General features: G+C 58.5%; 46 protein-coding genes (1 of these 46 only partly in view). 27 read left to right on the top strand and 19 right to left on the bottom strand.

The features are described from left to right. Together UNPA324_RS09225 and UNPA324_RS35935 are read left to right on the top strand one after the other, a co-directional pair. Positions 1-1,379: the final stretch of a trifunctional serine/threonine-protein kinase/ATP-binding protein/sensor histidine kinase gene (locus tag UNPA324_RS09225; RefSeq protein ID WP_246667153.1), read on the top strand. Its footprint begins 4,033 nt before the window's first position; only the last 1,379 of its 5,412 coding nucleotides appear in the window; its start codon lies beyond the left edge, outside the window; the stop codon is at positions 1,377-1,379. A gap of 133 nt (positions 1,380-1,512) precedes the next feature. Next, positions 1,513-1,638: a hypothetical protein gene (locus UNPA324_RS35935; protein ID WP_283810317.1), complete on the top strand. Its 126-nt coding sequence runs from the start codon at positions 1,513-1,515 to the stop codon at positions 1,636-1,638. Between the two features lie 172 nt (positions 1,639-1,810). Here UNPA324_RS35935 and UNPA324_RS09220 read toward each other — a convergent pair whose 3' ends face one another. The 4 genes from UNPA324_RS09220 to UNPA324_RS35655 form a co-directional block, all read right to left on the bottom strand. Further along, a complete protein-coding gene (locus tag UNPA324_RS09220; protein ID WP_141934496.1) occupies positions 1,811-2,128 on the bottom strand; it encodes a hypothetical protein in 318 nt (105 codons plus the stop codon). A 54-nt stretch (positions 2,129-2,182) separates the two neighbouring features. After that, positions 2,183-2,800 (bottom strand): LabA-like NYN domain-containing protein, encoded by a 618-nt coding sequence (locus UNPA324_RS09215; RefSeq protein ID WP_141934495.1) that lies wholly within the window; start codon positions 2,798-2,800, stop codon positions 2,183-2,185. Between the two features lie 313 nt (positions 2,801-3,113). Further along, a complete protein-coding gene (locus UNPA324_RS09210; protein ID WP_141934494.1) occupies positions 3,114-4,001 on the bottom strand; it encodes a LysR family transcriptional regulator in 888 nt (295 codons plus the stop codon). A gap of 272 nt (positions 4,002-4,273) precedes the next feature. Continuing rightward, on the bottom strand, positions 4,274-4,552 hold the full coding sequence (locus tag UNPA324_RS35655) for a hypothetical protein (protein WP_246667152.1): 279 nt from the start codon (positions 4,550-4,552) through the stop codon (positions 4,274-4,276). Between UNPA324_RS35655 and UNPA324_RS36155 the strand changes: the two genes are divergently transcribed. Continuing rightward, the gene (locus UNPA324_RS36155) at positions 4,475-4,660 is read left to right on the top strand and encodes a transposase (protein ID WP_502705450.1); all 186 of its coding nucleotides are present in this window, start codon (positions 4,475-4,477) and stop codon (positions 4,658-4,660) included. The genes UNPA324_RS35655 and UNPA324_RS36155 overlap by 78 nt on opposite strands. A 658-nt stretch (positions 4,661-5,318) precedes the next feature. Here UNPA324_RS36155 and UNPA324_RS09200 read toward each other — a convergent pair. After that, positions 5,319-6,137: a YiiX/YebB-like N1pC/P60 family cysteine hydrolase gene (locus UNPA324_RS09200; protein ID WP_141934493.1), complete on the bottom strand. Its 819-nt coding sequence runs from the start codon at positions 6,135-6,137 to the stop codon at positions 5,319-5,321. Between the two features lie 1,395 nt (positions 6,138-7,532). Here UNPA324_RS09200 and UNPA324_RS09195 point away from each other — a divergent pair. Beyond that, complete coding sequence (locus UNPA324_RS09195) at positions 7,533-8,273, top strand: Crp/Fnr family transcriptional regulator (protein ID WP_141934492.1); 741 nt, start codon at positions 7,533-7,535, stop codon at positions 8,271-8,273. 1,501 nt (positions 8,274-9,774) lie between these two features. Next, positions 9,775-10,566, top strand: coding sequence for a COG3904 family protein (locus tag UNPA324_RS09190; RefSeq protein WP_502705463.1), 792 nt, complete (start codon positions 9,775-9,777; stop codon positions 10,564-10,566). A gap of 381 nt (positions 10,567-10,947) precedes the next feature. On the opposite strand, the gene UNPA324_RS09185 is transcribed toward UNPA324_RS09190, so the two are convergent. Then, positions 10,948-11,169 carry a hypothetical protein gene (locus tag UNPA324_RS09185; RefSeq protein ID WP_141934491.1) on the bottom strand — a complete coding sequence of 74 codons (222 nt, stop codon included), beginning with the start codon at positions 11,167-11,169 and terminating at the stop codon, positions 10,948-10,950. Positions 11,170-11,531: 362 nt separating this feature from the next. Here UNPA324_RS09185 and UNPA324_RS36150 point away from each other — a divergent pair, with 362 nt between their 5' ends. From UNPA324_RS36150 to UNPA324_RS09160, 5 genes are all read left to right on the top strand, one after another. Next, positions 11,532-11,804 (top strand): PilZ domain-containing protein, encoded by a 273-nt coding sequence (locus UNPA324_RS36150; RefSeq protein WP_141934490.1) that lies wholly within the window; start codon positions 11,532-11,534, stop codon positions 11,802-11,804. 797 nt (positions 11,805-12,601) lie between these two features. Continuing rightward, positions 12,602-14,227: a GMC family oxidoreductase gene (locus UNPA324_RS09175; RefSeq protein WP_141934489.1), complete on the top strand. Its 1,626-nt coding sequence runs from the start codon at positions 12,602-12,604 to the stop codon at positions 14,225-14,227. A 143-nt stretch (positions 14,228-14,370) separates the two neighbouring features. After that, positions 14,371-14,886, top strand: coding sequence for a Dps family protein (locus UNPA324_RS09170; RefSeq protein ID WP_141934488.1), 516 nt, complete (start codon positions 14,371-14,373; stop codon positions 14,884-14,886). Between the two features lie 404 nt (positions 14,887-15,290). Further along, positions 15,291-16,706 (top strand): glutathione-disulfide reductase, encoded by a 1,416-nt coding sequence (gene gorA / locus UNPA324_RS09165; RefSeq protein WP_246667293.1) that lies wholly within the window; start codon positions 15,291-15,293, stop codon positions 16,704-16,706. A 550-nt stretch (positions 16,707-17,256) separates the two neighbouring features. Then, entirely contained in the window at positions 17,257-17,658 is a 402-nt protein-coding gene (locus UNPA324_RS09160) for an SPW repeat domain-containing protein (protein ID WP_141934486.1), read from the top strand. A 536-nt stretch (positions 17,659-18,194) separates the two neighbouring features. On the opposite strand, the gene UNPA324_RS09155 is transcribed toward UNPA324_RS09160, so the two are convergent. Beyond that, a complete protein-coding gene (locus UNPA324_RS09155) occupies positions 18,195-18,650 on the bottom strand; it encodes a hypothetical protein (RefSeq protein WP_141934485.1) in 456 nt (151 codons plus the stop codon). A 446-nt stretch (positions 18,651-19,096) separates the two neighbouring features. Further along, positions 19,097-20,020 (bottom strand): LysR family transcriptional regulator, encoded by a 924-nt coding sequence (locus UNPA324_RS09150; RefSeq protein ID WP_141934484.1) that lies wholly within the window; start codon positions 20,018-20,020, stop codon positions 19,097-19,099. A 293-nt stretch (positions 20,021-20,313) separates the two neighbouring features. On the opposite strand from UNPA324_RS09150, the gene UNPA324_RS09145 reads away from it, so the two are divergent. Then, on the top strand, positions 20,314-26,622 hold the full coding sequence (locus tag UNPA324_RS09145; RefSeq protein WP_141934483.1) for an AAA family ATPase: 6,309 nt from the start codon (positions 20,314-20,316) through the stop codon (positions 26,620-26,622). Here UNPA324_RS09145 and UNPA324_RS09140 read toward each other — a convergent pair. Then, positions 26,588-26,977 (bottom strand): response regulator transcription factor, encoded by a 390-nt coding sequence (locus UNPA324_RS09140; RefSeq protein WP_283810229.1) that lies wholly within the window; start codon positions 26,975-26,977, stop codon positions 26,588-26,590. The two genes, UNPA324_RS09145 and UNPA324_RS09140, sit on opposite strands and share 35 nt — an antisense overlap. 592 nt (positions 26,978-27,569) lie before the next feature. On the opposite strand from UNPA324_RS09140, the gene UNPA324_RS09130 reads away from it, so the two are divergent. The 6 genes from UNPA324_RS09130 (at position 27,570) to UNPA324_RS09105 (ending at position 31,796) form a co-directional block, all read left to right on the top strand. After that, the gene (locus UNPA324_RS09130) at positions 27,570-27,776 is read left to right on the top strand and encodes a hypothetical protein (protein ID WP_141934480.1); all 207 of its coding nucleotides are present in this window, start codon (positions 27,570-27,572) and stop codon (positions 27,774-27,776) included. 221 nt (positions 27,777-27,997) lie between these two features. Next, on the top strand, positions 27,998-28,633 hold the full coding sequence (locus UNPA324_RS09125) for a response regulator transcription factor (protein WP_141938780.1): 636 nt from the start codon (positions 27,998-28,000) through the stop codon (positions 28,631-28,633). A gap of 644 nt (positions 28,634-29,277) precedes the next feature. Then, complete coding sequence (locus UNPA324_RS09120) at positions 29,278-29,727, top strand: winged helix-turn-helix domain-containing protein (RefSeq protein WP_141934479.1); 450 nt, start codon at positions 29,278-29,280, stop codon at positions 29,725-29,727. A gap of 121 nt (positions 29,728-29,848) precedes the next feature. Continuing rightward, a complete protein-coding gene (locus tag UNPA324_RS36145) occupies positions 29,849-30,190 on the top strand; it encodes a redoxin domain-containing protein (RefSeq protein ID WP_141938778.1) in 342 nt (113 codons plus the stop codon). A gap of 390 nt (positions 30,191-30,580) precedes the next feature. Then, on the top strand, positions 30,581-31,231 hold the full coding sequence (locus UNPA324_RS09110; protein WP_246667150.1) for a nitroreductase family protein: 651 nt from the start codon (positions 30,581-30,583) through the stop codon (positions 31,229-31,231). Positions 31,232-31,250: 19 nt separating this feature from the next. After that, entirely contained in the window at positions 31,251-31,796 is a 546-nt protein-coding gene (locus UNPA324_RS09105; RefSeq protein WP_141934478.1) for a carboxymuconolactone decarboxylase family protein, read from the top strand. Positions 31,797-32,315: 519 nt separating this feature from the next. Here the strand turns inward: UNPA324_RS09105 and UNPA324_RS09100 are convergent. Further along, the gene (locus UNPA324_RS09100) at positions 32,316-32,999 is read right to left on the bottom strand and encodes an antibiotic biosynthesis monooxygenase family protein (protein ID WP_141934477.1); all 684 of its coding nucleotides are present in this window, start codon (positions 32,997-32,999) and stop codon (positions 32,316-32,318) included. Positions 33,000-33,577: 578 nt separating this feature from the next. Between UNPA324_RS09100 and UNPA324_RS09095 the strand changes: the two genes are divergently transcribed. Then, positions 33,578-34,495 carry an NADP-dependent oxidoreductase gene (locus tag UNPA324_RS09095; protein WP_141934476.1) on the top strand — a complete coding sequence of 306 codons (918 nt, stop codon included), beginning with the start codon at positions 33,578-33,580 and terminating at the stop codon, positions 34,493-34,495. A 177-nt stretch (positions 34,496-34,672) separates the two neighbouring features. Here UNPA324_RS09095 and UNPA324_RS09090 read toward each other — a convergent pair whose 3' ends face one another. The 5 genes from UNPA324_RS09090 to UNPA324_RS09070 form a co-directional block, all read right to left on the bottom strand. Continuing rightward, complete coding sequence (locus UNPA324_RS09090) at positions 34,673-35,053, bottom strand: hypothetical protein (protein ID WP_141934475.1); 381 nt, start codon at positions 35,051-35,053, stop codon at positions 34,673-34,675. 693 nt (positions 35,054-35,746) lie between these two features. Next, positions 35,747-36,847, bottom strand: coding sequence for a LysR family transcriptional regulator (locus tag UNPA324_RS09085; RefSeq protein WP_246667149.1), 1,101 nt, complete (start codon positions 36,845-36,847; stop codon positions 35,747-35,749). Between the two features lie 822 nt (positions 36,848-37,669). After that, positions 37,670-42,358, bottom strand: a complete 4,689-nt coding sequence (locus UNPA324_RS09080; protein WP_210246758.1) for a trifunctional serine/threonine-protein kinase/ATP-binding protein/sensor histidine kinase — start codon at positions 42,356-42,358, stop codon at positions 37,670-37,672. A gap of 529 nt (positions 42,359-42,887) precedes the next feature. Continuing rightward, entirely contained in the window at positions 42,888-43,295 is a 408-nt protein-coding gene (locus UNPA324_RS09075) for a globin domain-containing protein (protein ID WP_246667148.1), read from the bottom strand. A 222-nt stretch (positions 43,296-43,517) separates the two neighbouring features. After that, complete coding sequence (locus UNPA324_RS09070; protein ID WP_210246757.1) at positions 43,518-44,522, bottom strand: helix-turn-helix domain-containing protein; 1,005 nt, start codon at positions 44,520-44,522, stop codon at positions 43,518-43,520. Positions 44,523-44,852: 330 nt separating this feature from the next. Between UNPA324_RS09070 and UNPA324_RS09065 the strand changes: the two genes are divergently transcribed. Together UNPA324_RS09065 and UNPA324_RS09060 are read left to right on the top strand one after the other, a co-directional pair. Further along, the gene (locus UNPA324_RS09065) at positions 44,853-45,389 is read left to right on the top strand and encodes a PAS domain-containing protein (RefSeq protein WP_141934472.1); all 537 of its coding nucleotides are present in this window, start codon (positions 44,853-44,855) and stop codon (positions 45,387-45,389) included. A gap of 248 nt (positions 45,390-45,637) precedes the next feature. Further along, the gene (locus UNPA324_RS09060; RefSeq protein WP_246667147.1) at positions 45,638-46,150 is read left to right on the top strand and encodes a molybdopterin-dependent oxidoreductase; all 513 of its coding nucleotides are present in this window, start codon (positions 45,638-45,640) and stop codon (positions 46,148-46,150) included. 43 nt (positions 46,151-46,193) lie between these two features. On the opposite strand, the gene UNPA324_RS09055 is transcribed toward UNPA324_RS09060, so the two are convergent. From UNPA324_RS09055 to UNPA324_RS09045, 3 genes are all read right to left on the bottom strand, one after another. Further along, positions 46,194-46,586, bottom strand: a complete 393-nt coding sequence (locus tag UNPA324_RS09055) for a response regulator transcription factor (RefSeq protein ID WP_141934470.1) — start codon at positions 46,584-46,586, stop codon at positions 46,194-46,196. 347 nt (positions 46,587-46,933) lie between these two features. Then, entirely contained in the window at positions 46,934-47,590 is a 657-nt protein-coding gene (locus UNPA324_RS09050; RefSeq protein ID WP_141934469.1) for a response regulator transcription factor, read from the bottom strand. Between the two features lie 613 nt (positions 47,591-48,203). Continuing rightward, complete coding sequence (locus UNPA324_RS09045) at positions 48,204-49,331, bottom strand: helix-turn-helix domain-containing protein (protein ID WP_181769340.1); 1,128 nt, start codon at positions 49,329-49,331, stop codon at positions 48,204-48,206. 2,045 nt (positions 49,332-51,376) lie between these two features. On the opposite strand from UNPA324_RS09045, the gene UNPA324_RS09040 reads away from it, so the two are divergent. The 7 genes from UNPA324_RS09040 (at position 51,377) to UNPA324_RS09010 (ending at position 56,795) form a co-directional block, all read left to right on the top strand. Then, positions 51,377-52,150, top strand: coding sequence for a heme ABC transporter permease (locus UNPA324_RS09040; RefSeq protein ID WP_141934467.1), 774 nt, complete (start codon positions 51,377-51,379; stop codon positions 52,148-52,150). Positions 52,151-52,157: 7 nt separating this feature from the next. Continuing rightward, positions 52,158-52,310 (top strand): heme exporter protein CcmD, encoded by a 153-nt coding sequence (ccmD, locus tag UNPA324_RS09035; RefSeq protein WP_141934466.1) that lies wholly within the window; start codon positions 52,158-52,160, stop codon positions 52,308-52,310. Continuing rightward, on the top strand, positions 52,307-52,930 hold the full coding sequence (locus UNPA324_RS09030) for a DsbE family thiol:disulfide interchange protein (RefSeq protein WP_141934465.1): 624 nt from the start codon (positions 52,307-52,309) through the stop codon (positions 52,928-52,930). The genes ccmD and UNPA324_RS09030 overlap by 4 nt, the downstream gene beginning before the upstream one ends. Before the next feature lie 199 nt (positions 52,931-53,129). Beyond that, on the top strand, positions 53,130-53,828 hold the full coding sequence (gene ccmI, locus UNPA324_RS09025) for a c-type cytochrome biogenesis protein CcmI (RefSeq protein ID WP_141934464.1): 699 nt from the start codon (positions 53,130-53,132) through the stop codon (positions 53,826-53,828). 3 nt (positions 53,829-53,831) lie between these two features. Beyond that, positions 53,832-54,284 carry a cytochrome c maturation protein CcmE gene (gene ccmE, locus UNPA324_RS09020; protein ID WP_141934463.1) on the top strand — a complete coding sequence of 151 codons (453 nt, stop codon included), beginning with the start codon at positions 53,832-53,834 and terminating at the stop codon, positions 54,282-54,284. 40 nt (positions 54,285-54,324) lie between these two features. Next, positions 54,325-56,322, top strand: coding sequence for a heme lyase CcmF/NrfE family subunit (locus UNPA324_RS09015; protein ID WP_141934462.1), 1,998 nt, complete (start codon positions 54,325-54,327; stop codon positions 56,320-56,322). Next, complete coding sequence (locus UNPA324_RS09010; protein WP_141934461.1) at positions 56,319-56,795, top strand: cytochrome c-type biogenesis protein; 477 nt, start codon at positions 56,319-56,321, stop codon at positions 56,793-56,795. The genes UNPA324_RS09015 and UNPA324_RS09010 overlap by 4 nt, the downstream gene beginning before the upstream one ends. A gap of 97 nt (positions 56,796-56,892) precedes the next feature. Here the strand turns inward: UNPA324_RS09010 and ccmB are convergent, their stop codons facing one another. Continuing rightward, complete coding sequence (gene ccmB, locus UNPA324_RS09005) at positions 56,893-57,555, bottom strand: heme exporter protein CcmB (protein ID WP_141934460.1); 663 nt, start codon at positions 57,553-57,555, stop codon at positions 56,893-56,895. Positions 57,556-57,671 lie beyond the last annotated feature (116 nt).

Here is a 57,671-nt window from a genome sequence, read left to right as displayed (position 1 = left end):
GCAATGTTTTACTCGACGATGCTGTGTCGGACGTTTCTTTTTCCGCCGACCCTTATATCAACGCGCGCCAAGCACGCTCGGTGTTGTGCCTTCCGCTTGTCAACCAAGCCAATCTGATCGGAGCCATATACCTCGAAAATCACCTGGGCCCGGGAATCTTCGCGTTTAGCCGGATTCCCGTGCTCAAGCTGCTTGCATCGCAGGCGGCGATCACGCTAGAGAACGCCCGGCTGTACCGCGATTTGTTCGAACGCGAAAGCAGGATCCGGCGTCTCGTGGACGCCAATATCATCGGAATTTTTATTTACGGAAGCCAAGGCATCATCACTGAAGCCAATGACGCGTTTCTTCAGATCGTCGGATGCGACCGCGATGATTTTCAGTTCGGCGAAGTGCGGTGGACAGACCTGACTCCTCTCGATTGGGCCGAACGTAACGAGATTTGGGATTCCAAGCTGAAGCGCGACGGAACGTTACCTCCATTCGAGAAGGAACTTTTTCGCAAAGACGGCCGCCGTGTTCCGGTATTGCTGGGCGTCGCCAACTTCGAAGGGAGTATGGACGAAGGTGTTGCCTTCGTGCTGGACCTGACTGAGCAAAAGCGCGCTGAAGCTGAAGCCAGCGAAAGCGAGTCGCGATACCGGGAGGTTCAATCGGCGCTCGCTCATGCAAACCGGCTGACGACAATGGGGCAACTCCTGGCGATGATCAGTCACGAGGTGAAGCAGCCTCTCGCCGCGACTATCACACTTGCGGACGCGGGGCAGCGCTTTTTGGATGGCGCCGATCCGAAAGTAGACGAGGCACGTCAGGTATTCTCCCGTATCCGACAGGGCGGAATTCGGGCGAACGATGTCCTTGATCGCATTCGCAGTCTGGTCAAAAAGGCGCCGCAGCAAAAGGAGACACTTGATATTAATGCGGCAATTCATGATGTCGTCGCCCTTTCACGGGCGGAAGCGAGCCGCAAGGGCGTCATTATGCGGACGCAACTCTGCGAAGCGCTACCCCTCGTTGAAGGAGATCAGGTTCAACTGCAACAGGTCGTGCTAAACCTCGTATTCAATGCAATCGAGGCGATGAGCGAAAATTATGACGGTCCGAGGGAGTTGGTCATTAGTACCAGTCTGAGCGACAATGAAAGTGTTACCGTTGCTGTGAGCGATACGGGCCCCGGTGTCGCTCAAGCGGACATTGAGCGGATCTTTGAGCCGTTCTACACGACAAAAACATCGGGCATGGGGATGGGTCTGTCAATTTGCCGTTCAATCGTGGAAGCGCACGGGGGAATGTTGCGCGCATTCACTAATGCGCGACGAGGCGTAACTTTTGAAGCTTCTGTACCTACGAAGAAGGTCGTGTCCCCGGTGATCGTGTAGCTCGGTAAGAGCAAAGCCGTCTGAACGCGCGCCCTCCCATGAAGCCTAGTGGGCGGGCGGCCTTGCGGTGGTCACCGGCAGTTCGCCGGAAGGGTCAGGTTGCTGACACCCACCCTGATTCGAGGAACCACCGATGACCGATGAGATGAACCTCCGCACGCTTGTGGAGAAGACCCCTGATGCGGAGCCGCTGCGCGAGATGATCGGCTTTGCTGCCAAGCGCAATGTGGGATCGCGCGGGGTGCTACCGCGTCGTTGATCGGGCGGATCTAGTGAGGTGCTCGAGCTCACCGGGAATTGCGACCGTCCGTTGCCGAGCGTCGCTCGCCCTTTTTGGCTCTCCCTTGGTATCTCGTGTGCTCGTCCGCGAGGCATGCTCCGCTCTTCGCGTGCGTGTTGCGCGCGCCGTTCCCTGCGGGTTGTTCGCGACATTATCTTTTCAAGTCGGAAGGTCTCTTCTCCCCCTTTGTTTCGTTATTGTGCCGAATGAAGCGGACCTCCAGCTCTTCGCCGTTCACGCGGACGAGTTGACATCGCCGATAGGCGAGCCCGGTAGACGAAAGCAGCAGAAAGAACTCGCTCAGTGTGAGGCCTTCAATCGACGCTTGAATTTGGAGTCTCGCACCGCACTGTGAGACTTCTTTAAGGCTACACGAGCGGCGCCAGGTGCCGTCGATAGCCATCATGTGTACCGGTAGCGGATGCTCGAAACTGACCCATCCGCCTTGTTGTTCTTTTTCTTCAGCCATGGATCGTCCGAAACAGATCCCTTTCTTTGTACTTCACTCGATTCCGCGCGTTCGCTATTCATCGTCATCATCACTCGATCGCGCCATCGCGCGCTGCATCAACCGTGGCGCTTGATCCCGCGCAATACGAGATAGCGCTCGTTCGGAACGATCGCGCCCGATCCTTGACTGCAGTTCCCTTATCTCGCAAAAGACGTCGGCCTGCCGTCGCAACTCATCGGCGATCATTGACGGCTGAGTAGCGAGGCTGGATACGACGGTAACACGGACGCCGTGACGCTGCACGGCTTCTACCAGTGGACGAAAGTCACCGTTTCCCGAGAATAGCACCATTTCGTCGATGCGATCTGCGAGCTCCATCGCGTCAACCGCAATTTCAAGGTCGATGTTGCTTTTGACCTTGCGACGGCCGCTCGCGTCTACGAATTCCTTCGTGGCCTTCGTCACCACGGTAAATCCGTTATAGTTCAGCCAGTCGAGCAGTGGGCGCACCGAGGAGTATTCCTGGCTCTCATTGATCGCGGTGTAATAGCACACGCGCACGAGCGTCCCCCAGCTCTCGAATTCCTTAAGTAGGCGCTTGTAATCGATATCGAGGCCAAGCGCTTTTGCGGTTGAGTGAAGATTGGAACCGTCAATGAACACCGCGATCTTGCTGGAGCTGGAAGGCATCAAGATGTGACCTGCGTTCATTCATGCGAGGCTGGAAGGTGCCCGCGGTTGAAGCAGAACGAAACACCGAGCCAGTTGATCTAACACCATCAGGAGAGAGTTGTCGTCAGGCGGTGCAGCAAATCCGAAAACCTCTCGCATCGTTTTTTGGTACGAAAACGTACGCAAATGGCGCCGCTGAGCTGCGCGACGCATTTATGTGGCTTTTGAAGGAGTCACAGTGAACGCATGCGCCACGTGCTCTCGTCGGATGCTGTGCGCATTCCATGATTTAACGCTATGCGAACGACGGCGGGCCGACGCACGGCGGGACTCACGGATTGTTCTTGAGGCTATTTGCGAAATGTTCAACGAACGCGCGCGCGGCCAGTTTCGCTCCGCGTCCGGCCGGGAATATGGCGTTTACGTCGGCGGCGCCCATGTTCCAATCCTTGAGGATCTGCACTAACGCACCCGACTTAAGTTCGGCGCGACAGCCCCAGAGACTGCAGGCAACGATCCCGATTCCGGCGACGGCGCCAGCCACGGCCGCTTCGTTGATGTTCCCCGTCAGAGGAGCTTCGACCTTTATGGAAACGGTTCTTTCATTCTTCTCGAAGCAACAGATCCCATTCGAGCCCGGGACACCAATCAACACGGGATGTCCGGACAGATCGTTGGGGGTTTTCGGGTAGCCAGCCCGTTTCAGGTAGGCCGGCGAGGCGGCGATGAGGAGAGGATTTGATCCTACCCGTCTTTGAGTCGCGGAGGAATCCTCCAACTTTCCGGACCGGATCGCGACGTCGATCGCGCTCCTGATAAGGTCTTGGCGACCGTCGTCCATCGCCAAATCGATCCGCAGCGCAGGGTGCTTCGAAATGAAGGCGGGAAGTCGCGGTATGACCTCCCGGATCGCCACGCTAGGCGACAACCCTATCCGGAGCACGCCCCGAAGCACGCCCTTCCCGTGAATGGCTTGGGTCGCTTCCTCCAGAATGGCAAGCGCGGGTTCAACCTTCGCGAGGTAGTCCGCGCCGGCTTCGGTGAGCACAACGGCCCTTGTCGATCTCGCGAAGAGGGCGGCCCCTACCTCGCGTTCGAGCGACGCGATGTGTCGCGACGCGGAAGGTTGCGAAAGTCCGAGATCCTTGCCGGCCCGCGAGAAGCTACCGGTATGTGCGACCCGGACGAAGAGTGTTAGAGCAAGGAGCCGATCAGTCATCTCGTCTTTGCGCAGAGATTGTTCATGTTCAAGCTTAGTCCCGGATCCAACTTATGCGAAAACCGAATGAGTGGCGAGCCTCACAAGGCGGTGAGCGTCACGCCTGCCGGTGTATAGCCCGACGAGGACGGTCAGGGCTAGGGCGGCCGAAACGTACGGCGTGCGGCGTACGGTAGGCGAAACGGCTGAAGTCGCCCCAATCCTTGGAGCGGAAGAGACCCCAGCTCTCAGATAGGGAGCTGGGGCGCGAAAAGTTTTGGTTGAGATGACCCTTAGGAAAAATGAATGGCGGACGAACTCAAGGGCTGCGTGGTCGGCGGCGAAGGAAAGAGGCCGAGGTCGATGGCGGATATTTTGGCGGCTATGTAAAGCCAGCTAATCAGAAAGAGCACCGCCGCGACCGCCGATATGCACCAGATTAGAGTGGCAAACGGAAGGTAATCGTCATCGCGCGCGAACGTGGCGGCAACTCGGTGCCAGCCGTTTCTAATTCTGAGAGCCAAGCCGTCGCGCTTTCCAGGGCCCGTATTGCCAAAGGAGCGGTTGTGCATGCTGACGAAGCCTCCTTATGGGATGGACTTCACGAGCGCGTTGAAATGAAACGAATCAATCACCAACAAGCCTACTCCCTCGATCGCGCCTTGCACCAACTGGGCTGAGGAATATTTCAGCCGCCTCTCGGCTCGTAGTTGGGGGCACGCGAATCGTTCGTCAAAGAAAAAATACATGCCGCGGATTTGCGGACACTTAATGTGGACTTTTAGGGGGCGGTCTCGGAGAAGAGTGTAGCGTCATCATTCAAGTAATTCGTGTCGTTAAGGATCGGCTCGTTTGAAGATGGGATCGTGATTAGGCATCCCAGATACTCGCTGGAGCGCACGGGAGCTTGGCGGGCGTATGCATGCCACCGACGATTGGAAAGTAGTGTTTGCCTTTCCATCAAGGTGAAAGCGCGGCTGGGTGGAGATGGTCGGAAGACCTCCGATTAGATTTCAACCGCGAGGCAACTGTTGGTTTGGTGTTGGTGTAGCCACCGTGATTGTGCTTGTGTCTCCCACAAGGTTGGATACCACGCATACCCGCACCGTGGCGGTCAGGCTAGCGAGACCACGCACTGCGTGACCGGACGCCAGGCCAAGAGATGCTGACGCGGCAGCGGCCGTTGGTCATGGGGCGCTATTCGGAACCGTCGTGCTTGCTTTGACTTTGAGAGCAGCAAAGAATTTGCCGATCGGAGTTCGAGCCCATTGAAAGAGCCCGATGGCGACTAATGACAACATCACAACCGATTCCGAAGTTGATAGCCTGGCCCTCACCTTACGGCACGTCGGGCTGTACCATTGCAGCGATCCCGCGTTCTATATCTGGCGCAAGTGTGGCCTGTGCGGCGTCAGCTTGGAGATCTGCCCAGCGCATGTTTTTATAGTTGAAGCCGACGGGCAGCGTGGGCTTCACCACCATGAAGTAGGGCGATAGATCGAAGTCGCGCGGCGCATATAGAGACGAATGACGGATCTCGGCGATCTCGCACCGCCCGGACTTATTCTCCATGTGCGTGATGTTGGGCAGGATCGGGTAACGCACGGCGTCGAATGCTTGCGCAATCAAAGCCGAACAAATGATCCGACGCGAATCGCCGGAGCCGAGCGCGATGGTTCGACGACGCCAACGTCGCGTGAATGGACAAGGGAATAGATAGCGCATGAGGTCGATAACGTTTTTGAAATCGTAGCCGAGACCTATCCGTTCGAATGCGTAGCGGCAGACCTGTTCGCGGTCCGCATCGCTTAGACCGATTGGCCGGCAGATGCGGGTTTGGCAATGCAAATACTTCGACAGAGGGGCCGACACGACCCCTTCGTCGATATTGGCTTCAATCAGGACGTGCGGCTCCCCGCCATTTGTGGCGCCCGATATCGGTCCGACGTACAACGCCGAATGCGACCATGTAGACTGAGTGATGTATTTGATGCTGCTGGAAATACGACCTTTGCCCTCGACCAGCAGGACGTCACCGGGTTGAAGAGAGTGGCGTAGGGCGGTCGTTGCATCGCCCGAGGTGAGGGGCTCACACCGATTAGCCGGCTTCTGCAGCCGGACGATCAAACGTTCGACATTGTCGAACATCCAGCCCATCACTCTTTCCTTTCTTTTTGGCCGTTCCCGTATGGCGGTTCCAGATGACTGTTCCCTCTTATCCAAGCCTATTCAGGAAAGGCCGACCGGACCATTGCACCGACGTCGATCTGCGTGCTGCATTTGTCTGAAACGACTATACGAAAGGATACGATTGACCTACCTGGGCCGTCCCAGTGATGGGAGAGCCGCACTTGGCCGGCGGCTGCTATCGACGCTGCTCTTCATCGGGTGCACGTGCGAGATCGCGGGGTGGAGCGAGGTGACCAATTAGGGAGCACTCGACGCCTCTATCGACTTTGCACTGGGGCCAAATTTCGAGTTGACCTTCGCGTGTTTTACCTATGTGCAAGGGTCATGTCGCTTCAGCGGATAACAATCGGAAGGCAGAACCGCCGGGCTCTGTCGAGAATGACTCAAGAACGAGTGCGCATGACCGCGGAAGGCTAGAACCGTTCGCCTTCCTCAAGCTGGAAGCATGTTGATCACTGTACCAAGAACAAAACACAGCGACCCGATAAGATAAAGCCAGTTCGCTAAATTGCCCATGCGGCATCCCGTCGATTGGCCGGCTGGGATTCTGCAGCCTTGTTCATTTCAGCATCTCTCCTCAGGAGAACGCAGGGGAAGTCTATCCATACGGCGGACACGTCGCGTATCGGTCCAGGACGCCGTCGCAAAAGCTCCGAGGTGGGGCGTGGAATGCTTGACGTGTAATATCGGTGGCAGTCTGCTGCAGAATATGAATCATACGTCGGGTTGGGCCAACTCCAACTCTCGGCGAGATAGCATCAGTTGGAAGCATCGGGATGACCCGCTGCACCCAATAGCCCACGTCCGTTGTCACGGCCGGTACCGCCACTTGATCGAAGTGGTATCAATCTGTCCGGCAGACGATTTAGCGGAGTCTGCGGCAGTGCGAGAAGAATAGCAATTGCCACGCTTCCCACTTGAATCGTCATGGCGGCCCCTGTTCCTGTTGATACTCACTGTCCGCTACCGACTAGAATGAGCTTCTAGCGCTGCTGAGGGAAATCACGTCCCGCTATAGAATCGATAAACGATCGTTATTGCCGCTGCGATCCGCAGGTGCCATAGCCAAGAACTCAACTGGCGCCAACTGCAGAGACTCCATTGCCGCCGTGGACCAATCGATGTTGCGCTGCCGCTGCATTGATCTCGACCATCTTGATCTTGAGGCAGCTGCTACGGTTGACTTGTCGTGCACCATCCTCGCACACTCAGGTCCGGTGACGGCACGATCCAAGTCCCCGGCCCGTCACTAAATCCGAGCTGACCTGTCGCGTTACGTCGCTTTCCGTCTCAGTTTTTTGGTACGAAAACGTACAGTTTGGAGAGCTCGGTTGCGCAGAAAGTATTAGGACGTTGAATCTGATGTATGAAGTGCGCAACAGATTACTACGTCTGCTCCCGCCTGATGAACTCAAGCACGTTCTGTTGCTCGCGGAAGAGGTGCCGCTTACGAAGCGGCAAGTTCTTCATCGCTACGGCGTTCGCGTGCAACACGTCTATTTCATTGAGAGTGGTCTTGTGTCGGTCGGGGCCAAGGTGGGGCCCCAAGAGTTCGTTGAGGTGTGGCTGATCGGTTCAGAAGGGCTTGCGGGAATACATCTCGCGTTGACCGCAAAAACGCAGCCGATGCACCGACGAATTGTGCAGGTGGCCGGGGCGGCTAATCGACTCACGGTCGATCGCTTTCAGGGGGCGATTGCTCGTCTGCCGACTTTCCGCAACGTGGTGCATGCCTATATCGCTTCCGTTCTTATTCAGACCGCTCAATCGGGGGCATGTAATACGTCCCATCAACTACAGCAGCGCCTTGCGCGATGGCTTCTGATCGCTCGCAATGCCCTGGGATCTGACGAGATCCCTCTCACGCACCAAGTGCTTGCTCAGCTTCTCGGAGTGCGTCGCGCAGGCGTTACCGACTGCCTTCTACAACTCAGGGAGGATGGGCTTATCGAAATGATGCGTGGCTGCCTCGTCGTCCGCGACGCTTCTCGGCTGGCGCAGATCTCCTGCCATTGCTGGAGCTTGATCGAGCGCGAGAACCAGCGACAACTGCTGAATATTTGCGCTCCGAACAGCGAATCCTTGGTACATGGGAACCGATAGTTTATCTGCGATGCCAAGCCCAAAATGGCTGGTTGCCAAGGTTTGTTGCAGTTGGCCTCCTCGGCTCTTCGATCTGCTCGTTCAAGCGAATCGGTCACGATTGGCTCGCATGCGGAGACGAGACGAGCTAGTCATCCTTCAGTATCTCCAACATTCGGCAGGGCTAGTAGACGAGAGGCACATTTGTGTCCCCTTTTGCAGGACTACGACGTCCGAAGTGGCAAGGCAGGCACGACCCAGCGGTACCGGACCGCACGGGAATTAGGAGCACAGGAATGGAAGAACAAGAAGCTTTGCGTGTGATGCGGGTTCTCATCGACCATGGGAGCGGACCGGATATCGATATCGCAGACGCTATGGCACAGTCGTGGCTCACAGAGGCAGGTCTCAATGATTGCGAATCTGAGCGCGGAATTGGGTTTGCCGGCGATCACAGATGGATAGTTCTGAGTGGGTGGGGGAGATTTCGGATCACCCAGGCCGGACTTAGCGCAGCTATGGGACCCATGATCGGTCCTAAGTCAAAACAGAAGGCGATCTAACGTGTCTAATCAGGGCAGCTTGCGCGTGTCTCCCAATTGCGTGGTGCATCCGCGAAGCAACATCTCGATGAACCGCTCGTGGAATGCTGCTAAAGTCTACAGCTGAAGGCTGCTGGCAGCCGCTATCTCTCAGAGTCCCAATAAATCTGTCGAGTAACCCATTATGCAGGAGTTACACCATGCCCGTTGCTTCATCGCAAGATCTGTTCGCGCAAAGCGCCAGAGGTGAGCGCCGCCCTCGACACGCGGATTGCTAAAGAAGCGAACCGATGACGGACGATGTTCGATTTTCGGTACCGCTCCGCAATCTGCTTGCAGGCCTCGGACCTGCCGCAATTGGCGGCGTGACTAGGATTGCCGTCCGGCGGGCTGCAGACTGCAGGCACTCAAGACAGCGATGGCGGCGCTGTAGTGCCGTCGATGAAAAAGCGATAATGCGCCAAGAAGGCGGTGCGACCTTCCCATTGTTCGCGATGCCCTCGTGGGCACGGCTCCTAAACTTTGGTGTAATCCTCTCAGCCCAAGGTCCCGCGAGGACCGACCTCAGTGCAATGGCTACGCCTATATCTCGGAGGCCACGCTAGGGTGTAATTGGGGGTGTGATAAGCAGCAAGAGAAATAGGAGAGGGTTATCGATGCCGACGGTGGCTGTAACCACATTTTCGAGTTTTGCCCGTGAGACAGGTGGGTTTGCCTCCAATTTCGCCAGCGTCATTCACAACCTAATTCTGGACGTGCGCGACAGCTACCGACCCGGGTTGCACTGCGTGCGTGGCCCCGGCCCGAAATGGCGCGCCCGGCACGAATCCGGGCTAAGATTCGATTCTGGATCTGTACCGGAAGACCCGACAGCAAGAAAGGTCGCCGGTGCACGCAGGCCATGCGGCGGCTCATTCCACCCGATGGCCGGCGAGGGAAAGAGATACATGCTCGCTCGCCGAGCGACCACTCAAGCTTGGATGTCGCTCTGCGTCGCCACTTGGTGCATCGCATTGCTCGGCCTTGTGGCCATGCCCGGGCAGTCGGCGTATGCTGGCGCCGGCCTCGAAGAGCGCCAATTGCCGATGAAGTTCAGCTGGGTCGCTTGCCAGCCGAATTGCCGAGGCTGGATCAGCGCAGTCGGTATCGTCACCGCCGAAACCCTAAGCAATTTCGATGCTTTCGCGCGCGATCGTCAGCTCGAGGGCGAAACCGTCGTGCTGGATTCCGGCGGCGGCTCAGTTAACGACGCGATCGCGCTCGGACGGCGGTTCCGGGCGCTCGAAATGTTCACAACCGTCGGGTTAACCGTGCTTTCCCCTAGCGCACGTGGCCGGCGCGCCCACGTGTCGCCGGAGGCCTCCTGCGAATCTATGTGCGTTTTTCTGCTGCTGGCGGGTAAGTCGCGTTCCGTGCCTGAACAAGCGCATGTCCGCGTGCATCAGATCTGGATGGGCGACCGCGCCGACATTGCTCGGGCCGCGAGCTACGACGCATATGATCTCATGGCCGTTGAGCGGGATATCGGACGTCTCGCCAAATATACCTTCGACATGGGCGGCGCGGGTGATCTGTTGTCACTGGCGCTAAACGTTCCACCATGGGAAGATTTACATGAACTCTCTCGAGAAGAATTGCGCGTGACTAATCTCATCACTACCGACAAAGTTGCTCGGCTGGGCGATCCCAACGCAGCGGTGGTCGAGTTGGCGACCAAATCGCTACAGGGAAACTTCGTGAGCACGGCGGCGGCCTCTGCTGGGCAAGAGTAGCGAGTAGCCTCCAGACGTCGAGGGCAGTCGCCAAGGAGGACACCCTTCTTGTCGCACGGCTTCTTGCGGCGCACACCCTAACGGCCGGCCAAGTTCACCACCGATACAACCAGAAGACGGTTCTGCGCGGTGAAGAGGCAGGATTGTGCGTTGGATGGGCCTGAAGAGTCAGGGACTTATGTTGCTTGAGTCAGAAATTTATGTTGGATGCGTACCTATTCCTTCGCTACCGCGCGGAGGAGTTCCGCGAAGGCCAAGAATTACGAACGGCCACAGACCAGGAAAACGCTACGCAACGCCGCTAAGACCTATGACGATTTAGCCAATCGCGCCGAACAAATCCGCACCGTTCAAGACGCCGCAGAGTAAGGTTTGCCTCGCCTAAACTAAGCCCTGCTCAGAGCCTGAACCCGCGCCGTGCTTTGCGTTTAGTCGCCGCAGATAAAAACCCCGGCTTTCGATAGCTGATCTGATCTCAGTACTTACGCTCTTGATGCGCTTTTTGCTCTTGCGCCATTTCGCCGGTTGCCCCGCGACCGAGGGTTTCGATCCGCAACTTACTACCAACAGTTCGCGCTTCTCGCTGATGTAGACATCGAACATTATACACTCCCAAGCCGTGATCGTTGTATCGACTCTGCGCGGCGGCGGGGTTGCAGATTTACAACAATACTCGGTTAGATGCTTTCTGTTCGGTAAGAGACAAGTTTGTGGATTACGAGGACAAGGTCGTGCGGCAGCGATGGCCAGAAGCAGACCGTTAACGCGGCAAGCCCATCTTCATCTTTGGTTTCCCTCGCCCTTGACTCGCCACAGAACCAATCTGGGCCCGCGCTTATTGTCTGAGCCATTAACATCATTCCCGGTTGCCATTCCGTGACATGCCGTTGTGAACGGCCACGGTGTGCCGAGTACAAAGCACAAGCGAGCCACTAAACAATGAATGGCCCTGAGGGAGTATCCCGATGCTAGAACGTCGTGCGTCAAAACGGCTTTCAGTCAATCAACCCGCGCTGCTCCGCCTTCGCTTCATTCGTGGAGTCCATCCATGCGTTGTGAGAAATCTCAGCGAAGAAGGAGCCTGCCTTAGCTCTCCGGTTCGCATCTTCGCCGATCATCTTGAGCTATCGGTTGACGGGTTCAAGAGTACTCTTAGGTGCAAAGTTGTGTGGAGAGACGAGCATCTGTATGGCGTAAGATTCCTTCCTTCTGACTGGCCTATCATGGTGCCTGCTTGAAAGGGCCAACGCGAGCAACTGCAGGTCCCTTTCGACCGGGAAAGAATAGAAACGCAAAGGACTAAGGTCACGCAAAGGAGTTTGCGTATGAGCGACGGTACAGCTCATCGCCTGCGGTCGCGTCTGCGGTCCAATGCAGCGCGGACCTGGAATATAGCAATGAGGATCCCGCCGCACGCCAATGATGGTGTGCGCGTTCCACGGGGCCGTCCTTTGGCGACTCCCCTTCTCCAGGTTCACCTCTGACCTTGCCGCGCGGCGTGCGCGCCCCAGCGGCGACGCTGAGAACGTTTTCGCCTGATCCCGTGACGTCGCCACGGAGCAAATGCCGGGCTGGGACTCGGATCAGTGCGGGTGTGGTGGAGTTGGTCAAAATGCTTGGCCTCTAACTTTCGCAGTCGTAAATCGTTCGCCCGGCTCATGCTTCGCCCTCCGTACGCCAACGAACGATAGTAGTTTGACCGCACGAATTCACAGCTCTAGTCGCGCATGCCGCGACGTCATTCATGGCCGATTTACCAACTAAAGGCGGCTTTTAACTCGCTGCACAATAGAAGCGTCGGTCTTACGTCCAATAAGGCTCGCATCTTTCCTAGCTACGGCATTATGTATGCGGCGCACGGCAATAACGATCGTCTATCGACTTCATGGCGAGAGGTGATTTCCCTCGCCCACAATGCAAGGTCACTGTCGGACTCGCAAGGTCCCATTAATCTCAGGATCAGGCACTACGATCGCGCAGCGCCGGCTAGGGGCGTTGAACGATACAGATTGGCGCGGAGAGAGAGAAGACGCTGATGTCTCAAGAAGCCTTCGATATCGTCGTTGTTGGTGCAGGGGCGGCCGGATGTGTGGTCGCGAGTTATCTTGCCGAACACACCGATGTTTCGATCGCGCTGATTGAAGCAGGCGACACGGACCGCGATCCGTTCATCCATATTCCTGCCGGCTTTGCCAAAATATTGGCCCAAGATCGGCATGTCTGGAAATACGAGACAGTGCCCCAGCACGGCACCAAGCGAGCATATCGCTCAGGCAAGGTGCTCGGCGGTGGTTCCTCGATCAACGCGATGGCCTATGTCCGAGGCCAGAAGCGCGACTTCGCCGCGTGGCAGGCCGCGGCCGGCGATACTGGCAAATGGTCGTACGAAGATCTGCTTCCCGTCTTCATGGCGCAGGAACACAACGATACGTTCCATGACGAATATCACGGCATCAATGGTGGTCTGTCGATCCAGCAGCCCAAGGGCATCAACGAGCTGAACCAATACTGCCTCAAAGCCTTCCAGGAATATGGGCTTCCCTATAACCCCGACTATAACGGCGAGAGCCAGATCGGCGTCTCGCCGGTGCAGTCAACGGTCGGGCACCAGCGGCGGTGCAGCGCAGTCGACGCTTATCTCCGTCGGCACCTCGCGTCCGGCCGCGTCACTCTTCTGACCGGCAAGACCGTTGTTCGCGTCCTCGTCGAGAACAATCGAGTCGTCGGCGTCGAGCTCATGGATGACGAGATGATCATGGCCGGCGCGGTTGTGCTGTCGGCCGGTTCGGTCCATAGCCCGAAGATCCTCATGCACTCGGGCATCGGGCCATCGGAGCAGCTTCGCCAGCACGGCGTCGCCGTTATCGTCGATTCTCCGGAGGTGGGCGAAAATCTCCAGGACCATGCGATCGTGCCGGTCCGCGCCTATGTAAAGGGCGATCTGGGTTACCAAGCGGCCGCACATGGCCTCGGCAGCGTGAAGGCGGGCCTGCGCTATTTCGTCACCAAGGATGGCCCGGCGGCGGGCAATGGCATCGAGACGGTTTCCCACTGGAATCCGTCGGACTTTGCTGCCGAACCTACGATCCAATGCTATCACGTGCCCATCGTCGCAACTGGCGGCGTCAGCCCGACGGGAGACCGTTCCGGCATCACTTTCGAACTCGTGGTGCTTCAGCCCAAGAGCCGTGGCTGGGTGCGGTTGGCCGACAGCCACCCGACGTCGATGCCCCTCATCAATCCGAACTTCATGGGCGAGGAGGAAGACCTGAGGGCCGCAGTCGAATCGGTACGCGCGATCCGCGAGGTTATGGCGCAGGAGTCGTTGGCGCCGGTGATCGAGGAGGAGATCGATCCCGGCCCGCACATCCAATCCGATGCAGAGATCGGCGAATGGGTGAAGGGTGCAGTGACGACGATGTTTCACCCGGTTGGCACGTGCCGGATGGGGCAGGATGCGCGAGCAGTGGTTGACGCAAGGCTCAGGGTCCGAGGGGTCGACGGCCTCCGGGTAATCGACGCCTCGATCATGCCGAACATCACTAGCGGCAATACCAACGCCCCAACCCAGGCACTCGCGCGCCATGCCACGGCGATGCTGGTCGAGGATCTCAAAACAGTCTCGAGGAGTTCCGGCGCAGACCGACCTAGGCAGACGTAGATAGTCATTGGGGCGGAACCGACCACATCGGGCCAACGTCAAAGCGCCGTCTGCAACTGGGCAGTCTCTACTCGCGAAGCGTTCTTATTCAGAGCCATCTCCGACGAACAACAACACAGCAGCAGCTTGAAGGAGAGACCACAATGAGTTTAGAGGACACGAGAAAGCGCCGCGAGGCACCACTCCACACTCCGAGCAATCTCGGCTCCAATGCCACCACAGATATTTCTGCCGCCCTCTCCGTGCTTCTGGCAGATGTGTTCGCGCTTTACGTCAAGACCAAGAACTTCCATTGGCACATTTCAGGTCCGCACTTCAGGGACTACCACCTTCTTCTTGATGAGCAGGCGGCGCAGATTTTCGCGATGACGGACGACATCGCAGAACGCGCCCGCAAGATCGGGGGCACAACAATTCGCTCGATCGGCCACATCGCCAGAGTGAAACATATCAAGGACAATGACGCCGATTTCGTCACACCTGACGGCATGCTAGCCGAGCTGAAAGAAGACAACCTCGCGCTCAGCCAGCGCCTGCGGCAGACACGTAATATCTGCGACGAACATGGCGATTCAGCTTCAGTCAGCCTGATCGAGAACTGGATCGACGAGGCGGAACGTCGTACATGGTTCCTGTTCGAGGTGACTAGAAGGGCTTGAGAACAACGCCAGCTCGCGAAATTCGGGTGACCGGATCGGCTGGACAAAGCAGAAGCCCTGTGGCCACACACGTTAGCCGTCGGACCGCGCTTGCCGGGCCTCTGTCTGCCCAATCGGGTGGCGTAAGATCTGCTCGACGCCGATACTGAATCCAAAAAGCGACGCCGAGAGTCCGAAGTAACAGCGCGCGCGGTAGAACTCAGGCCATTCGGCTCCAGAGTAGCTGCCGGTCTGACAGGACATTGGTAACGCGCGTGCATCAGCGCACGCATCTCAACCGGCCTCACAGAATGAACTGGATACCTGACTTGAGTAATACAAATGGATTGCAGGGTCCACGAGACGGGTCGAGGCCGGCGGCCGACGCTTCAAAGCCTCCCCACGACCCGGAGTTCGACGTCGACCTGTTCGTCATCGGCGGCGGTTCAGGAGGCGTACGGGCCGCGCGCGTTGCAGCCGGGTATGGCGCGAAGGTGATGCTCGCCGAGGAGTACCGGCTGGGAGGGACGTGCGTTATTCGCGGCTGCGTGCCGAAGAAGCTGTTTGTCTACGCGGGCCGCTTCCGCGGCACATTCGACGAGGCTACAGAATTCGGTTGGCACTTACCGGTTCCTCGCTTCGACTGGCCGTCGCTCGTGGCGGCGAAGGACCGCGAGATTGCACGTCTGGAAGGGCTGTATGGCGCCGGCCAAGAACGTGCAGGCGTCGAGGTCGTGAGGTCTCGCGCTGTGCTCGACGACGCGCATACGGTGCGCCTCCTCCAGGACGGCCGTCGCGTGCGGGCGCGCACGATTTTGATCGCAACAGGCGCACGCCCCGCACTGCCTCCCTTCGAGGGCATTGAGCTCGGTATCACCTCGGATGACGTCTTCGACATGAAGACATTCCCCAGGAGGCTTGTAATTGGGGGCGCCGGATACATTGCAATAGAGTTCGCCGGTCTGTTCGCCGCGTTGGGAAGCGACGTCACCGTCGTCTGCCGCGGAAGCAATGTCCTCCGCGGCTTTGACGAGGATGTGCGCCAAGCGATGGCCGGGTCCTACACGAATCGTGGCATTAAGCTGATGTTTTGCGACAGCATCTGCCGCCTCAAGAGACGTGACGGGAACGTCGGCGATGGCGGCGACGCAGGAAGGATTGACGTTACGACCGAACAGGGCGGGAGGCTGGTGGCCGACCAGGTACTGCTCGCCTTCGGGCGCGCTCCGAACACGAGTTCGCTCGGACTCGATCGCGCCGGGGTCAAGACTTCGGCGGAGGGCGGAATCATCGTAGACGCTAACTCGCGCACGAACATCGGCAATATTTACGCTGTGGGCGATGTGTCGGACCAATTCAACTTAACGCCCGTCGCTATCCGCGAAGGCCAAGCTTTCGCCGACACGCTGTTCGGCAAAAAGCCGTCGCAGGTCGACTACTCCAATATACCAACCGCGGTCTTCTCCAGCCCGGAGATCGGCACTGTTGGTCTGACGGAGCTGGAAGCCAGAGCTCGGCACCTCGCAGTCGACGTCTACAAGGTCCGCTTCCGCCCATTGAAGGCGGCCGTAACAGGGGATTGCGAGGCCTCTCTTCTGAAGGTCATCGTGGATAGCGAGTCTGACCGGATCCTCGGGATCCATATCTTCGCTCACGAGGCCAGCGAGTTGATCCAGGTGCTCGCGATCGCCATAGGCAGTGGAGCAACAATGAAAGACTTCATGTCGGTCATGGCGGTACATCCAACAGTTGGCGAGGAGATCGTCGGAATGCGTACGCCGACCGTGCGTTACGATCGGCGCGACGCCGCCGCACCACTCGTCTCAAGCGCCTCTGTTTGATTCAGCCGCAGCTGGCTCGGAAGGACGGAGCGCCCCGGGAAGTTGAGATTCCTAAATGTTAAAAGCTTAGAGCGACCGCGAAACAATCGATAAGGTCGGGCCGCCTCCATAGCGTCGAGAGCGCTGCGGGTTTGTGCCGCTTGCCTAAACCAGCCACTCGTCGAGCCGGCTCGCTTGCTCACGCGCGAACATCTGAAATCTCCAATCCAGGTTCATAATTCCCTTTTATTCGACCCGACACTCGACCCTATCAAGGTAGTCCGCCCCTGAAGGAACGGATAAGCGCATCAGCTGGTACTTTCGCACGAGCAAGGGCGAGCAAGAGCAGTCGCCATTTCGCTGGCCCATGGCGAGGCGCGAGTGGAATGGAAACGATAACGATCCGTCATTTCTAATGTTTGGCGTTCCGGCATACCTTTCGGTGCGTCTAACCGGACTCGCGACCGTTGTGCACAGTGTCCGCCGCCTTGGCGAGGTCCGATCGTCCTCTTGGATCGGGGCAATCTCCTGGTCGCAAGGGCCGGCCCCAGCAATCGCGCAGGAGTCACCGATGTCATTTCGCTTCATCACCAAGTCTTTCCACGCCTATCTGATAGACTATCCCGTCGCGTTCGTCCTAATCGCGGCGCCGTTCGTGCTGAAGCTGGGCCAGAGCGGACCGTTCGCAATGTGGCTTTCGGTTATTGTCGGTGTCGCCGCGCTGCTCTTGGCCGCCATGACCGACCATCCCACCGGGTTGGTCCGCATCATTCCTTATTGGCTGCACCTTTGGGTCGATCGTGTAGTCGGCGTTGTATTTGCTATCGTGCCGTTTGCCTTAAAATTCGCTCAGCTAGATGCCCAGTACTACTGGCTCCTCGCCGCCGCTATCCTGCTCACGACTTCTGTTTTTAACGCGCCTGAGGAGCCTGTTGTGACGCCTTCGGGATTGTCTCGGCGGCACAGCAGTTGAACTCCCCATCAAAGTCGAGGGGTGATAGCGGCATCTCCGTCGCAATGGGTCAGTACCTCGAAAATACAGGATCCGCCCCAGTTCGTTTTGTGGCAGGGTTTAAGAGGAGCTACCTCACCGGAGGTCAATGACGCGGCCGGAGCTTGTCGTAGCGCATCTGGAGTTGCTGACGAGCGATGGCGCACTTCTGAAGACCAAAGGCTCTCGTGAGGTCCTAGATGTAGCAGAACGCAACGCTATCCTTCCGCTCATCCGTTTGCGGCGGGTGCCCGGATCTCGGTCAATAAAGCGTTCAACGTGCCTCCATGATTTCACTTGATTTGCCGCGCGACTGTGACGCGCAACATGCTGGCGATTGAAAATCGATCGGCCTGCCGTTCTGAGACCAAGCCGATTAGGTCTGTTTCTTGACGGTTTGATCGGCGTGGTCGGAAAGGGCGTCACTGGTGTCGAGGCAGCTTTGCCGGCTCCGTATTGCTCGCGTTCCTTGTTTCCTCCCGGCCTTGACGGCCTGCTGATTTCGGACACCGAACGGGTCAGTCTCGCGGGATGGAGTCGACTTCCGGGCCCGGCTCGATAATAAACCCCGCGAGCGTGGCGAGAACACAGGCGACCGCGGCGATAGCCATCGGCAGATGGAACCGCGAGAACAGCAGAGGCCCGCCCTGCTGCAAGACGCCGCCGAGCAGGTGCGATGGCGAAGAGCGACCCGGCGCGCGAGACTGCGCTGTTGACGCCAGACGCGGTTCCGGCGCGATCGAATTCCAGCGCCAGCAGCAGGATGCTAGGGAAGACGTCCGCCCAATAAGTCGCATTCGAATCGACATGGAGCGCCATAGCCATCCCAAGGCAACAACGGCGCCGGCGGCGAACAATGGCGAGCCTCGGCCGAAGCGGCTGCAGATCATCCCGGCAAGCGGCAAGAGGATCGGAATCACCAGCGTCGGCCGGTGCGCCGCCCGGATCATCACAAATTGGATTAAGGTTCGCATGACCGTGAACGCTCCGTAGAGGAACGCGGTGAACGCGCCGACAGCCGACCCGCGAGGCGAAGAGGGACGGGCGCAGCATGGGCGTTGTCGCCTAATCGCCGTTCGATCCGATGAGGCAGGCTAAGCCGCTCACGCCGACGATGAAGGTGACGAGCACCCTAAAATTCACACCGGAACCGTTGGTCGGGCTTGTCAGCCCGGCGCCCAGCCCGCCGAGCCCACTTTGTCGAAAAGACCGCCCCGCCTATGTCGATCCGGCCCTGGTTGGTCGGGCGTCCTTGGGTATCCAAACGACGCCGACGGCCAGCGCGCCGATCTTCCTTGAATTGCGCGTTCTGGCCTTTGGCCGATGCAATGCTCGGGGAGGTGACGGCGCGCCCGCATGACCAACGTCTGAGACTTCTCGCCGGACCTCCTCCTGCCGGGCGCAGACGGCCGTCTCAGTCCTACGAGCAGCTGCGCCGCAACGGCCCCCTCGTCATGCCGTATGGGCTATCGACCGACCAGTCGCGAAGCCGCGCGACCTTGACGAAAGCGTCCAGCGCGGGGGAGTGGCGGCGCCCCTGCACAGCCAGCAACCGCACCTCTCGCGAAACCGGGTCGCCTTCGAGCGGAACGGTCTTGAGCGTCGGAAGGCGCGGCATGTGCTCGGGCGCGAGCATCACGCCGAAGCCAGCCGCCGCCATGTGCTGCAGGTGCAAGTCGTGACTGCTGCGGTGCCGGAGGCGGGGCGGCTCATCGGGGAAATATGACCGTTGGATCTTTGGGGCGACGTCGCATCCCGCGCGCTCCAGCACGATGGTCTCGCGCAGGTCGTCGACGCCGATCGAGGCACGGTTTGCGAGCCGGTGCGTCGGCGCGAGAACCGCGACGTAGCGCTCCTCGAACAGCGACCAGTAGTCAATGCGGGCTGGTATGTCCTGCACGTCCCCGACCAAAGCGGCGTTGATCTCACCTTCAAGCAAGAGGTCGACGAGCTTCTCCGGTGCGCCCTCACGCAGCTCAACGTGAAGTCCGGGGACAGCCTCTGCGATCTCCGCGATCGGGTCGAGGACGAGCGACGCCGAGATGGAGTGAGCGAGGCCAATCTTCAGTGGCGCGACCTCCTTGCGTTGGAACTCCTGGGCTCTGCGACGCACCGCCTCCGCCGAGGCCAATGTGTGCTCGAGCATTGGGAGGACTTCCTTCCCAAGATCCGTGAGCTGCGTCAACTCGCGCTCGCGGTGGATCAACTGGCCGCCGAGCCTTTGCTCGAGTCTCTGCACCCCCTTGGTCAGGGCGGGCTGCGTGACATTGCACTGCTCGGCTGCGCGGGTGAAATTGAGTGTGGACGCGACGGCGAGGAAGTAGCGAACTTGATAAAGCTCCATGGGTTGACTTTCCTTAAGGGTCGCAGTTGTGCTCCCGAGTTCCCCTGGAACTACCGGGCAGCGCCCCTTATTGACCCGCTTGCGCCACTGTAGCGAGTAAAGCCCGGCAAATCGTTCCAAATTGCTGCATAAAATACGAGGATCCGCGTCCCCCATATCCAGCAAGACTAAGGGACGGCTGGCCTTTCTGGGGCGAGGGAGTACGATTTTCGCCAGGTTGGAAAGAGGCCGGGCGTATGGCGCACGAAGAGCTTGATCAGCCGACTTCATGCCGAAGCCCGAGAGGCTGACAGATGGTGCGGCAGTCGCCGAACGTCCCGTGCTCGGATCGTAGCTCTCAGGTGTTGTGGGAGGACGGCGAGCGCGTGTTCAGCCGTGGCTGGCGACTGGACGACAATGGCAACCGGCTCGCCGTGCTGCTTGTTGCCCCTGCCGCCGACCACCCATCCCGGATAAGCCTCGATCGCCTCACGCACGAATACGAGCTCAAAGATGAGCTCGACGGGACATGGGCAGCGCGGCCACTGGCCCTCATGCGCGACGCTGGTCGGACCGTGCTGGTGCTCGATGATCCGGGCGGCGAACCGCTCGACCGTTTGCTCGGTGGGCCGATGGAGGTAGGATGCTTCTTACGCCTGGCTATCGCTGTTAGCTCGGTTCTGGGCAAGCTTCATCAGCGCGGGCTCATCCACAAAGACATCAAGCCAGCTAATCTCATGGTCGACTGCGCGGATGGACGCGCGCGGCTAACCGGGTTCGGCATTGCATCGCGCCTGTCCCGCGAGCGGCAGGCGCCCGAGCCGCCCGAGACCATCGCCGGTACGCTTGCCTACATGGCACCCGAACAAACCGGGCGGATGAACCGCTCGATCGATGCCCGCAGCGATCTCTACGCCCTCGGCGTCACGTTGTACCAGATGCTCACGGGCATTCTGCCTTTAACGGCGGCCGATCCCATGGAATGGGTGCACTGCCATATTGCCAGAAAGCCGGTGCCGCCAAGGGAGCGGTTAGAGAGTGTCCCGGCGCCCATCTCGGCGATCATCATGAAACTGCTCGCCAAGACACCTGAGGATCGTTACCAGACCGCTGGCGGTGTCGAGCGCGATCTGCGACGCTGCCTGGCGGAATGGGAAGCGCGCCGCCACATCGATGCCTTCCCGCTCGGCCTGCAGGACATGCCGAGCCAGCTGCTGATGCCCGAAAGGCTGTACGGACGGGATCGTGAGATCGCGACGTTGCTTTCTTGCTTCGATCGCATCATCAAGACCGGTGTGCCAGAGTTGGTGCTGATCTCAGGATATTCCGGCATCGGCAAGTCCTCAGTCGTCGACGAACTACACAAAGTGCTGGTGCCGTCGGGCGGCCTGTTCGCGTCCGGCAAGTTCGACCAGTACAAGCGCGATATCCCTTACGCGACACTGGTGCAGGCTTTTCAAAGTCTCGTCCGGCCCCTCCTCAGCAAGAGTGAGACCGAGTTAGCATGCTGGCGTCACGCGCTTCTGGAGGCGCTGGGACCGAACGCGCGGCTCATGATAGACCTCATTCCCGAACTCAAGCTAATCATCGGAGACCAACCACCGGTTCCTGAGTTGCCGCCACAGCAGGCGCAAAGCCGTTTTCAACTCGTATTTCGGCGATTCATTGGCGCATTTGCCCGACCGAACCATCCACTGACGCTCTTCCTCGACGACCTGCAGTGGCTCGACGCAGCGACCCTCGATCTGCTTGAGGATCTGCTGACGCGTTCAGATTTGCGGCACCTCATGCTGATCGGTGCCTATCGCGACAACGAAGTTGATCCCGCTCATCCGATAATGAGAAAGCTCGACACCATCAAGACCGCCGGCGGAAAGGTCGTGGAGATCACGTTGTCGCCACTCGCCCGAAAGCACGTTGGGCAATTGGTTGCGGATGCTCTTCGCTGCGAGTTGGACCGGGCCGCGCCACTTGCGAAGCTGGTGCACGTGAAGACCGGCGGCAATCCGTTCTTCGCCATTCAGTTCCTGTCTTCGCTCGCCGAGGAAGGATTACTCACATTCGATCATGATGGCGCGCGCTGGTCGTGGGATATCGACCGCATTCACGCCAAGGGCTACACCGACAACATCGTCGATCTTATGGTCGCGAAGCTCACTCGCCTGCCGACCGAGGCGCAGAATGCATTGCGGCAGCTGGCTTGTCTCGGAAACATTGCCGAGAGCACAGCACTTTCGATGGTGCTCGGGATTTCGGAGGGGCAGCTCGATACGACGCTATGGCCGGCCCGCCATCAGGGGCTGGTCGAGCGTGTACCAGGCGCCTACCGGTTCGTCCACGATCGCGTTCAGGAGGCCGCCTATGGGCTGATCCCGGCGGAACTGCGTGGCGAGGCGCACCTTCGAATAGGGAGACTGCTCACGGCGCATACGCCTCCCGAAAAACCGGAGAAGGCGATCTTCGATATCGTCAATCAGCTCAATCGCGGGGCGAGCTTAATGACCTCGATGCAGGAGCGCGAGCAGCTCGCCGCGCTCAATCTGCTCGCGGGCGAGCGTGCTAAAGCCTCAACTGCGTACGTCTCGGCGCTGAACTATCTCACCGCCGGTACCGCATTGTTGGCGGAGGATTGCTGGGTGCGCCGGCGCGAGCTCCCCTTCGCGCTTGAACTGAATCGGGCCGAATGCGAGTTCCTCACCGGTGCGCTGGCGGAAGCGGAGCGGCGCTTGGAAGCGCTTTCGGCTCACGCCACAAATCCGGTCGAGCGAGCGACCGTCGCGTGTCTGCGCGTGGATCTGTACGTGACCCTCAACCAGAGCCCCCGCGCGGTCGCCGTCGGTCTCGATTTCCTCCGGCATCTCGGCGTCGAGTGGTCGCCGCATCCGACGGCGGAGGAAGCGCGCCGCGAATACGAGCGGATCTGGTCAACCCTCGGAGACCGGCCGATCGAGGCGCTTGTCGAGCTGCCTTTGTTAAGCGACCCGGCATCCCTGGCAACCCTTGATGTTCTGATCAAGCTCGCGGTGCCTGCCTTGCATACGGATGCGAACCTGCTTTCCCTAGTCAGCTGCCGGGCAATCAACCTTAGCCTCGAGAGTGGCAACGGTGACGCATCGAGCCTAGCCTATATAGCGCTTGGCGTCGTCGCTGGGCCACGATTCGGCGACTACCAGGCCGGATTTCGATTTGGGCAGCTCGGCTATGATTTGGTCGAAAAGCGAGAGCTAAAGCGCTTCCAGACCGGGATTTTTCTCAATTTTGGGAGCATGGTGATTCCTTGGACGAGACATATCCGGGGTGGCCGCGATCTGGTGCGTCGCGCGTTGGAAGCCGCAAACCGAAGTGGTGATCTCAATTTTGAGGCGTCCTGCTACGCCCACCTGAACACTAACCTTCTCGCGGCGGGCGATCCACTCGATGAGGTGCAACGCGAGGCCGAGCGTGGTCTCACGTTTGCGCTGAAGATGCGCTTCCGTCTCGCCATTGACCGCATCCGAACCCAACTCGCATTGGTTCGGACTCTTCGCGGCTTGACGCCGACATTTGGCACATTTGACGAAGAGGGCTTCGATGAGCATCTCTTCGAGCACGGTTTGGCAAATAACCCAGGGTTGGCGCTGGCCGAAGGCTGGTACTGGATCCGCAAGATGCAGGCGCGCTTCTTCGTCGGCGACAACGCGGGCGCCCTCGAGGCCTCAGGGAGGGCGCAACGGCTGCTGTGGACATCACCGTCAATGTTCGAAACGGCGGAGTTTAGCTTCTATGATGCGCTTGCTCATGCGGCGTCATGTCATCGGGCCCCTCCCAAGGAGAGACAGCAACATTTTGAAGCTCTTGTGGCCCACCACAAACAACTCGAAGTATGGGCAAAACACTGTGCGGAAAACTTCGAGAACCGCGCTGCATTGGTTGGTGCAGAGATCGCCCGGATTGATGGCCGCGCGTTCGATGCCATGAGCCTATATGAACAAGCCATCCGTTCGGCACAGGCAAACGGCTTTGTCCACAACGAGGCGCTCGCCAACGAGTTGGCGGCGCGCTTCTACACCGCGTGCGGCTTCGAGCAAATCGCGAACCTATACCTGCGAAACGCCCGGGACTGCTACCTGCGCTGGGGCGCGGACGGCAAGGTGCGCCAACTCGATGCGATGTATCCGTACCTCAGAATGGAAGAGCCCACACCTGCTCCGACAAGCACAATCGCAGCGTCTGTTGAGCAACTCGACCTAGCAACAGTGATCAAGGTGTCGCAGGCCATATCGGGCGAGATCGTGCTGGAGAAGCTGCTCGAAACGCTTATGCGCACGGCGCTTGAACAGGCCGGCGCCGAGCGAGGCTTGTTGATTGTTTCACGCGAGGCTGAGCAGCGGATCGTCGCCGAAGCCACGAGCGGTGGCGACTTGGTGACGGTACATGTGCGCGACGCGGACGTGACTGCGACAGTACTGCCGGAGTCGGTGCTCCACTATGTCCTACGCACCCGGGAAAGCGTTATTCTCGACGATGCGTCATCTCACAATCCATTCTCTGCCGATGCCTACATCATTAAGAGTTATCTCCGCTCTGTTCTCTGTTTGCCGTTAATCAACCAGGGAAAGATTACAGGCATTCTCTACCTGGAGAACAATCTGGCACCCAGAGTCTTTACGCGCGACCGCGTCGCTTTGTTGACGGTGCTTGCGTCGCAGGCGGCGATCTCGCTCGAAAATTCGCGGCTTTATCGCGACGTCGCAGATCGCGAAGGGAAGATTCGGCGTTTGGTTGACGCTAACATCATTGGGATCATTATTGCCGACCTCGAAGGTCGAATTCTTGAAGCCAATGACGCGTTTCTACGGATCGTAGGATATGACCGGGAGGACTTGGTCTCAGGCCGCGTGCGCTGGACCGAGCTGTCCCCGCCCGAATGGCGCGAGCGGGACATATTGACCCAGACGGAGCTGCGCTCAACCGGGATAGTTCAGCCCTTTGAGAAAGAGTATATTCGCAAGGATCGCAGCCGCGTTCCTGTGCTTATTGGCGCCGCGATGTTCAAGGAAGGAGGTGATAAAGGCCTCGCCTTCGTGCTTGATTTGACCGAACGCAAACGTGCCGAGGACAGGCTGCGCCGCACCGAAGCCTGGCTAAGCCAAGCACAGAGGCTAAGCCGTAGCGGAAATTGGGTCTATAGTGCGACAACAAAACTGTATATTTATTGGTCTGACGAGAGCTACAGAATCTGGGGGTTTGATCCGCTGCAGGGCCTTCCAAGCCGTGAGGACATGTGGCGACGCATTCACCCAGACGATCGAGACCGAGTATGGGAAATAGTCCAAGAAGCATTGCAACAGAAAACGGATTTCACAACCGAGTTCAGAATCTTACTGCCGGACGGAACAGTCAAATACCTTGAAGGGACCAGCCATCACCTGTTTTCCTCCGAGGGCGAACTGTTGGAGGCTATGACCTCGACCGTTGATGTGACGCAACGCAAGCTTACCGAGCAAGCTTTGCGCGAAAGTGAGCGAAGTTTGCGCTCGGCGATTGATGGGATACCGGGCCTCGTTGCGATCTTGGCCCCGAATGGTGACCTCGAAGCCGTAAATCGTCAGATCTTTGAGTATTGCGGCCAGTCACTGGAAGAGCTTAGGAACTGGGGCGCGAACGGAACGATACACCCCGATGACCTTCCCCATCTCGCCGAAGTCTTCACAAAATCAATCGCTGCCGGCGTTCCCTATGGAGCCGAAGCACGCGTGAGGCGCTTCGACGGTGCGTATCGTTGGTTTGAGATCCGCGGTATTCCGGTCCGAGATGCCTCGGACCGCATCGTTCGCTGGTATTCTCTGCTGACTGATACCGAAGATCGCACACAAGCGTTGGCGCGGCTGCAGCAGGTGCAGGCAGATTTTGCTCACATCAATCGCGTGAGCATGATGGGAGAGTTAGCAGCCTCGCTGTCGCACGAAATCGTGCAACCGATCGCCAGCGCACGCAACAATGCCCGGGCGGCTCAGAATTTCCTAGAGGCGGAGCCGCCGAATCTGGTCGAGGTCAAGGAAGCACTTTCCTGCGTCGTCGGAGACGCTGATCGCGCCGGTGAAATCATCGATCGCATCCGAGAGCAAATCAAGAAAGCGCCGCCGCGAAAGCAATGTTTTGACCTCAACGTCGCGATCAACGAAGTGATCGTATTGGCTCGAAGTGTGACCTTCAGGAATGGCGTTTCGGTCAAGACCCGGCTTGCAGAGAGACTAGTTTCGGTTCTGGGCGATCGCGTTCAGCTGCAACAGGTCTTGCTCAATCTTATTCTGAATGCGGCTGAAGCAATGGGTTCGATGGACGAGGGGGCGAGAGAGCTGTTGATCAGCACAGAGGAAGACCAAGCAGGCGCCGTTGTGGCCGTGCGCGATTCTGGGCCGGGCATTGGTCCGGAACATCTCGACCGGGTCTTTGATGCCTTCTACACTACGAAGCCCGGTGGAACGGGTATGGGGCTGTCGATCTGCCGGTCTATCATCCGCGCTCATGGCGGCAAGCTATGGGCGGAGGCGAACGAACCCCGCGGCGCCGTGTTCCAGTTCACACTGCCGGGAGCGGAATGGGAGCTCACGACCCCTCATCAGACGAGCTTGCCGACTTGAGAGCCGCGCAAACACATCGTGTGAGATGGTCCTCATCCACCGGCTTACGCAGATAGCACAAGACCCCATCGTTCAGAGCTCGAGCCCGGTCGGCATCATTGGGAAAGGCCGTCACGAGGATTGTCGGTATCGCGTTGCCAATGTCGATAAGATGCCGGTAGAGTTCGAGCCCAGTCATGGCAGGCATATGAATGTCGGCGATTAGGCAAGCTGTTTCGGCAAGCCGCGGGGAGGCGAGAAAATCGGCTGCAGACGAGAAGATGTCGACCGTATAGCCCAGCGATCTCATGAGCCTGCACATGGACTCACGAAGGGACCGATCATCTTCAACGACCGAAACCAGTACCTTTTTCATCACGCAGCCTATGGCCATTTCCTGGACCCGTCGTGGGCAGCCAATTATCCAATCATAGTGACGCTCCGCATCGAATTGCTTGATATCTGAGAGAATGCCACCAGTGTGCCGCCTGTGCCCCGTAAACTTTGGTTTATCTGGACCATGATTGCGAAGCCAACCCGGGATGGCTTGATCGAGGCCTCCGCCAGACGAAAGCAGTCGCGGGATCGCAGCGGGCGAACTCTAGAACTCGCCCGAGCGCCGTAAACCTTCGTATCATCGTCCCGCTCCCTTTGCATGCTCGCGCTTAACCTGCGCTCAATTGAGCCGTTGGTGACAATCCTCTTAGTCTTGGTGCGTCCGAGATGCACACAGGCCAAAAGGAGAAAACAATGACTTACCGCTCGGAAAGTCATGGGTCCGACAAGGCCATGCGATGCGCAGTCTGTGAGGGCAAGTTTGGTCTCGTCCGGCATTATTCGTGGCGAACGCCGCTTTGCTCGAGGAAGTGCCTCGATCGCTTCAAGGCGCGCCGCCAAAGTGACCACAATTGGATAGGCTGGTTCCAAATCGCTTGCGGCCGACCGTCCGAAAACCGCGCGAGGGCGTCATGACGCTTCAGATCTCACAACGAGGCAAGGAATATTTGAAGATAGCGCGGTGTTTGCTTCGGACTGCGGGAACCATGACTGACCAACTGATTGCGGCTCAGCTTAAGGCTCTTGCCGATGACTACGAGCGGCGAGCCGAGAAGGCGTCGCTTGCAGCAAAGGCATTGGTTCATCCGACGAGCGCTGACTACGAGTGGCACTCATGAGCTGATGGGCAGCTTTCCTCAGCAGCTATCGGACCCGTCAGACAGTGGACTTCAGCCGAAGATCGAGCCGTGTCAGCGCGGGTAAGCTTTGATGTGCCCGGCGCGCATCCTTCAAAAAAAGGGCTGTTCAGGTCTAAGGATTGGGACTAGAAATGCGCAATCTGCCGGACCTGCAAACCAAGATACAGGCTGATTTTCGTGATCTCTTCCGAGTGGCAGCGATGTCTGACGCGACCTCCACAGTGTTGGTCATCGACGACGATCCGGATCTCCGTGCGTCGGTCGGACGCCTGCTGCGATCGCTCGGAATTGACGTTCAGCTATTTGCCTCCATTTCCGACTTCCTCAAATCCGATCCACCGGATTGTCCCACCTGCCTGGTGCTCGATATCAGATTGCCTGGCCAAAGCGGCCTTGATTTCCAGCGCGAGCTAGCTGCGGCAAACAGGGAGATCCCGATCATCTTTGTCACGGGTCACGGCGACATACCGATGTCCGTGCAGGCAATGAAGCGGGGTGCGATCGAGTTCCTGACCAAACCGTACCGCGACCAGGATCTTCTCGATGCCATTCAGCTTGGCTTGGCCCGCGATCGCGCGCGGCGGGAAAATGACAGGGACTTGGTTTCCCTTAGACAGCGTTTCGCCTCCCTTAGTCCCCGGGAGCGCGAGATCGTAATTCAGGTGGCCCGCGGTCGTCTGAGCAAACAGATTGCCCACGATATCGGCATCGCCGAAGCCACGGTGAAGGTCCATCGCAGCAGGGCGATGCAGAAGATGCAGGCCGGTTCGCTTCCAGAACTCGGCCGGATGGCTGACAAGCTCAATCTGGTGCCTGTTACACCGCAACGCTCTTAAGACGCGGTTTTGCGGGATCTACCATTCGCGCGCCAGGCTGAGCTAACAGCCGCGCAATCTCCCAAGCATTCCAAGAGAAAAAGGCCAGCGGGCGCTACGCCGCCGACCGTTTCTTTGCAATTGCCGGCTCGCGGGTCCGGTTCCGCTGCGAGTCTCCTCTCCGAGCGCCAGAGCAAACCACGAGCGGCTGGTATGCACTGGCGGTAAGCATCGATTGACTTGTTACCACACAGGGGCCGTCGACTCTATCGTACGTCAGTATTGCGCGATTGTTCCAAGGAAGGTTCGACTACCGATTTTGGATACTGCGAATTGTGCGCCGGTTTGTCGATTGCGGAGTGCCGCGCAGACGCGCGGTGGCCTGAAGTTCTCCTGTCGGGTTAGTATTGGGATGTGTAACAAGCCCTGTTTTCGCGAACTAATTACAATCTGCGGTATCTCCGTTACTTGAACCCGCCATACCACTCGCAATCCGCCGCTCGATCGACGCCGTCCACCGGCTTGTAAATCTTGGTTTAAGCAACGCAACCAAATCTGTCGTTGGTGCCACGCCCGTCGAATATCCGTCGTACTCCAAATGAATCAGATTACAGGTCGCCAGCATCTTTGTGGGAATCAGCCATGGCAAAGCGAGCGAGGTCATTATGCAATCGAGTGCACCTTCCGAACGCCTGGAGCAACTTCATCTCGAGCCAGAGCTTGACGTCGAACGCGCCCTTCAGCGTCGGGCTGCGGCCGGGCCACTCTTCAAGGAACCAACCAAACCAGTTGGCGCAGCAACGCCAACAGAAGTTTCGTTTGGACCGTTTCGCCTTCTTCGATCGCAGTTCCTTTTGCTGGAAGGCGATAAGCCCGTTCCTCTCGGAAGTCGAGCTCTGGAAATTCTGATTGCTTTGCTCGAACGCAACGGAGAGTTAGTCAGCAAACAAGATCTGATGGCTCGCGTGTGGCCCAACGTGTTTGTTGAGCCCGCCAACCTCTCGGTTCATGTTTCAGCGCTGCGTCGCGCATTGCGTGACGGTCAGGCTGGGAATCGCTTCATCGTCAACATCCCCGGACGCGGCTACTGTTTCGTCGCCTCAGTCGCTATGTAGGCTTACGAGAATTGAGCGCAACCGGTGGAATCATACGCGAGAATTCGGTTAGGCCATATTCACAATGATGAACGGCTGCTCTGCTGTTTGTCACGACCAGGATCATGCCTAACAAAGAGCTATTCAGGCCGGAGACCAGGCTCCCGAATTCCGGCTGCGCGATCCTTGGTGGAAAACGATTTCATCGTACGCCGTTCTAAACAGTCGCCCAGTCCCCATTGCCTTCTATAGGGGAGCATGGTGTCCCTATCGCAAGCGGGATCTGCGCGCCATCCAAGCGGCCGCGCGGCAACTCCGCACGTCGGATGCTGCCGATCCCGGCGACTTCCGTGACGATCAAGGCGTCGTCGTGGAGGACGCCTTCGTTGAACCTGACTTTACGTTCCGGCAAGAACCAGCCGATGTCCTGAACAAGGTTCGTCAGGTTTCCGGGCCTCAGGTCGAGGGCTGTCTCTGCATCTGACGAATGATATCGGTCGGAGAAAATCAATATTCTCCAAGAGTCGCCTTCATCATGACAAGCGAACGTTATTGACACTTTGTTGATCCTTGCGCCGTCGATGGCATCAAATCCATGACCAAAGGTCATTGGTTCATCGAGTGCTGCCGCAATAGCTTTGTTCGTATGCAAAGGAATGCCGAAGATGACGGCCCACCGCGCACGAGTGGGTGGAGAATAAAGACAATCGTTCCGACGTACCAGACGGCGGAACGGCAGGCCGGCAACAACCAGATCCGCCGACCGCGGCCTATCGGGCCCCCCGGGGCGCAAGCTGGGAAACTCACATTGCCCCCGAGTGAGATGTCGAGCGGCTTCATCGCCGCAACTTTTCCAGCACGCACAGGAACCACCATGACCGGAACAACTATGACCAATGGAATCCCACTGACTAACGCCGTCATTGACTGTATCTTAAGCCGAAGCGCGGCAAAATATTACGATCCCGCCGCCACTTTGAGCGATGAAGAAATTCGTGAGCTGGTGCGGATCGGCACCACTGCGCCGACATCCTTCCATTTGCAGAATTGGCGCTTCATCGCCGTGCGTACGTCGGAAGCCAAAGCGCGACTGAGTCCGATCGCTTGGAGTCAACCGGCGATCACCGAGGCGGCCGTTACGTTCATTGTCTGCGGCCAACTGGCCGACTCAGGCGTAATACCTGATCGTCTGGCGCCTCTGGTGAAAGCTGGCATCATGCCTGCAGAGATGGTGCCAGAATGGGAGATCCCCGCACGCAATCTGTACATGGAGTACCCGCAGCGCCAGCGCGACGAAGCAGTACGCACCGGCACCTTCGGCGCGGCGGCGATGATCTATGCGGCCCGTTCGCTGGGGCTGGGTTCGACCCCGATGATTGGTTTCGACGCTGAGGCAGTGCACCGCGAGTTCGGGCTGAGCAAGGACGAAGTACCGGTCATGCTGTTGGCCGTCGGGCCGGAGCGACCGGGAAATTGGCCGCAGAAGCCGCGCCGCCCGGTGAGCGATGTGCTGGAACTCGTGTGATATGAATTCGGAGACTACGATGCCAAGAACTGCAGCTCTAAAGCCGGAACAGGTACCTGCCGATTGCAAACAGACTCTCGATGCGTTTGCCAAGACCATCGGGTTCACTCCAAATATGATGGCGACCTTCGCGCAAAGCCCGATCGCGTTCAACGCCTGGGCCACCCTGCTCGGAGCCTTGAGCAAGGCGCTCGACGTGAAGACAAGGGACAGCATCGGCCTCGCTGTCTCTGAAGTGAACGGCTGCAACTACTGCCTAGCCGTTCATAGCTTTACCGCCGAGCATATGGCCAAGCTTCCGGCCGATGAAATAGCTTTTGCTCGGAAAGGGCACGCCATTGATCCGAAGCGGGACGCTGCCGTCCAGTTTGCGCGCAAGGTCATTGAGACACGAGGCCATGTCAGTGACGCCGATCTGAAAGCTGTCCGCGATGCCGGATATACGGACGCGAACGTCATAGAGATTGTCGCGCTCGTAGCCATGTACTCTCTGACGAACTTTTTCAATAACGTGTTCGACCCTGAGAAGGACTTTCCCGCCGTTACGCCGGCCGGCTCGCTCTAAACGCGATCCGGTCGCATTTACCATCTCGAGAAACGTTTGGGGCCGCATGTGATCCAAGCAGGCTGGCCTCAAGCCGCGAGACGCAAACGAGTTTGCATCGGGCTGTGGCTTCGAAATGCTGGATCTGAGCCGTCGTTTGAGACCACCTCGTCTTCCAGTATGAAGCGCGACGCGTTCACGTCTCTCACTTTCACACGCCGAGATTTTCAGTCGAAGGTGCTCGTTCACTACAATCTTCATGGACCGAATGATGGGAAGGTGTATCGGTTGCAAGTCACCGACTAAAATGATCGCGCAGGGCCAGGGCTGTTCGGATTGCTCTGTACCCACTTGAGGCCTCGTCAGTCGTCTCCAGGCGGGTAGGGGCTCCTAAGAAACGACGCCGGGTGAAGCCAACGCCCCATTCAGGACCTGGTTGGCAACAAGTCGTCGGAGACAACAAAGCGGGGGCAAGCGTCGAGAGGCATGTCGAAGCTTAATCCACTATCCACTTTGCTCGGGCTCCAGGACGAAGCAATGTCAGGGGTTGATGGTCTCGCTGCCCCTGGCCTCGGAGAAATACTGAGGCGCCTCACGACGGTCGTACTTCCCGTAGTCGCGTACAATCCGTACTCTCCGAACCCTTGCGCTGTTATCCAGCACGGAAGTGTCTTCGTACGCCTGCGCTGCAGCTGCGTTCTTCCAAGACATGAGCAGAACCAGATCGCCGGGCGTGAAAGCATCGAAGATGTCCCAGGACGTGCTTTCGGCCGCCCATGGATTCAGGCCGAGCCGCTCGGCGCATTCGTAGGCGTTGTTGGTCCGCTTCCATTCCGAGGGGCGAGTCGCGTTAATCAGAGTGACCGTCGTTCCTTCGCCGACTTCGGTCTCATCGAGCCTTTGCTCGGAGAGGGCGTACCCCGGCGGCACTTGATTGTCAGCAATGATCTGGCCGACGCGCAGGTGGTAGTCAGCAAGGATTTCGTCGCGGCCCTTCCGCTGAACCTCATGATGGGGCCTGTAGGTGCGCCAGCGCACGAGCGACTTCTCATCCCGCCAGTTCGAGAGTGAAAGGATCCAGCCCTCGCGGGTCAGGCTACGGTAGCGGACGTTGTCGACGAAGCCATCGACCTGCTCGAGCTCGGGACGCAGTATCTTAGCGTTATCGAGATAGTCATCCCAGTTCTCTCTATTGGGTAGCGTCTCGAAAATCACTGAAAACATGTCGTATCTTGCTCCTTCAGTGCCGCCGCTGAATCGATCTCGATGTCGAGTGCACCGGCCATGAGCGCACTCGCAATTCTAGCTGCCCTAAGCTGCACGCTCTCGACCACACCCTGACGACCGCGCCCATCGCGATCGCGCTATTGATGAAGAGTCCACCGCTAAGCGGTGTTTCGATACTGCGTCAACACTTTTGGCGATTGTCGAGAGTACGGCTCGGCTACTCGTCGAGAAGGAAGAGCTGCTCCGACACGGTCCTCGACACCAGCGCCGCCGTACGTCCTGCAGTCGATCTATGGCAGACGTCAGCCGCGTCCCGCCGGCCTCCACAGCGTGCCGGCCTATGGCTGAAGATGCCAATGCGGACATGAAATCATCTTCTCAACCACTCACAATTTCGCTTCGTCGTAAGAAGCAGATGTTTCTACTCGTACCACACCTTTGACTTCTCGCACGCTGCCTCGATGGCATCGATTCCATATCTACAGGTCATTGGACCACCGAGTTTCACATCGTATTTTCGATCCTCTGCGAAAATATTGGATCATGATGACATACCACACTCGAAGAGGTGGACGATGAAAGCGATTATAGTGACCGACCAGGCCGCGGGAACGACCGGAATGAAGCTGGGAGAGCGGTCCCAGCCGCAGGCCGCGATAAACGACGTTGTCGTTGAGGTTCATGCGTCAGGATTCGTTGGGACTGAGCTGGCGTGGCCCTCGACCTGGACTGATCGTAGCGACCGCGACCGGACGCCGTCGGTCCCCGGGCACGAGTTGGCTGGAGTGGTCACCGCCGTCGGCTATGGCACGACAGGGCTGTCGCTCGGGCAGCGAGTGTTCGGCCTCGCCGACTGGTACCGCGACGGTACCTTGGCGGAGTACGTCGCGGTCGAGGCACGCAATCTCGCGCCGCTGCCGGGCGACGTGGACTTCACGGTCGGCGCGAGCTTGCCGATCTCGGGCCTGACTGCATGGCAGGGACTGTTCGATCACGGTCGCCTGAGAGCGGGCCAGAGCGTCCTCGCGCACGGCGCCGCCGGCGCGGTCGGTTCGATGGTAACCCAGCTCGCACGCGAGGCCGGCGCCTACGTCATCGGAACCGGACGCGCCGCGGATCGTCAGACGGCGCTTGACTTCGGCGCGCAAGAGTTCGTCGACCTCGAGAACGACGCTTTCGAAGATGTCGGCGACGTTGATCTGGTATTCGATCTTATTGGCGGCGACATCGGAAAGCGGTCCGCGCGCCTAGTTAGAGCCGGAGGGACGCTGGTGTCCATTGTCGGGCCGACCGAGACACGACCCGCCAACGTCTCGATAATCGACTTTGTTGTGGAGCCAGATCGCGCCCAACTAGGTGAGATCGTCCAGCGGGTGCGAGACGGACGGCTGCGGACGAACATCGGTATCGTCTCGCCGCTCCACGAGGCGGTCGCCGCCTTTAACCAGACCAAGCGGATCAACGGGAAGAAAATTATACGCATTCGTCCGTGAACGGCACGCGCCTATCGATGCACGTGGCCGACCGGCATTTGGGCCGTTCGGCCGCGCTCCGCGGATTCGCTTTCTTGCTTCCGTCGAACGGATCGGGCCGACGTTGGTCGTGGGAGTCAGATCGTCTCGTCGAAAGCGACCAATAGTTTCCTCGCGAGTCGATCAATACACAGTGTCTTAGACAGAGCAAGTCAACCAGATAACGCCATGACAGGCTCTCGCGGAAATCGTCAGCAATACTGCAGTCGCGAGAATCCAGTAGTACCAGACGTAAGGCACACCAAAATGGACGGCGGACGGGGCAGCGATGGAAATCGCGTCCAATGCGCTATCAACCCACAGATGGAGCCAGGAACGAATGATCCGGATGAGCCCCGTCGTGTGGTCCACGAAAGTCGGCGGCAGCAGCGCCGTGGCGCGGGTCACCGCGGAAAGCCACAGCGCGACAGGACTCGTCTTGCCATAGTTCAACCGGAACGGCGCGACCATTAAGACGATGGCTACAGGATAGTCGATTAGGTAGGTGTGGATGGACTTTGTGATGTTGCAAAGGGGCATAAGGCAACTCCTGCATGCTGGGCGGCTCTATCGAGTTATTGGAGCATCGAGAGTAGAGGCGGCGCAAACCGGACCAGCCGCGGTGTGATTGCGCGACCCGTGCTGCCACCAAGTATCGATGAGGTGCATGAGGACAGTATTGTTGTTCGCGCGCAGTTAGAAATGCAGTATCGTTATTGTTTTCATTCTCTCCGGCCGTGGTGCGTCTATAGCTTTCAGATGAAAGCGGTCCGCGCGAGACTTCGATCATCTCTGATGATACGAACCACGGCGACGCTGCTGGGCCACCCTCTACGACGCTGAGGCGCATCAGGGGGTGGTCATACCTGTTGCCATTCGAGCGGATGGCTAGGAAGCCGGTGCCTATTGAAGAAAAACGCACATTCGAATGGCGGCGCTTCGATAGGCCCTGCCGCAACCGCATCGTACTTGATTCGACCGACAGCCCTGCGCGCATGGTTTTCTGTGTAGGCGAGCCCTACGCGACCAGAGTGACCTTCTAAACAGGCAAGCCAGACTCGATCTTCCGTGGGTCTGCCGAAGCGGCGGGGCAGCGGATCCAGTCGGGACTTCTCTGCTTCCTAGCGGACGGCCGCTCCCGAGGATTGCACCGACAGAGTTGCGCTCATTCTGAGGAGCGGCCCAAAGATCTCAAATGCCTCCGTCAGACCAAGCTCGTTTTCTGGAGAGTAGTCACCGCCGCTCAACTGAGTGAGGTTGCGGGAGGTTCCGCGCCTCTCGATCTTCGCTCCGAATTATCCGACGATCTCGTGGTCGATCGACTCGAAGCCGCGACTCAAACAGAGAGCTTGCACCTTGCGCGTCAGGCTTCCGAACGTTGTCGTTGTTCGAGGCAGGTGCGGATGCGTTGCGGATTGTGTCCAGCACGCTCGTCCAATCGCGAGCACGAGCAATTTTGATAAAGGCGTCAAGCGCCGGCGAATACCGCCTCCCCGCCACGGCCAAGAGCTGCACCTCGCGCCGGACGGGATCCCCCTCAATCGGAATACCGGCGAGTGATGGCAGCCTGGGTGCGTGCTCTGGGGCTAGGATGGCTCCAAAACCGGCGGATGCCATTTGCTGAAGATGCTTTTCCTGATCACTGCTATGCACAATTTTTGGACTTTGATGGTCGGCAAGACAAGCCCGCACGAATCTGCTTGCGACATCGCATCCTACCCTTTCAAGAAGAATCAACTCGTGCAAGTCGTGTAGCGGGATGACGGATTTCCTCGCCATTACATGTTCCCGAGGGAGAACGAGCATGTACCGCTCTTCGAACAGCGGCCAGCGATCGATACGTTCAGGCAGTTCCACAGCGTCGCCGACGAGCGCCGCATTGATTTCGCCATCCAAGAGCATCGTAACGAGCCCATTGGCATCGGCTTCGCGCAGATCGAAACGTAGGTCAGGGATGGTCGTAGTGAGCTCCCAGAGCACTTCCGTAATGAGTGCGGCCGAGATTGATGGCGACAGTCCTATTTTGAGCCTGGCGATTGTCTTTTTTTGATAACTTCGCGCCTGAAGCCGTACCGCCTCCGCGGCGGCAAATACTTGCTCGAGCGTGGGCAAAACCATCTTGCCCAACTCGGTGAGTTGGGTGAAACGACGTTCACGGTGAATCAACGCTCCGCCGAGCTCTTCCTCCAGCTTGTGAACCGCCTTTGTCAGTGCTGGCTGAGTCACATTGCATTGCTTTGCCGCTTGGGTAAAATTGAGCGTCCTTGCGAGGGCCAAGAAGTATCGCACCTGATGAAACTGCAGATGCATGCTCACACCCGAGAGATTTGCCATGGTCCGGACCATTTCAGCTCGTCGCCATGGGAAGCAGGGGTGATGGCAAAAGGATTGGTCGTGGAGTTTTTGACGAAATGGGAATTATGCATCGGCCCGGAGTTCTCGATATCCGCCTGGCAAAAAGTTCTCTCGCCAACGCTCTTTCCTGCTAACGCCGCGGACGATGACATCAGCTCAATTCGAGGGTCCGGCAAAAACCTTGGATCATGAACCTTGCATGGCCTCGATCCGATCTCGATGTGCTGATGGCGACCTTGGATGTCGACGTCATGCGCACAGCGTTTTGTACCCCTCACGGTCACATCGGTCCCGGTGGGCAATGCAGTTGGCGCAGGGAATATGGTTCGCATCCTGGTTATCCGTGACGCTGCTGTCTTGATGTCTGGCCAGAGATAGAGCAGATTGAGCGCGACGGTAAGCTCGGTTCTTGTTGCGGCGTTCTCATTCTTGCGGATTTATCGAGTGAGTAGTTCCGCTTCGTCTCTGGCCTGCTCGGCAGCTCCGTGGTCTCGATCACCTGTCAACCTAAGTTGGGTTAAGGGTCAGCCGCGTCCTAGAAGTCAGAATTAATAGGAGAAGTCGCCTTTGGTTGGTTGGTTGGTAGCTGCCTTTTTGGATTAGCAACACTAAAGCGCGCCTGCCCTCCCGGGTCGCTATCTGTCATTGGATCAAGGCGACTCAACGGGCGAACTCAATACTGGTGCAGCTCTGTCACGTAGGCGACGGGCAACGCTTGAAATCGCAAAAGCTGAAAAACACCAAGAGTCTTGCGGTCGATAGATATTCGCTCTGCTGTTGGTCCGCTGCAGGATATTCGATTCACGCGGCTCGATTTGACTGTGCGGGCAACGTGAATCGAAAAGTTGCTCCCCGAGGCTCGGCGGCCGCGGCCCACAGTCGTCCCCCGTGCGCTTCGATGATGGTGCGGCAGATCGACAGACCCATCCCCAAGCCCCCGGGCTTTGTCGTATTGAAAGCGTCAAAAACGCGCTCAAGATCCGCTGAGCTCAGGCCTGGACCTGAATCCCGCACCTCGACAAGAACGCCATCCGACTCGCTCCTATCGGTGGTGATCACCAATTCTCGCGCCCCCTCACAGATCGAGCTCAAGGCTTCGATTGCGTTCATGATCAGGTTCATAATCACTTGTTGCACCTGGACCCGATCTCCTTGAATGAGCGGCAAGCCGTCCACGAGGTGTGACTGCACCACAATGCCATTCTTCTCGACTTCGCCGCGGGTCAGGGCGATGACCTCAAGGATTGCTCCGTTGATGTCAACTTCTTCTTTCCGGAGAGGTGCTTTTTTGAAAAGGGCGCGCATCCGGCCGACGACCTCGCTGACGCGATTGCCGTTTGCAAAGATCCGGTTGAGAGCCTGACGAGCTTTCTCCAGATCTGCCGGTTCTTTGCTTAGCCAGTGCAACGCCGCTGAGGCATTGTTGAGCGTCGCGCCGATCGGCTGGTTGACTTCATGGGCAATCGAAGCAGAGAGCTGCCCCATTGTTGCGACTCGATTCGCGTGCACGAGCTCCATCTGCACGTCGCTGTAGCGCCGCTCGCTTTCGCGAATTTCCTCCTCTGCCCGCTTGCGCTGCGTTAAGTCGACCACGAAGGCAACGCCCTGGTCGTGCCGCCCGCCGAACGTCGCTGCCCCGACCAGCACCGGCACGCGGCTGCCGTTTTTCAGGAAGTACTCCTTCTCATAGGGTTGCACGGTTCCGGTCGCCTCCAGCTCGGCCACGCGTCGGGCGTCGGCTTCGTGCCATTCGATGGGCGTCAGATCCCGCCAGCGCAGTCGACCGGAGATGAGATCGTCGCGGTCGTATCCGACGATGCGGAGAAAAGCTTCGTTGGCATCGATGATCCGATCTTCACGATCCCAGACGAAGATGCCGATGATGTTGGCATCCACTAGCCGTCGGATCCTGGCCTCCCGCTCGGCTAGCTCGCGGTACAGGCTGGCATTCTCTATTGAGATAGCCGCCTGGGAAGCGAGCAGTGTGAGGATCACCATTCGAGCAGGAGTAAACACGTTAGTCGCAAAGTTGTTCTCCAAGTACAGCATTCCAATCAACCTGGTCTGCTTAAGTATCGGGAGGCAGAGCACTGACCGCGAGCGATGGTCGCGAATATAGGCATCGGCTGAAAACGAGCTCTGACTGGACGCATCGTGCAGGAGAACGCTTTCTTTTGCCCGAAGAACGTAGTGAAACACAGACTCCGGTAGATCAGCGGCCGTGACGCGTGCCTGTTTCAGGACCACGTTCACGTTGTCACCGCTGGTTGTGGCTTCCGCTTCAATTTGATATTTGTCGTCTCGCGAAAGTATCAAGAGACCTCGATCGGCGCCCGCGTGTTCGATTGCCGAACTCATGAGGGTGTTGATTAACTTCTCGAAGACGATCTCGCCTGACACTGCTTCCGACACTCTGAGTACGGTAGTCAAGTCGAGCTGCTCGCTGGGTGTCACTATCGTCGCTGCGGAATCCGGGATCGACTTGTCCACGTTGAGGTGGGGATAAAGCTCCTCAAGTTGGTGGACCTTTCCGTCGGCTCCCCAGCGCAGGTAGCAGGCCCGTGCGGCCTGCAAATAGGTCGCCGCGATCTTCTCGTAACCGCGCTCTGCGTAGAAGCAGCCGGCAATCTCGTTGGCAATTGCCTGGTTGTGCACGAATCCGTGTTTGTGAGCCTCGTGGATAGCCTTGTCGTACATCTCTTGGGCGTTCTGCACCCGGCCCTCAAGGCGGGCGATTTCGGCGCCGACCAACGTGGCGCGATCTTCGAAGGTTTCGGGGTTGGCCTCAGTCCACATTTGGAGCTCCCGGTAGTGGTCCAGCACAGAATCGAAATGCCTCGGTCTCTCCTCCGGTGTGGCGTGATCACAGAGCGCCGCATGCGCCAGTGCGCTATAGAGTCGATACTCCGCTGACTCGAACATTGCCGCCGACGTCCAAAGCAGCGGTTCGGCGTGTAGCGAGGCGTCAACCGCCGACGCAAGGTCTCCGGCGAAAAAGTGCGCCTGCAGCTTTCGCGTCCAGTAATAGAACTCGGCGAGCACCAAGTCGGGGCTCTTGGTTAAGCGGCGTTCGGTATCGATTTCACTGTATCCCTCGTGATCCAGGCATCCGAAAGTTGCAGTCAGCCCGCGCAAGGTGAGGATCAGACCGAGTTGTGCTTCGCAGCGCTCGATGGCCAGGCCGAAACGCGCCCGCCTAGCAGATGCCAAGCCGTTCTCGCACTCCTTTTGCACTTCGGCGAGTGGATCCCCGGCGGCGAGGCAAACCGTGACAGTGAGCAACTCGCACTCGGCTGTCAGATACTCGATCGAGAAGATGAGCTGGTGATTACGTTTCCAAGTCTCTTCTTCAAGAAGGGCTCTGCCGGCTCTGAGATACTTGAGCGCCGAGTCGTATGCTGTCGAGAGCTTCGCGCGCCGGCCAGCGATCAGATTAAGTTCCGCGACGCGCTCGCGTTCCTCGACTAAGGTGATAAGATGGGAGCCCCGGTTGAGTTGATTGACGATCTCAAATATCGCCTCCTCACGTTTTTCAGCGGGCGTGTGCTCGGCGAGGAGCATTCCGATGCGCAGGTGAGCCTCGGCACGCAGCTCCTTCGGAATCAGCGAGTAGGCGGCTTCCTGCACGCGATCGTGCAGAAAACGGTAGGAATTGTCCGTACGGAAGATGAGGCCCGATCGCACGGCTTCCCAGAGATGGTCGTGGATGTCCTCGACCGAGCCCTGATACCCAATCCGCAGCATCTCGAACTCTGCACTGTTGCCCATGCAGGCGAACTGCTGGAGTACCTTCTGGGTTTCTGGCGGAAGGCGCTTCAACTTCTCGACCATCAGCTCTACAACATTGTCCGTGAAGCCTTTGTCACGAATGCGGAGCAGGTCCCATACCCAACGGCGCTCGCGATAATCGAATCTCAGTAGGCGATCGTCCGACAGAGTAGAAATGAACTGGATTGCGAAGAACGGGTTGCCCGACGTCTTTTCGTGGATCAAGTCTGCCAGTGGGGCGCCGCGCTCCAGTTGGCAGTGAAGGGAGTCCACGATCAGTTTGCCTAGATCGTCGCGACTGAGTGGCGTGAGAACGATGTCCTGCACTGCCGCTCCGGCCTGACGGATCGCTTCCAGCTTACGCACGAGCGGGTGGGTGGCATTGACCTCGTTGTCCCGGTACGCACCAATGAGCAGCAAGTGCTGCAAATCGTTGCGGGTCAACAGGTCTTCGAGGAGGTCGAGTGTGGCCATATCTAGCCATTGCATGTCATCGAGGAAGAGCGCGAGCGGATGTTCGGGTCGCGCAAATACGCCGATGAACCGTCGAAATACGATCTGAAAACGTCTCTGTGCTTCCTGCGGCGGCAATTCGGGCACTGGCGGCTGTTCGCCAATGACATGCCTCAATTCTGGGACCAGATCGACGAGGAGCCGTCCGTTGGGACCCAGCGCCTCGCGAAGTGCGTCCTGCCATTTGCGCAGGTCTTCCTCGTTCTGGCTGAGGAGCCGCCGGACGAGGCTCTGAAACGCCTGGGCCAACGAGGCATGCGGAATGTCGCGCTTGTACTGGTCGGACTTGCCTGATGCAAACAAGCCGCGTGGCGGCACGAGTGGTTTGTGGAGCTCATTGACGACTGCGGATTTGCCGATGCCGGAATATCCGGAGACCAGCACCAGTTCTACACCGCCACCGCGTACGATGCGGTCGAAGGCGGTCAGCAGAGCGTCAACCTCGCGGTCCCTCCCGTACAGCCTCTCGGGGATCATAAGGCGATCTGGGGTGTCGTGAGCGCCAGGGGTGAAGTCATCGATCCGCCCCTGGGACTCCCATTGGGAGAGGCAGCGCCGAAGATCGCTCTCAACTCCCGCCGCTGTCTGATACCTCTCCTCCGCCGTCTTCGAGAGCAACTTCATCGTGATCGCGGAGACCGAGGTCGGTACCGTTCCTACGCGCTCGCTGGGTACGGCTGGTTGTTTCGCGATGTGACAGTGCACCCATTCCATCGGGTCGGAGGCCGTGAATGGAAGACTCCCGGTCAGCATCTCGTAAAAGGTCACCCCAAGCGAGTAAAGGTCGCTCCGAGAATCGACCGAACGGTTCATTCGTCCCGTCTGCTCGGGTGCCATGTAGGCGAGCGTTCCCGCGATGAACTCTGGAGGCTCGGGCGACTGGCGCTCGCGCGTAAGTTTGGAGGCAATCCCGAATCCCGTGAGCCACGCGTTGCCGGTGTCGTCGACGAGGACATTCGCAGGCTTGATATCCTTATGTATGAAGCCCTGCTGATGGACTTGACCGAGTGTTCTTGCCAACCCAATGGCGGTTCTAAGGAAACGAGCCAGGTCGAGCGGTTGCCCCTGGTCACGCTCAAGAATCCGATCCAGCGGCTGACCGCCAGGGTCCTTGAGTAAGAGGATCATCCGCCCTTCGTGACGAGCAATGGCCAGAGGCTTGGCAGCCCACGCGGGATCGAGTTCGGCTCCGAGCGAGTATTCGTGCATGAGCCGCCTGATGCTCTGAGGCGACGGCTGTTCGAAGAGTGCGATCGCTAGGACCGGCGAGGGGGCGTCGTGCTTTCGGCCGCGGTAAAGGGTAAAGTCTGCGCTTTCCCGCAGGGGCACCAGCACGTACCCCGAGAGCCCCGGGACAGGTGACAATCTTGTTGCCACAGCATCACCACTTCAGCAAGGTGCCTAACCTTCGCGCAGCGCTATCATAGCGCTACCCGGCTCTCGCGCATGCGTCAATCAGGCGGTCTTCGTCGCATGCGTACGATACGCAAATACGCCGGATCAACAGATATCGCTGACAGATCCGGATGCCCTCGGGTGTCGTCGGCGATAATGTCCAAGTCGCGGTGGACACCGCGACATCATCCGATTGTTACGCACGAGGTCATAAACTTCGGCCGACAACGGCCGCGCGCCGATCCTATCCGTTTGCACACAACCAAGACCCGGAGCAGACATATTGGGATCACGGCTTCCAGAGAGGAAAAAAGGCGCATAGTGCCAGGCGGGAGATCGTAAATCAGACGCCGGCCGCCGCCTTCATTTCACCCGCGAGTTCATCGTAGCAGACCGTCCACGCCTCACGAACGGCGGGCGTGAGATCCTCTCCAAGCGCCTGTTCGAGGGTCCAGAGCAATGCTTCCCGCACCGCGTCGTAATCGGCGAGCTTAACCCCGTACTCGACATGGCGGACGGCAAGGTCATGGATCGCGGGCGAAAGTTGATCCAACGCGGGTAGATTGTAGACGACCATAGCGAGCATGGTCATTAGCTTGACACCCTGAATACGCATGTTGTTTCTGAATAGCGGCCGGAAATTCGGATTGGTGGCGAATAGCCGCTCGTAGAACAACGCCGCGGCGACCTCAGGCATCGCCGCCAGCCGGGCGAAGGTGGTCTGAACAAGCTCCTGCTGCACGGCATCCACGATGTCATTTCCTTTGCGTGCGGGCGCGGCTCACTCGGCTGCGCGGACACATGATAGCAATCGGATGCGACACCTCACGCGCATAGAAACGTCATGCAACCCGACGCATCTCATTGGCGCGCGATTTCCCTGGGTCATTCACACGGAAGCAGTTGCGACGTCGTCTCATTTAGCGCCAGGCAACGTCTCATTTAGCGCCAAGCGGGAGATCGCCCCGAGCATTCACGATGTGTCCTTTCCTGTCGTGCGCTGGCCATTCACTCGTCCTTGCGATGCCGCACGCAGCATGGTAGGCGGGCTACCGAACTCGCTTGCGAACGTGCGATAAAACGTCGCCATACTGTTGAACCCCCAGCCAAAAGCTATATCGATCACCGATCGGCCGGTTCCCGTCGCGTCGGCGATGGCGTCGCGGCACCGGAGCAGTCGCTCGCGCGAAACGTATCGGGCGAAACTGACATTGTTTGCCTCGAACAGGCGATGCAACTGGCGCGCCGAGATGCCGAGTGCGGCCGCGGCGCTGGCGGCGGTCAGGGAAGGATCGGCGAGATGCAGGTCGACGTAACGCTTGGCGGCCGCGAGCCGCGCCGATTGTTGCGAATCCCGCCCCCGATTGATGCCATCGTTGGAGATGTTACAGCTCAGTGCCACGAGACCGCAGAGATTGCGCAGCACGGCCTCACCGTGTTCGTTGGAGAGCAGCGGGGCTTGCGCCTTCACCGCATCAATAGCTGCGCCGAGCAGCGAGCCGAGCGGCGAGGCACCGGCCAACCGAAACGGGCGTTCCAGTCGGCCCCCGGTTATAATCGGCGAGAGTGCAGCCCACGGGATGATCAGCATGTCGAACGACTCTGGGCCTTTCCATTCCGCGTTGAATTGCCATTCGGTCGAGCTTATGCAGAAATCACCGGGCTCATGAATCAGGTCGACTGGCGTGCTGCGCGCCGCGGCCCTCCAGATGACCGGCGCGCGAAATCGGCGGACGAAGAACGCTTCAATCTTGTCCCTGGCAACGTCGGCCGCCGTCCGTTGGACCCTCTCAAGTCCCGAACTTATCTCCAGCAGCGCAAATTCGCCTGCAATCGATCCACTCGCTTCCGCGCGAAAGGAAGCGGGATCCGGAATCTCGCCCGGCGTGATGCTATGGGCCTGCTTCGCGAAATAGTCGCACCAGAACCTCACGCGGTCGCGCGGCGCAATATGGTCCGTGGAAAAATGGACTTGCATGATCATCCCGTGGGCCGACCAAATGCTTTGGAACCTAACTTAGACCGGTTACATGGGCAAAGCGAGGGTCCAGACTTTGGGGCTGCCACTTTTTAATGGCGGATGTGGAGAGTTCCTTTGCGTCTCGGTTCCAGCGGGCGAGCCGATCACCGCACCCGCCTCTCCGCGGCCTTAGCCGAACAACAACCGAATGGCGATCGGCGCAAAATGAGACATCGTGCGGCGCACGGTGAGACGACGGTAGTGACTTGCGAGACTATGCTTACTCAAATTCGAGTGTAAGGCCGAATAGGTCCTATGAGCAAGGTGGGTACACAAAGGAGGTTGAAAATGGCAACCAACGCAACAAGCACGATGATTTTGGATGGCGACTTCGACCAAATCGACTTCCGAGGAGAAGTCGTCGACGGGCACCTCGTCACAAAAGGAATTCTTGCAGACCAAGCGGCAATGGATTCTATCCCAGTAGGGATATACGTTCTCGAAAAGGATGCCACTGTCGTCAAGTGCAACAAAGCTGCAATCGCGGGTTGGGGACGCACGCCGTCTTTGGGAGCCTCGGAGAAGTATTGCGGGTCACACCTTCTGCGTTACCCTTCAGGAGAAGTGATGCCGCACGAACTTGCACCACCATCCGTGGTGATCAACAACGGCGCCACCGTTCGCAACGCCGATGTGATTTGCGAGCATCCCAACGGCAATCGTCTTCTGGCGCTCGTTAATGTCTTTCCGATTCGTGACAACGACGACGAAGTGATCGGAGCCGTCAACATTTTCCGTCACAATACCGGCAAGACTGTCCCTGGCTTACTCTCCGAGTCTGCAAATAATTCCGATTCCGAGATCGGTGAGGGGGAGGAGCAGTGAGGCTCCTTCGCCGCTTCTCGGCATGTGGCGTACCAGAAGCTCAATGTTTGTCCGCCGCACCCGGCTGACCGCGTTTTCGGGCCCGGGAAATTACAAGTTACGCTAACTAGGGCGCGCGGTGCTTTTGCGCGCGCCATTCTCTTGCGATGGAGGTAGCTGTGCGATCGAACGAGCGACGTGAACGAGAGCGTGAGTTGCGTGCCGCTGGGCGGCTGCCCCCAGGACAGTCGCTTACGCTCGAGTGGCCGGTGAAGCATGTGGGCCCGGTGCCGGTCTTTCGTCCCAAGACGTGGGATTTTCGAGTGTTCGGCCTGGTAGAGGAGCAACTGCGGCTTTCGTGGGAAGAACTTTCCAATCTGCCGCAGAGCGATGTATTTGCGGACATGCACTGCGTCGTGCACTGGAGTCGGTTCGACAACCATTGGGAAGGATTGCTCGCCACAGAATTAATGAAGCGAGTGAAGCTGCGGCCAGAGGCGCGGCATGTGATGGTCCATGGCGAGAATAACCACACGGCAAACCTGCCAATCTCGGATTTTCTGCGCCCGACGACGATCTTCGCCCTGCGGCATAACGGCGAACTCCTTACGGCCGAGCATGGCTACCCGTTGCGCCTCGTGGTGCCAAACCTCTATGCGTATAAGAGCGTGAAGTGGGTACGCGGGATCGAGTTTTTGGATCGCGAATCGCCGGGCTTATGGGAATTTAACGGATATCACATCCACGGCGACCCATTCAAAGAGCAACGATCTTCGAGCTGAAGCTCGGGACCGAACCTGGCCGAGCAGGCAGCTGATTTCGCGGTCATGATGGGTTTTCATCCGATTTTGCGCGCTGCAGAGCCGATTCGACGCATCCGAGCAGAACCTCTTCGTCAATGGGCTTGGTCAGATAGCCAACGACGCCCTGACCCAGAACTTGAGTTCGCGCGCTGTCATCGGGGTAAGCCGTGATCAGAATTGTTGGTATGTCATAGCCAGATCCTACCAAGCGGCTATGCAATTCAGGCCCAGTCATGCGCGGCATGTGGACATCAACGATCAAACAGGAGGTATGGCCGACGTTAGGAGAGGCCAAGAAATCCATTGCGGATGCAAAGGCCTCAGTCGTGAAGCCAACTGCCTGCATGAGACCCGCTAACGCCTCGCGAGATTGCTCATCATCATCGATGATCGAAATCTGAATCTCGCTAGACATATCCCCGCCTTCAATGCTGGGGATGCGGACCGCCGCATTTCGCGTTCCGTATCTCAAGTAGGGCACCGCGCGGCTATCCAAGCATCGTACTATAACGAGAAGCGTCAGGACCCGCGATTATATTGTGGACGGGCGATGCCAGACCTCGGAACAATCGATGTTATACTTTAGAATAAGTGCTCCAGAACTTCTGAATAGGTCAACCCGATTTGGGCCACTTCCGAACACGTGCGCTGATGCCAGGTCATTGCGCTCGACGCGTCAGGGGGGCGCTTCCGGCACCCGATCAAAAGCATCAGTTGGTTTGCGCCTAAGCATTTTTCGCTGATGGAGACACCACGAAGCGATTAGGACGGTGGCAACTTTATACCAAGCGTCTCCGCTATTCTGACAAGCTCGGCTAGCGATTGCGCACCCATCTTCTGCATCACGTGGCCGCGGTGCGCCTTCACAGTGATCTCAGCTACGCCTAGCTGGAAAGCGATCTGCTTGTTCTTTAAGCCAGAGGTCACGAGAGCCAGCACCTCTCGCTCGCGCGGGCTTAAACGTTCGAGACGCGATTTCAGGTCCGTAAGCCGCTGCTCGACCTTTCGCCGCGTCCGATCGCGCTCCAGCGCGATCGTCACGGCATCCAGCATGTCCTGATCGCGGAACGGCTTCGTCAGGAAATCGACAGCGCCTGCCTTCATCGCCTTAACCGACATCGGAATGTCGCCGTGACCGGTCATGAAGATGATGGGAATGGAAGCGTTCATTTTCGACAGCTCGGCTTGGAAGTCGAGACCGCCCAAGCCCGGCAATCTAACGTCAAGTACAAGGCAGCTCACCACGTCGGGTAATAATTCGCCTTCGAGAAGCTCCGCGGCCGACCCAAACAACTTGACCTTGAAGCCGACCGAGTTGAACAGATCTCCGAGTGAGTCGCGGAAGTCCCTGTCATCGTCAACGACCGCGATAGTTGGCTCCTCGGCTGCTGCACGCTTTTGAATAGAATGCTGCGCCACGAGATAATCTCTCCCAACTTTGTGTAAAAATATCACCTCCACGAAGGCCGTTCAACACATGAGGGGAGTTCCAGCGTGGAACGCCTTGGTTCGTGGGCCACGAGAAGGTTCGCCAATGTCCTCACCTCCACGCTGTAGCCGCTCGATGAAATGTCAGCTCACCTTCACGCTTCGTTAGCAGCGACGTATTTAGGGAACCCGGGATCACTCGGTGGCATTTGGGCGGGGTGGTCCCCTTTGCGCGCCGCTTCAGCTTTTGGTCCCTTTGCTGAGCTCCCACGGCGGGATTTCTGCGTTCTGTTCGCCACGACTCTTTCGGCTCCTATCCGGTTGCTGGTGGGCTATGGGGGAGCATCGATTACGGCAGATCTCCGATTTGCGGCGTGTTAACCGGTTCGGCGGATTAAGACCGAAATGACCCGTTTACGTGCGATACCGTGCTCGCCGTTACGTCGTGCGAACGGCTGCTGCTAGGCCATCACTCGCAGATGCAGGTCTTCTTCCGGCTCGTGAGCTGCGTTCCTAAGGCGCCGAAAGCCAGACCGACCTCGACGCAATGAGAGGCCGAGATGCCTCCACGTTCCGAATAGCGACTTGGTCGCGACGTCGCAGGTCATTCATATGTCAAAGGAGGAGCCACGCTTCGGCGGTAATCCGCCGGGGCAACTCCCGTCGCCTTCCGGAACGCCGTGGCGAACGCGCTACGACTGCTGAAGCCTACCGCCCGACCGATTTCTGTCATCGAGCCCGCTCGTTTTGCCAGCAGCAACTTGGCGTGCTCAACACGATGCTTGGTTTGGTACCGATGTGGCGGCATTCCGAGAGATTGCTTGAATACCCTGCAGAAATGATATGGGCTCAGACGAACGAGCTGCGCCAACGTGCCAATCGGTATCCGCTCATTGAGATGTTCCTGGATATAGGCGCTGACGAGTCGTTGCTGCCACGGTGCAAGGCCGCCTTGGAGCTGAGGTTGAATGCTGGGCATCCCGCAAGTGAAACGCACGATTTCATGTATGAGCAGAGTACCGAGACTCCCGAAGTACATCGGGTCTCCTGCACGGCTCTCGACGAACGCCTTCAGCTTGAGCGCGGTGTGCCAGAGCGCTTCGTCTTCAAATAGTATACGTGGAGCGTTCGGTAGGTCGGTGATGCCACGCTGAGAAAGAACCTTCAGGTTCTCAGGTTCGAAGTAGAAATACATGAGCCGCATCTGCGACCCGCGCAGCTCGTGCCAATCGTGAAATTCGCGGCCAGCCGGCACGAATGTCAGTTTCCGCTCGAGGTTTCGGAGCGCAGATCGCGGCAGACCTTCCACGAATGTCTCTCCTTCACTGCGCTCTCCCTTCTCGTACACCACGAGCATATGGACTGGAGCCCGAAAATGATTCTGGATTCTACCTCGTCCGGTGAATCGCAAGGATTCGGCCGTCATGCCATGCCCATTTACCTTGAAGCGTGCCACAGTGTCGGAAGGAGAGATTTCAACGACAGGATGGATCACGTCCGCCACGAGGTGACAATCTGATTGGCGAATTGTATCAAAAATGGAGCAGTCATGGTCGCCTTCAAAGTTTCGGGACGGGGTTATCGGGAGCAACGCTTGCGATCTTGAAAGGTGTTGCAGATCGTCAGGACCACGCGGCGAACGGCGTGGCGTCGTCGAATTCGTCCGTAAACGCACTTGGTGGAGTTCGGCTCCCAGTTTGGAGGTCGGAAGTAGTAGGGGGCCTTCGGGCATGGCTTCTCCTGTTCGCTCAAAGTGGGTTCGTGCTGTCAACTGACCGTCATTTGCTAGACACATGGGTTCGACCTCCGGGTGTCTATTCAGGACTCTTTAATTCCATTGTCGCGGTGTTTCTGCGTGTGCACTAGGCTGAGCGTCGGCTTTCTTCGCCCGAATCCGCGACGAACGGGTCGAGGTGAGCATGCCGTGTGATACCTTGGTCCTCAATTGCACTCGTATTTGCGCGTCTGACAGGAAGGGCCAAACGGGGATAAACTTTCGCGGAGCCGAGCTGCGACTTTCGTATATCCAGGCTTCGACTTAATTCACGCGGAGCTTCACCTGGCCAACTCGGAGTCCTGAACCGTCGTGCGCGCCCCCGAGTTGGTTGGATGTCCCTCAGGATCCCGCGCATGCTACGGAGAAACACAAGACCAGAAATACCGGGCGGCGGGTCCTAACCTGGAACGATTGTTCTTCAAGCGCCTATTGTTTGGCCTGGCCCCAATTTTGGTGCAGCTCTAGTTTGCCGCGCCGGCTAGTCGGGCCTGTAGCAAATCAACAATTCCGTACGCCCTACTTGGAGGCAAACTATGCAGTCGCCGAGCAAACTCGTCAGACACGGCAAATTAATCATTCGGAGGTGGTAGATCATCGCGTCCGCCCGAGCTTGCGACTTTGTGGCGAGTGCAATCGAAATGCGTCCCTAATCTTCGCGGTCACAACATCATAGGCCACTATGCGCTTATCGTGATTGGTGCGAGATAGTTCTCACGAGTTCGGTCACGGGTTGGAGTTTGAAGATGCGTGGCCGATTCTCGAAGGATGCACCGGTACCGCGATGGCCGTTTAGAAATGTACCCTTGATAGCGGTCCCGTGGCCCGCATTTTCTATCCCGGCCCCTGAGACCCGCGAAACCGATTGCTACGCGGACACCCCTAACTCTCTCCGTACTGGTCTTGATCGTGGGCCTGCAAGATGCGGACAAAATCGGCCATGCTGGATTGGTCTCGATTTTCGGCCGTAGCCCCAAGTCGTGTGTTGGGCGCGGGCGGGCTCCCTCGCCAAAACCAGATTAGGAGATCCACGATGTTTTTCATGGCCGGCTCTCCGCAGCGAACCGTCGAACTAGAGACACTTGCGGGATCGGCGACGCACGTTTCAATCAGGGGAAAGGTCGGTCGGGCGCTACGCCGCCGACCCTATCCTGCAACTGCCTGCTCGCGGGCCGGTTCCGTTGCTTTTCATTCCGTATCAACAGCTAGCACGGGTCTTGTGATTGACGCCATTGGGCGCGGGTATCGAGTGACAGTACAGAGGTATTGGTTGAATCAACGCCGGTCTAATTCCGAATGGGCGTAGACAAAAGAAGGCCGCCTGCGTTGCCACAAGCGGCCCAAGTCTAGGGAGGCGCCCAAGGTGGGCAGCGATGGCGGGGGGAGAGGACCATCGCAGCTTCATACATACGATGATCGCGATCGCCGGCTCAATTGAACGCTGGTACAGGTCAGCCATCCAAATGCAGCAAGGATCCTATACGAAAGGTCAAGACGCTCGCCGCTCGGCGAACCGCTTCTACTGACCTAAGCCGCTAGCTTACCGCACTCCACATCGACGTGGTCATAATTGCCGCCTCCGGATCAAGCGGCGAGCCAGGAGCACCGATAGCCGTTGAGTGCTTCGACCGTTACCACGACAGGCATGCGTCAGACGCGAGGCCACTTATCCAAGTGATCGCGCATCCCCAGACGCTTTCCACATCCTCAACGCCAACTACGTGACTGCACAACCCCGAGCCTCAAAGCGCAGCCAAATATTCTTCGTGCAAAATCAGCGTCAAGGATCAAACCTCATCGGGCCGACGTCTCGATAGATATGTCTAAACTCTGACCTTCGGGCATCGAAATGATAACTGAGGGTAATTTGCGAACCCGTGCCTCCTGTGATGCAATACTCATCTGCTTGCAGGCGACCCGAGAGCAGAGTCCTTTCGCGAGCCGCGTTCGGAGGCGAGTGAATTCCCCCCCCGCCTGCAGATTGGCTTCGAGGAGAGCGAAATTTGAAGCTCAGCTTTAGCGCCTATAGCAATCCGGGCAACTTCGTGCGCATTACCGCAAAGCTGCTGCCGTTGCTTTGGGGTTCGACAGCCGTCGCGTTCGCGCTTGGTCTATTTGGAACGTTCGACGCGCCCCCCGACTATCAGCAAGGTGAGACGGCGCGAATAATGTACATCCACGTCCCCGCCGCCTGGACAGCGATGCTCGCCTACACGTTGATGGTGGTGTCTTCGCTTGGATCATTGGTATGGCGTCATCCACTCGCCGATGCGGCTCAAAAAGCGGCCGCACCCCTAGGCGCAGCTTTCACTTTCATCTGCCTGGTCACGGGCTCGTTGTGGGGCAAACCAATGTGGGGCACATATTGGGTCTGGGACGCACGGCTCACTTCCATGCTGGTTCTGCTTCTCATTTATCTCGGTCTCATCGCGCTCTGGCAGACAATCGAGGACCCGAGTAGAGCGGCACGAGCAGTTTCGATTATGACCCTGGTCGGTTTTATCGATATTCCGATTGTGAAGTTCTCGGTTGATTGGTGGAACACGCTCCACCAACCGGCGTCGGTGTTCCGGATGGAGGGCTCGGCGATTGCTGGCTCGATGCTATGGCCGCTGATCGTTATGGCGCTCGCATACACACTTTTGTTCGTGACTCTCCACGTTATGGCGGTTCGCAACGAGATCATGCGACGCCGAGCCCGGCGGCTTGCGATCACGCTAGCGGTAAATGGCGAGGCGGCGATGACTCGTATGCTGTCTGCCGAAATAGCTTCCTGAGCAGACCATGTTGCGGCATAACGGATTCATCATGGCGGCGTTTCTGGTGACGGGCACTGTTCTAGCTGGAATGATTGTAGCAGTGCTTATCGACTACCGCTTTCAGCGCCGTACCTTGTCTCGTCTTATTGATCACTCGGATCGGCGCGGTCGCGCATGAGCAATATCCCGGCCTCAATTCACCTATCATCGAGTGCCACGCCGCCTCGACGCCGAGTGGCCCGCTTGTGGGTGGTTATCCCTTTATTGGTCTTCTGCGGAATTGCGGCACTACTTCTAGTGCGGCTCGGGGCCGGAGACCCCTCACTCGTGCCCTCTGCTCTAATAGGCAGGTCAGTACCGCAATTTGCGCTGAAGCCGCTCGAAGGGCTTTCAACATCCGGTCCACCCGGCTTGTCGAGCGCAGATTTGCGGAGAGGGCACGTGACAATCTTGAACGTGTTTGCATCATGGTGTGTTGAGTGTCGGGAAGAAGAAGGAGCCCTAATGGCGTTGGCGAGCGACCCGACTCTGCAGCGACGGGGCGTGAAACTCACCGGCATTGTGTACAAGGACGATCCCAAAAATGCGTTGGCCTATCTCGTCGCTCACGGCAACCCGTTTGCACAGGTCGGCACTGACCGCTCGGGCCGAACGGGAATCGATTTCGGTGTCTATGGCGTTCCCGAGACCTACGTGATCAAGGGCGATGGCACAATCGCTTACAAGCTGGTTGGTGGCATCTCGGACGCAAGTCGGCCTGGTTTGATGGCGGCGATTGCCGAAGCGGCGCGTCCATGACGTCTCCATTGCACTCCGCGATGGATGCAAGAAGGATCGGTTCTTGTCTCGGCGTCGTAGGGCTCCGTCCGCTTACATTGTTCGCAAAGTCCGAGCTGCCAATGAAAACGGCACAGTCGGTTAGCCCGAGCTTCAACGGCGGCAGATACCGGCGGGTGGTGCGATATGCGGTGGCGAGGACAAACGGAGGTCTTGAAACGTGCTGTGGGCCATTTTTGCAATGATGACGTCTTCAGTCGCGCTGGCACTGGCGAGGTCGCTTTCCGAGCGGCGCGTGGTCGTTCGCGCTCACGATCCGAATGTGACGTTCTATCGCGATCTTCTGACTGAAGCGGATGAAGGCGTGCGCTGCGGACTGCTAGCATCTGAAGATGCCGTGACGACTCGCGCCGAGATCGAGCGCCGGCTGCTCGCGTCACTCAACTCGGCATGCGAGGGCCGGCCGCATGCGTCCCGTCGTGGAGGTGAGCGACGCGGCGCGGCGGCTTTGGCGATCGTCTTAATGCTGCCGCTCGTCGCGCTCGCGTCGTACCTCAAGGTCGGCGCTCCCAGCCAACCTGACATGCCGATCGCATCGAGGCCGTCCAATCGAGATTTTAGCCTCGCTGCCGCGGTTCCTGACATCCACGCCGGCCAAGCCGGAGCTAACATTGCAGGGCTTCCTCCAGAGCAACGGAGCAACGCGATCCGGGGGATGGTAGCGGAGCTCGCCGAGAAACTCTCGAAGGACGGCCATCACCTTCAAGGATGGCTACAACTTATTAGGTCTTACGCGGCGTTGGGTGAGCGCGAGAAGGCCGAGGCGGCTGTCGCAAGCGCACGTGCTCAGCTAGCAGGCGATGAGCAAGCGTCGGCCAGCGTGGATGAACTCGTCAGACAGCTTCGTTTAGAGGAGTAGATCTTGACGCGAAAGGGCAGGCGCCTCGCTATCATCAGCGCAGCTGGCGTCACTTTGACGATCGCGATAGGGCTCATCCTGTTCGCGTTGCGAGACAGTATTGTCTTCTTTTATGGGCCGAGCGAACTGGCCGCAAAGGCGCCGCCGCCAGGCACCCGGCTGCGCATCGGCGGGCTAGTGAAACGTGGCTCACTCACTCATGAGGGTTCGTCGACTGTCATCTTCGCGGTGACAGACCTAAAGCACGATGTCGACGTCAGCTACACCGGATTGTTGCCGGATCTCTTCCGTGAAGGACAGGGCGTTGTCGCCGAGGGCACGGTGGAAGGACCGAGCCTTTTTCATGCCGACACCGTGCTAGCAAAACACGACGAGCGATATATGCCCAAGGAGGTAGCTGACGAGCTCAAGCGAGAAGGTACTTGGCGCAACGAAAGATCTGCGCGAGCGCAATAGCGCCGCGCCCACGAAACATCCCAGCTGATGGGACCACAAGATGATCATTGAAACCGGACATTACGCGCTCGCTTTGGCTCTCGCCGTCGCGCTGCTTCAATCAGTTCTGCCACTCTGGGGAACCCGTACTCGTGATTCGGCACTTATTTCAATCGCGGTCCCTGCCGCAATCACCCAGTTCCTGCTCTTAGGTTATGCCTTCGCAGCACTGACTTACGCCCATGTGGCGTCTGACTTCAGTCTCGTGACCGTCGCCGAGAACTCACTCACCACCAAACCGCTAATATACAAAATCGCAGGCGTCTGGGGCAATCACGAAGGATCCATGCTGCTTTGGGTTCTGATTCTCGCGGCTTTTGGAGCGGCTGTATCGATTTTAGAACGCGCCATGGCGAACGAACTACGCGCGAATACGCTGGCGGTCCAAGGCTGGATCTCGCTTGCCTTCCTCTGTTTCATTCTGTTCACCTCCGATCCCTTCTTGCGACGATTTCCGGCGCCGTTTGAGGGCCTGGACCTTAATCCGCTGCTTCAAGACCCGGGCCTCGCCATACACCCGCCGCTCCTTTACGTCGGCTATGTCGGTTTTTCGATCGTGTTCTCTTTCGCGGTAGCCGCGCTGATCAGTGGCCGGCTAGACGCCGCTTGGGCCCGCTACGTTCGGCCCTGGATACTGATTGCCTGGATCTTTTTGACGCTTGGCATCGCCATGGGGTCGTACTGGGCCTATTACACCCTAGGCTGGGGCGGATTCTGGTTCTGGGATCCGGTCGAAAACGCGTCACTGATGCCCTGGCTTGCGGGCACCGCGCTCCTCCATTCGGCTGCCGTCATGGAGAAGCGCGAAGCTCTCAAGATTTGGACACTGTTCCTGGCGATACTCACGTTCTCGCTGTCGCTGCTGGGTACCTTCCTCGTGCGCTCCGGAGTACTGACCTCCGTCCATTCGTTCGCCAGCGACCCGGCTCGCGGCGTCTTCATCCTGGTCATACTGACCGTATTCATCGGCGGGCCACTCGCGCTCTACGCGTGGCGCGCGCCTTCCCTGAGCGAGCGTAGCGTGTTCGCACCCTTTTCACGCGAGAGCGCGCTGGCAGTCAACAACCTGCTGCTGACCACCTGCTGCGTTACGGTTCTGACCGGCACGCTCTATCCGCTCGCGCTTGAGGCGCTGACGGGAGACAAGATCTCGGTCGGAGCGCCGTTTTTCAATTTAACGCTCGGCCCGCTCGTAGTGCCTATCGTTCTGCTGATGCCGCTCGCTCAGTCGATCGCCTGGAAGCGCGGCGACCTGCTCGGGGCAGCGCAACGGGTAACGGTCGCAGCCTTAGTTGGTCTTGTAGTCTCCGTTGTACTGGTTGCCGTCGTCCGGGGCGGCCCCGTCTTCGCCGCAGCCGGTCTCGGCCTAGCCGTCTACCTCATCGTCGGTTCGTTCACCGACGTGGCGTCGCGTATTTGGGCACGAGGGCAAGGCGGCGGGGTTATGCTAGCCCGCGCGGTCGGGCTGCCGCGCTCCGCGTGGGGGGCGGCGATCGCTCACGCCGGCCTTGGCTTGACACTCATGGGCTTGGTGGCGACGGGTTGGGGTGTGGAGCGGATCGCGACCGTCAAGTTGGGCCAGAGGATCGATCTCGGCCCTTATCAAGCCACCATCGAGAATTTTCGATCGCGGCAGGGCCCGAACTACTCGGAACTCGTCGGCCATACGGTTATCAGCAAGGGCGGCGCATACGTGACCGCCGTCGAGCCAGCCAAGCGCAGCTTCCCCACACGACAAACAACCATCACCGAGGCAGGCATCGTAACGCTGAGTTTTGGGCAGATCTACATTTCACTTGGGGACCGCCACGCGGATGGTTCGATTGATGTGCGCCTGTTCTGGAAGCCGCTCGTGACGAGCATCTGGATCGGTGCGGTCATTATAGCGTTCGGAGGGATTGTGTCGCTGTCCGATAGACGCCTCCGAGTTGGCTTCGTGCGCCGCGCGGCTCGCCTCCGCGTCGCCGGCAACCCCGCAGCGCCGGAGCCCGCCGAATGACGTCGCTTCGTCGCATTCTTCTGCTTTCGATCGTACTCGCAAGCATCGCCCCTAGCTTGGCAAGGGCGGTTCAGCCGGATGAGATCCTGAGCAACCCGAAACTCGAGGCACGCGCGCGCGCTCTTTCCGCCGGACTGCGTTGTCTGGTCTGTCAAAATGAGTCTATCGACGATTCCAAGGCAGAGCTCGCGCGGGACCTTCGCCTGCTGGTGCGCGAGCGCCTTAAGCTCGGAGAGAGTGATGAGCAGGTCCGCGATTTTCTGGTGAAGCGTTACGGAAACTTTATCCTGCTGAAACCGCCACTCGACTTGGAAACCGCTCTCCTTTGGGGAATGCCGGCTTTCGTGCTCGCGGCGGGCGCGATCGCTCTCCTGTTCGGATTTCGCCGCCAACAATCCACGCCAGCGGCACCATTGAGCCAAGCGGAGCGGAATCGGCTTGCCGCTGTGTTTGACTCCGATACTCCACTATAGGCTCGTCCTGAGGTCTAGCGGCCTTAGCTTCGGGTAAGGCCGAAGTCGTTCCACATAGGTGGCGCCCGAAAGAAAACTCTGTCGTCGCACGCGCTCATTACTCACCCGCGCTACGAAGTGCTGCGGCCGCAGCTATCGGAGCGAGCGCGATGGACGCGAGTCCGAGTGCGCAGAGGACCAAGAACGGTGTCAAAAAGGGCGTTGTGGCACTTTGCGCCGCAGAGACACCGAAGATCAGCACCGGCACGGCCAGTGGTACGACGAGGATCGATAGCAACAGACCGCCGCGCCGCAGGGTGACAGTAAGAGACGCCCCGATCGCCCCCAGAAAGGTGAAGGCCGGCGTACCAACCAACAACGTTGCTGCAACCGATCGGAGGGCGGAACCATCCAAATCCAACATCAGGCCAAACAGAGGCGAGAGCATAACGAGCGGTAGCCCCGTCACAAACCAGTGGGCGATGCACTTCACAAGAACAATGAGTTCTAGGGGCGCCGGCGACAGCAACATCTGGTCCAGCGAACCGTCCTCTTGATCCGCCTGAAATAGACGGTCGAGGCCTAATAGACTCGCGAGAAGTGCTGCTATCCATAGAATTGCTGGGCCGATCCGCGACAGCAAGCGTAGGTCAGGCCCGATCGCGAAAGGTACGACCGTCACAAGGCTGAGGAAAAAGACCAGACCCAGAATCCCACCTCCACCGATGCGGCGGGCTAGCATGAGGTCGCGAAGAAAAACGACGAGGAGAATACGGGTCATAGTGCCCATCCGGCATCGCCATTGGGCCGAGACCGCTCCGCTGAAATCGGAACGGCGTGATCTCTTCTCTCCCGATCTCGAGACAGACCGCTATGTGGGGTGCGACCGCACTTCAG

It is taken from the genome of Bradyrhizobium sp. UNPA324 (assembly GCF_006658635.1).
Taxonomy (GTDB): domain Bacteria; phylum Pseudomonadota; class Alphaproteobacteria; order Rhizobiales; family Xanthobacteraceae; genus Bradyrhizobium; species Bradyrhizobium nanningense.
Note: the sequence above shows the minus strand (reverse complement) of the source record. Positions and strands in the feature narration are given on the sequence as shown.

What these genes read in the sequence shown, in the direction of transcription:
- UNPA324_RS35935 (WP_283810317.1), top strand. Translation starts at nt 1,513, where the DNA reads ATGACCGATGAGATGAACCTCCGCACGCTTGTGGAGAAGACCCCTGAT.
- UNPA324_RS09220 (WP_141934496.1), bottom strand. Translation starts at nt 2,128, where the DNA reads ATGGCTGAAGAAAAAGAACAACAAGGCGGATGGGTCAGTTTCGAGCAT.
- UNPA324_RS09215 (WP_141934495.1), bottom strand. Translation starts at nt 2,800, where the DNA reads ATGCCTTCCAGCTCCAGCAAGATCGCGGTGTTCATTGACGGTTCCAAT.
- UNPA324_RS09210 (WP_141934494.1), bottom strand. Translation starts at nt 4,001, where the DNA reads ATGACTGATCGGCTCCTTGCTCTAACACTCTTCGTCCGGGTCGCACAT.
- UNPA324_RS35655 (WP_246667152.1), bottom strand. Translation starts at nt 4,552, where the DNA reads ATGCACAACCGCTCCTTTGGCAATACGGGCCCTGGAAAGCGCGACGGC.
- UNPA324_RS09200 (WP_141934493.1), bottom strand. Translation starts at nt 6,137, where the DNA reads ATGGGCTGGATGTTCGACAATGTCGAACGTTTGATCGTCCGGCTGCAG.
- UNPA324_RS09195 (WP_141934492.1), top strand. Translation starts at nt 7,533, where the DNA reads ATGTATGAAGTGCGCAACAGATTACTACGTCTGCTCCCGCCTGATGAA.
- UNPA324_RS09190 (WP_502705463.1), top strand. Translation starts at nt 9,775, where the DNA reads ATGTCGCTCTGCGTCGCCACTTGGTGCATCGCATTGCTCGGCCTTGTG.
- UNPA324_RS09185 (WP_141934491.1), bottom strand. Translation starts at nt 11,169, where the DNA reads ATGTTCGATGTCTACATCAGCGAGAAGCGCGAACTGTTGGTAGTAAGT.
- UNPA324_RS36150 (WP_141934490.1), top strand. Translation starts at nt 11,532, where the DNA reads ATGCTAGAACGTCGTGCGTCAAAACGGCTTTCAGTCAATCAACCCGCG.
- UNPA324_RS09175 (WP_141934489.1), top strand. Translation starts at nt 12,602, where the DNA reads ATGTCTCAAGAAGCCTTCGATATCGTCGTTGTTGGTGCAGGGGCGGCC.
- UNPA324_RS09170 (WP_141934488.1), top strand. Translation starts at nt 14,371, where the DNA reads ATGAGTTTAGAGGACACGAGAAAGCGCCGCGAGGCACCACTCCACACT.
- UNPA324_RS09160 (WP_141934486.1), top strand. Translation starts at nt 17,257, where the DNA reads ATGTCATTTCGCTTCATCACCAAGTCTTTCCACGCCTATCTGATAGAC.
- UNPA324_RS09155 (WP_141934485.1), bottom strand. Translation starts at nt 18,650, where the DNA reads ATGCGAACCTTAATCCAATTTGTGATGATCCGGGCGGCGCACCGGCCG.
- UNPA324_RS09150 (WP_141934484.1), bottom strand. Translation starts at nt 20,020, where the DNA reads ATGGAGCTTTATCAAGTTCGCTACTTCCTCGCCGTCGCGTCCACACTC.
- UNPA324_RS09145 (WP_141934483.1), top strand. Translation starts at nt 20,314, where the DNA reads ATGGTGCGGCAGTCGCCGAACGTCCCGTGCTCGGATCGTAGCTCTCAG.
- UNPA324_RS09140 (WP_283810229.1), bottom strand. Translation starts at nt 26,977, where the DNA reads ATGAAAAAGGTACTGGTTTCGGTCGTTGAAGATGATCGGTCCCTTCGT.
- UNPA324_RS09130 (WP_141934480.1), top strand. Translation starts at nt 27,570, where the DNA reads ATGACGCTTCAGATCTCACAACGAGGCAAGGAATATTTGAAGATAGCG.
- UNPA324_RS09125 (WP_141938780.1), top strand. Translation starts at nt 27,998, where the DNA reads ATGTCTGACGCGACCTCCACAGTGTTGGTCATCGACGACGATCCGGAT.
- UNPA324_RS09120 (WP_141934479.1), top strand. Translation starts at nt 29,278, where the DNA reads ATGCAATCGAGTGCACCTTCCGAACGCCTGGAGCAACTTCATCTCGAG.
- UNPA324_RS09110 (WP_246667150.1), top strand. Translation starts at nt 30,581, where the DNA reads ATGACCGGAACAACTATGACCAATGGAATCCCACTGACTAACGCCGTC.
- UNPA324_RS09105 (WP_141934478.1), top strand. Translation starts at nt 31,251, where the DNA reads ATGCCAAGAACTGCAGCTCTAAAGCCGGAACAGGTACCTGCCGATTGC.
- UNPA324_RS09100 (WP_141934477.1), bottom strand. Translation starts at nt 32,999, where the DNA reads ATGTTTTCAGTGATTTTCGAGACGCTACCCAATAGAGAGAACTGGGAT.
- UNPA324_RS09095 (WP_141934476.1), top strand. Translation starts at nt 33,578, where the DNA reads ATGAAAGCGATTATAGTGACCGACCAGGCCGCGGGAACGACCGGAATG.
- UNPA324_RS09090 (WP_141934475.1), bottom strand. Translation starts at nt 35,053, where the DNA reads ATGCCCCTTTGCAACATCACAAAGTCCATCCACACCTACCTAATCGAC.
- UNPA324_RS09085 (WP_246667149.1), bottom strand. Translation starts at nt 36,847, where the DNA reads ATGGCAAATCTCTCGGGTGTGAGCATGCATCTGCAGTTTCATCAGGTG.
- UNPA324_RS09080 (WP_210246758.1), bottom strand. Translation starts at nt 42,358, where the DNA reads ATGCACGAATACTCGCTCGGAGCCGAACTCGATCCCGCGTGGGCTGCC.
- UNPA324_RS09070 (WP_210246757.1), bottom strand. Translation starts at nt 44,522, where the DNA reads ATGCAAGTCCATTTTTCCACGGACCATATTGCGCCGCGCGACCGCGTG.
- UNPA324_RS09065 (WP_141934472.1), top strand. Translation starts at nt 44,853, where the DNA reads ATGGCAACCAACGCAACAAGCACGATGATTTTGGATGGCGACTTCGAC.
- UNPA324_RS09055 (WP_141934470.1), bottom strand. Translation starts at nt 46,586, where the DNA reads ATGTCTAGCGAGATTCAGATTTCGATCATCGATGATGATGAGCAATCT.
- UNPA324_RS09045 (WP_181769340.1), bottom strand. Translation starts at nt 49,331, where the DNA reads ATGCCCGAAGGCCCCCTACTACTTCCGACCTCCAAACTGGGAGCCGAA.
- ccmD (WP_141934466.1), top strand. Translation starts at nt 52,158, where the DNA reads ATGTTGCGGCATAACGGATTCATCATGGCGGCGTTTCTGGTGACGGGC.
- UNPA324_RS09030 (WP_141934465.1), top strand. Translation starts at nt 52,307, where the DNA reads ATGAGCAATATCCCGGCCTCAATTCACCTATCATCGAGTGCCACGCCG.
- UNPA324_RS09015 (WP_141934462.1), top strand. Translation starts at nt 54,325, where the DNA reads ATGATCATTGAAACCGGACATTACGCGCTCGCTTTGGCTCTCGCCGTC.
- UNPA324_RS09010 (WP_141934461.1), top strand. Translation starts at nt 56,319, where the DNA reads ATGACGTCGCTTCGTCGCATTCTTCTGCTTTCGATCGTACTCGCAAGC.
- ccmB (WP_141934460.1), bottom strand. Translation starts at nt 57,555, where the DNA reads ATGACCCGTATTCTCCTCGTCGTTTTTCTTCGCGACCTCATGCTAGCC.